The following is a 56,343-nucleotide window of genomic DNA, read 5'->3' on the forward strand; positions in this document are numbered from 1 at the left end:
CCAGATCTGGTACAAGGCGCTGACGTCGTACATGACGTCCAGCACCAACTACGCCGGTGCCCGCACCGCGGCGCTGAACGCGGCCGCGGCGCTCTACGGCACCAACTCCGCGCAGTACGCGGGTGTCGGCAACGCCTTCGCGGGCATCAACGTCGGCAGCCACATCACCCCGCCGAGCAACGGCGTGACGGTCACCAACCCCGGCAGCCAGTCCTCCACCGTGGGTACGGCGGTCAGCCTCCAGGTCCAGGCGAGCAGCACCAACAGCGGCGCCCTGACCTACAGCGCCTCCGGCCTGCCGACCGGTCTGTCGATCAACAGCTCCACCGGTGTGATCTCCGGTACGCCGTCCGCGGCCGGCAGCTACAGCACCACCGTCACGGTGAAGGACTCCACCGGCGCGACCGGTACCGCGACCTTCTCCTGGACCGTCAGCACCAGCGGTGGTGGCGGCTGCACCTCGACCCAGCTGCTGGCCAACCCGGGCTTCGAGTCGGGCAACACCGGCTGGACCGCGAGCAGCGGTGTCATCACCAACGACACCGGTGAGGCCGCGCACGGCGGTTCGTACAAGGCGTGGATGGACGGCTACGGCACCTCGCACACCGACACCGTGTCCCAGTCGGTGACGATTCCCGCGGGCTGCAAGGCGACCCTGTCCTTCTACCTGCACGTCGACACCGCCGAGACCACCACCAGCACCGCGTACGACAAGCTGACGGTCACCGCGGGTTCGACCACCCTGGCGTCGTACTCGAACCTGAACGCCAACTCGGGCTACGTCCAGAAGACCTTCGACCTGTCCTCGCTGGCGGGCCAGACGGTCACCCTGAAGTTCAACGGCGTGGAGGACTCCTCGCTCCAGACCAGCTTCGTCGTGGACGACGCGTCCGTGACCACCAGCTGATCACCCGCACCGGCTGAACGCACCATCTGCACCGAAGGGTCCCGCTCCCCGGCTGGGGAGCGGGACCTTCTCATACGGTCAGTCCAGCGGACCCAGTGTGAGGTACGCCTGCTGCGGATCGCCGTCGTTGACCAGCGACTCCTGGTTGCCGACGTCGTCGAAGGCGAACGCGTAGGCCTTGCCGTCGGACATTCGCGCGTGCACCGCCTTCGCGTACTGGTTGGTCACCGCGTCCTGGTAGAAGTCGCCCGGCGTGTTGTCCGGCGCCTGCGAACTCACCAGCAGTGTCGAGCGGTTGAACCCGGCACACAGCGTGCGGGAGATGGGCCCGCGCACGGCGTCGTTGGGCGCGTCGAGCAGCTTGTGGCAGCCGAACACGCTGTCCGCGTCCGGCTTCTGGAAGCTGGTGACGACCGCGCCCGAGGTGTCGGTGAAGTTCATGACGTCACCCGAGACCCGGCCGTAGAACTTCTTGTCCGGCTGATCGGCGAACGGCGTGACGGTCAGCGTCGACGACGCGTACTTCTGCCAGACCCGGTTCACGTAGTCGTCCATCGCGCTCGCGGGCAGCGCACCGGTCTCCACCCCGTACAGCGGCGACAGCGCGCGCAGCACCGAGCCGTCGGAGCCCGTCTGGATCAGCCCCGACCAGCCGCCCGGCTGGGCGCGCAGGGCGTCGAAGAATCCCGACCACCCGCCCTGCTTGAGCTGCCCGGTGGTGCTGACGCTCCCGTCGGCGCGGCGCACCCCGACGGAGTACGGCGCCGAGAACATGTCCACCTGGGTGCTGTTGAGCCACAGCCCGGAGTCGTTGAGCGTGTACTCGGACCAGTTGAACAGGATGTCGTGGTTGGGGTCGGACGGATTCTGCACGGCCGGCTGCACCAGACCGCCGGTGGTCAGCTTGAAGACGAGCTTCTGGCCGTAGGAGAAGTAGATCCGGCCGGAGAACTTCGGGATGCGGATCGTGGTCGACTGCCCGGCGGCAGGTCCAGGAATCGCCGCGTCCGGCGCGGGAGTCGGCGGATTGCCACCGGCCGGCCAGGCGTGGAAGACGCCATTCGCGTCCGCCCAGCCCTGCTGCCCGGAGGACAGCTGGGTGCCGAGGTCGTAGAGGTAGACGGGCTGGGTGCGGCCCGAGTTGTTGGTGATGGTCAGCGCGATGGTGTCCGGTACGGCCGCTCCGGCGTGTTGGGGGACGCCGAGGGCGAGCGCTCCGCCGATGAGGGCGGTGGCGGCGACCAAGGGCAGCGCGCGTCGGGTTCGAGTGTGCGGCACTCTCCACCTCCGTGTGGGGGTCGGGGTCGTACGGACCTCCGATCTCTGGTCCGTACCTGTCTGAGAGCGCTCTCAGACTGGTGCCGAAGTCGTACCCGTGTCAACGATTCCGGCGCCACTTCCCTTTGTGCGCAGGCCACTTCGAACCCGCCCGGCGCCCGCCGCGGGGCGGGCGCCGTGGGCCGGTGCCGAACGGTTCGGAGAGCTCGGAAGGCGCGGAAGGCTCAGAAGGCGCGGTCTAGCAGGGCCAGCAGCGCCGCCCAGTGGCGCTCGTCGGCCTCCCGGTCGTACGCGGGGGTGTCGGCCTGGGTGTAGCCGTGCTGCGCGCCCGGATACACCTCGCAGGTGTGGCGCACCCCGGCCGCGTCCAGTGCCTGCTCCAGCTCGCGGATCTGCTCGGCCGGCATGGAGGCGTCCTGGTCGGCGAAGCCGAAGTACAGCTCGGCGGTGACGTCCCCGACACCGCGGTGCGGGCTGTCCGGGGCCTCCGTGACCAGCTTGCCGCCGTGGAAGCCGGCCGCCGCAGCCACCCGGTCGGGGTGCGTGGCGGCCGTGCGCAGGGCGAGCCGGGCGCCCATGCAGTAGCCGGTCAGCGCGACCGGGCCGTCGGCGACGAACGGATTGTCCGCGAGGAAGCCCAGATAGGCGTCCGCGTCCCGCCGGGACTGCTCGGGGGTGAGGGAGCCCATCACCGGGCCGATGCGCTGCCAGAGGCCCGGGTCGGCCGCCGGGTCGATGAACTCGGGCAGCTCGCCGATCGGGGTGGTGCCGTGCCGGTAGAAGACGTTGGGCACCAGGACCGTGTACCCGGCGGACGCCAGCCGGTCGGCCATCGACCGCAGCTGGGGGCGCAGCCCGTAGGCGTCCTGGTACAGCAGGACGCCAGGGTGCGGCTCGCCGTCGGCGGGATGGGCGAGGTAGGCGTCCGCGGTGCCGTCCTCGGTCGGGATGTCGACGGATGCTCCCTGTACGTCGGTCATGGTGACGGGCCTCCTGGGGGGTAAGGGACGGCGGTCGGCGGGTGCCCCGGCGCGCCGCGGGTACGTCGATGTCCTGCGCGAACGCGCCGGACGGGCGGATCCCATGCTGCCACGCAAGATCGCGGCCCTCGCGGGCGGTCCGCCGAACCGCCCCCCGCCGTCACTCGAACCGTGAGGGGTCGCCCGCGCCCCGCCGGACGATCTCCGCCTCGCCGCTGGAGAAGTCGACCACCGTGGTCGGCTCGGTGCCGCACTCCCCGGAGTCGACCACCGCGTCCACCACATGGTCGAGGCGGTCCTTGATCTCCCAGCCCTGGGTCATCGGCTCCTCCTCGTCCGGCAGCAGCAGCGTGCTGGACAGCAGCGGCTCGCCCAGCTCGGCCAGCAGCGCCTGGGTGACCACATGGTCCGGGATGCGCACACCCACCGTCTTCTTCTTCGGGTGCATCAGCTTGCGCGGCACCTCGCGGGTGGCCGGGAGGATGAAGGTGTAGCTGCCCGGGGTGGACGCCTTCACGGCCCGGAACACATCGTTGTCCACCCGTACGAACTGCCCGAGCTGCGCGAAGTCCCGGCACATCAGCGTGAAGTGATGGCGGTCGTCCAGCCGGCGGATGGCCCGGATCCGGTCCACCCCGTCCTTGCTGCCCAGCCGGCAGCCGAGCGCGTAGCAGGAGTCGGTCGGGTATGCGATCAGCGCCCCCGACCGCACCGCGTCGGCGATCTGGGCGATACTGCGGGCCTGCGGATTCTCGGGGTGCACATCGAAGTACTTCGCCATTCACCGAGCTTATGCCGTCCCCGGGGGCGACGCGGGCAGCAGGGGGTGCCGCCTGTCGCACGGGCCCCGGGGCGCGGCACGTACCCGGTCCGCGGCTGCCCCGAAATCCCCGGGAATCCCCTGATACACCCCCGGAAAATCCCCTGGTGTATCCCTGGGACCCGCGGGCACCCGGACCCTGAGCCATCCGGAGCCCTCCCCCCCGGCCCCGGAGGCGTTGCCTCCGTCGGCGGCCCCACCCCCCCGGGCCGCCGGCGGAGCCATGTCCGGCCGGACGGGACGACCAGGTGAACCGTCGGGTAACGTCCCGCTGCGAACATCGGCCGACAGCGAAGACAGGAGAGGGACACGTGGCCCGCCGAGCGGAGGAGGAGCCGGTGTCCCGGCCGTCGTACGGGACCGGCAGCGCCTGGGCGCGCGAGCTGCTCGACCAGCTGCGCCCCGCGGGACGCGATCTGAACCGGCTGATCGGCTGGCTCGCCCGCAGCACCGGATCCGCCGTACGCCTCCAGGACGCGCGCGGCCACCTCCTCGCCGAGGCCGGGGAGCGGCCCGCGCTGGACCCCGCCGTCGTCGCCGACGTGGCCGCGGGCCGGGTCTCCGCCGCCGCGCTTCAGGACGGCACCCGGCATGTGCGCCTGGTCGGGATACGGCACCCGGGCCCCGACCCGGCCGCCTCCGCCGTACTGGCCGTGGCCCGCCCCGAGCCCTTCGACAGGCACACCACCGACATCCTCGGGCACACCGCGGGCGTGCTCGAACTCCTGCTGCGCGAGCGCGAGTTGGCGCACGCCGGGTATCGGCTGCGACGGGCCACCGCCGATCTGCGCCTCGCCATCCTGCAACTGCTGATGGTGGAGGACACCGTCTCCGCCCGCCGGGTCGCCGCGGGACTGTGGCCCGGACTGCTGGAGAGGGACACCGCCCGGGTGTACGTCATCGAGGGCACCGCCGCCGAACGCGACCGGCTCGCCGACGAGTGCGGGACGGCCACCAGCGGCGGCGCCCTCGTGGTGCGCTGCCCGGCGATGGACGAACATGTCATCGTGCTCGGCCCGGCCACCGAGGTGGAGGAACGGCTGCGCTCCCTGGTCGCCGTACGGCCCGGCACCTACCTCGGCGGGAGCCCCCGCCAGCGCCTCGCCCTGACCGCCACCGCCTACGGACAGGCCGTCACCGCCCTCGCCGTGGCCCGCTTCAGCCCCGAGCGGGCCGCCGTCTACGCCGAACGCACCCGCCCCGCCCGCCTGATGGACCCGGCCGCGCTGCACGCCTGGTCGGCCGCGGTGCTGCGCCCGCTGGACACGCTGCCGTACCACGTGCGCGCCGAGCTGCTCGCCACCACCCGGCTGGGCCTGGAGTTCACCGCGGTCAGCACGGCCAAGGTGCTCGGCGTCAGCCGCAACACGGTGCGTGCCCGTATGGACCGGGTCGCCGCGCTGCTCGGCGCCGACTTCTCCGCCCTGGCCGTGCGCGCGATGGCGCACATCGCGCTCAACACCGAGGCGGCGCACGGTCCGTACGACACCGAGGGCAACGCCCCCGCCACGCCGACGGGGTTCGCGGACCTGCTCGGCGGGGACGCGCTGCGGGCATGGGCCGAGGGCCTGCTCGGGCGCCTCGACACCGACGGCCGGGATCTGCGCGGCACCCTGCGCGCCTGGCTGGCCGCCGACGCCAACGCCGGGCCCGCGGCGACGGCGCGGGGGGTGCACGCCCAGACCGTACGGGAGCATGTGCGGGCCGCCGAACCCGTCCTGGAGCGCCGGCTGCTGGCCGGGGGCACCGATCTGTACGAGGTCGTCCTCGCCCACCTCGTCACCGGTGAACTCCCCGTTCCCGCCCTCGGCCCGGCGAACCGGGACCAAGCGGACGCGGCTGTGCACAGGTGAGTGCTACGCGCGTGGCGGCGGGCATCGGTGCGCTGGTACGGACCGGGCGTCGCACGTAAGTTCACTTCCAGCGGGGCACGACCGGGACGGGGGGCCGGTCGGGGCCCCGCCCTTCTTTTCTCCCGCGCTTCCCGCGGAGGACCCCGTTCGAGCGATGCCGTCACCCGACCAGGTGAGCCCGGGGTACCACCGGCGGCCGGGGGACGTTGCCCCGGCAGGAGCCGCTTGCTGGACCGGATGCCGTGGGGGAACGGATGGAGCGAGTCGAAGGGGTCCGGCTGCCGCGCACCCGGGAGCCCATCTACGACCGGCTGGTCGCCGAATGGCGTGCGCAGGGGCGGACGGTGCCCACCGCGCCCGAGGCGCCCCGGACCTCGCTCACCGGTCTCGCCGACCTCGCGAGCCTCGCCCTGCGCCCCACCCGGCCCGAGCCGGAGCGTTCCTGAGGCGTCGTACCGCATCCCGCCCGGTCTAGGGCCTCTCGTTTGGATCATGCGGGCTCGCGGGGTCTGATCCAAACGAAAGACCCTAGGGCTCCCGCTGCCCGCGCGGTGGTGCGGCGAGGACCGTCAGGGTGCCGTTGGCCTGCCGCAGCGCGTCCTCCAGGGTGCCGGGGGAGTGCAGGGTGCCGGTGCCGTCGGGCGGTACCAGCCACTCCAGGGAGCGGGCGGGCCGGTAGGGCGGCGGTACGGCGACCCAGGAGCCCCTGGTGGCATAGCGCAGCCCCGCGCCGACCCAGCCCCCGTCCGGGTCCGGCGGCAGGAAGAAGCCGACCCGGCCGGCCGTGAGGTCCACCAGGGTCGGGCCCGGCACCGGCAGCGCGGGCCGCCACAGCAGGTCGAGGGTGAGCAGGCCCAGCCGCTCGGGGACGCTGAGCAGGTCCCAGAAACGCCCGGCCTCCAGCAGTGCGATCCCCTCCCCGTGGTCCCACTCCCACTTGCACGCGCGCGGATCGGCCGCCGATGCCGCCAGCCACTCCACGCCCCGCATCCACATCGTGTTCGTCATGCACTGCTCCGCGTTCTCGGGCACTCGGTGCGTTCGCACAGCAACCCGGCATATGCATGCTCGTAGATATTTCTATGCGGCGGAAGGGGTGGCGCGGTCTGGCGTTTCTGTCGACGCGTTCGAACTCCGCGTGCCGGTTCGTCAGTTGGCCCAGGGGGTGGCGTCACTCTTGCGAGGCGGTGGGTCGATAGGGCGCGTGATCCGAGCGTTCGCGCGATCGATTCCTGCGTGAGGTCTTGAGAAGAGCGTGGCTGCGGTCGTAGCCTCACGTCGTTCCGTCGTCCGATTCCAACGAGGTTTTCCATGGACCGCACCCGCCTGCGCACCCTCCTGGCCCGCGAGAGCGCCGAGGCCGAGCGTCGCAACCCGCGCTCGCGCGCCGCGTACGCCGGGGCCGACCATCTCTTCGGCCGGGTCCCGATGACCTGGATGAACAAGACGGCCGGAGCGTTCCCCCGGTATCTGGCCGGGGCGCGCGGCGCCCGGGTCAGCGATGTGGACGGGCACGAGTACATCGACTTCTGCCTCGGCGACACCGGCGCGATGGCGGGCCACTCGCCCGCGGCGGTCACCGAGGCGGTCCAGCGGCGCTTCGCCGAACTCGGAGGGGCCACCGCCATGCTGCCCACCGAGGACGCCGAATGGGTCGGCGCCGAGCTGACCCGGCGCTTCGGCCTGGCCCGCTGGAGCTTCTCGCTCACCGCGACCGACGCCAACCGCTGGGCGATCCGGCTCGCCCGCGCCGTTACCGGGCGGCCGAAGATCCTGTTCAACAGCTACTGCTACCACGGCAGCGTGGACGAGTCGCTGATCGTCGCGGGCCCGGACGGCGAGGGCAGCGCCCGCCCCGGGAACGTCGGCGCGCCCTGCGAGGTGACCCTCACCAGCAGGGTCGCCGAGTTCAACGACCTCGCCGCACTGGAGCGCGAACTCGCCCACGGCGATGTGGCCGCGGTCCTCATGGAACCCGCCCTCACCAACATCGGCATCGTGCTGCCCGAGCCCGGCTATCTCGCCGGAGTCCGCGAGCTGACCAGGCGCTACGGCACGCTGCTGATCAACGACGAGACGCACACCTTCTCCGCGGGGCCCGGCGGCTGCACCGGCGCCTGGGACCTGGAACCGGACATGCTCACCATCGGCAAGGCGATCGGCGGCGGCATCCCGGCCGGTGCCTACGGCCTCTCCGCCGAACTGGCCGACCGGCTGCTGGCCCGCGGCGACCTCGACCTCGTCGACATGGGCGGCGTCGGCGGCACCCTCGCCGGCAACGCCCTGTCGGTCGCGGCCACCCGCGCCACCCTCGAACACGTCCTCACCGACACGGCGTTCGACCGGATGGGCAAGCTGTGCGAACGCTTCGAGGCGGGCGTCCGCGCCGGTATCGAGGCACACGCCCTGCCCTGGTCGGTGAGCCGGCTCGGGGCGCGGACCGAGTACCGCTTCACCGCGCCCGCGCCGCGCACCGGCACCGAGTCCGCGGCGGCCGCCGACGCCGACCTCGAGGACTTCCTGCACCTGTACCTCGCCAACCGGGGCATCCTGCTCACCCCGTTCCACAACATGGCCCTGATGTGCCCCGACACCACCGAGCAGGACGTCGACCGGCACACCGAGGTGTTCGCCGCCGCCCTCGCCGAACTGGCCGGATGAGGGGAGGGGCATGATGACCGCCATGGACGACATCGACCGGGCCATCCTGCGTGAGCTCCAGAGCGACGGCCGTATCGCCTATGCCGACCTCGGGCCCAAGGTGGGCCTGTCCGCCTCGGCGGCCCGGCAGCGGCTGCAGCGGCTGCTGGACTCCCGGGCCGTGCAAGTGGTCGGCGTCACCGACCCGATGGCGATGGGCGGCCAGGCCATGGCGCTGCTCGGGATCGGCGTGGACGGCGACCCGCGGGCCGTCGCCGACGCCCTGGCCGAGCGGCCCGAGGTCGTGTACTCGGTGCTCACCTCCGGCGGCTTCGACCTCTTCGCCGAGGTGGTCGCGTCCGGCCCGAAGGACCTGCTGGACTTCGTCAACGACGTGGTCCGCCCGATCGAGGGCGTCCGCGAGCTCCGGTCCTTCCCGTACTTCGGGATCCACACCCACCGGTTCTTGTGGGACGTGGGGTGAGCGGGGTCCCGCGGGGCGTGGCACGCGTGCCGGTCGAGGGTGGTCAGGTGGGCGGGTCGCCCGGGGCCGGGACCGGGGCCAGGACCAGCATCGTGGCGTCGTCGCGGACCTCGTAGCGCAGCCGCGCGAGATCGGCCCACACGGCGGTGGGCAGTTCGCCGTCATGGCTGTCCGCGAGGGCGGCCAGCCGGTCCGGCAGCGGGTAGAAGACCCCGGAGCGGTCCCGTGCCTCCCAGACGCCGTCGGAGGCCAGCAGCAGCCTGTCGCCAGGCTCCAGCGGCACCGTGACCTCCTTCGGCGGATCGGCCCCCACCAGGCCGATCCCCAGCGGGGTGCCCGGCGTCACGGTGATCTCCCGCGCGTCGCCCTCGCGCAGCAGGACCGGCGCCGGATGACCGCAGGCCACCACCCGCATCGTGCGCGCGCAGGCCGGGAACTCCAGCAGCACCGCCGTAGCGAACAGCTCCCCGTCCGGCGTGCCCGCCGCGTCCGTCGCCAGCCGGCGGTCCATCCGGGCCGCCACCGACTCCAGGTCCTGCTGGTCAAGGACCGCCTCCCGGAACGCGCCCAGCAGGGACACCACGGTCGAGACCGCCACCAGCCCGTGCCCGCGCACATCGCCCATCACCGCCCGCACGCCGTACGGGCCTTCGCGTACGTCGAAGAAGTCCCCGCCCACCAGCGTGCCGTTCTCCGCGGCCCGGTAGAAGCCCGCGCAGCCGATGCGCCCGACCCGCTCGGGCAGCGGTGGCATCACCGCCCGCTGCACGGCCTCGCCGATCGTGCGCTCCACCTGGAGCTGGGCGTCGCGGCGGCTGCGCACGAACGACACGAACACGCTGAGCAGGGCGACGAAGACGATGGTGAGCAGATCGGTGTTGCCGGGCCTGTTCAGATGGGTCTCGGGCACATTCAGGGCCACGACCACCAGGGCGCCGAGCAGGGCGGTGACCAGCGGGCCGTACGACAGGACGGCCAGCGGCGGGATCGCGCCGAGCAGGAAACCCAGGTCGCTGGCGTGGGGGGTGACGGTCGAGGCGAGGGTCACCGCGACCAGCAGCAGTACCGGCAGCAGCCGGATCCACCACGGCGGTGGCGCACCCCGCAACCAGCCGCGATCCTCCTGGCTCCCACGCGAGGCCCCTCCGCGCACCGATCGCACAAGCCCACGCTACGCCGCCCCCGTCAGGAGGGCCCGTCGGTCGCCTCCCGTGCGCCGGTGACGCTCACGGGGGGGCGGTACGGAAAACCGATGGACGCCGGCCGGGCGCCCCGGTTAGCGTACGAGCGCACATCCGAGACGGACGAAGGAGGCGAGTGTCATGGCCGCAGTCATCATGCGCTCCCCCCTCCCCGTCGCCCGGGTGTGCAAGGTCTGACCGGGAGCGCGTTCCCGCCGCGAGGTCCCTCGCGGCACGTATCCCGGAGGAATCCTTGACCGATCTGGTCATGCGCACGCTCGACGCGAACAGTGCGCACCTGTTCCACACCATGCCCGACCCGCTGGCCCTCGCCGAGAAGCACCGGCGGACCACCTTCCGTCCCGAGTGGCAGCGCATCGCCCTGCGCGACGGCCGTACGGTGGCCCGCGCCGCCTGGTGGGGGCGCGCCGAGGACACCGAACCGCTGCTGATCAACTGGCTGGACGTGGCCGAGGGCGAGGAGGCGGCCGGCGCCGAACTGCTGCGGACCGCGCCCTGGCGCCCCGACGAGATCGACCTCGACCTGCCCGCCGGCTGGCGCGACGACACCCGGCTGCGGGCCGCCGCCGAGACCCGCGTCGCGGCCGCGCGCCTGGCCGGTTACACACCCCTGGTGGAGCGCTTCCTCTACCGCTGGACCCCGGACTGCGGCCTGCCCGAACGCCCCGGCCGCCTGGTCTTCACCCCGGAGCCGGACGACGACGTCTTCCTCGACCTGCTGCGCCGCATCCACTCCGTCACCCTCGACGCGCACGCCCGCCGGGCCATCGCGCAGGGCGGCGTCGAACAGGCAGCCCAGGAGGAGCTGGACATCTTCCACTGGATGCCCTCTTCGCGCTCCTGGTGGCAGATCGCCCGCACCGGCGCCGGCGACCCCGTCGGCATCCACATCCCCGCCCGCAACCCCTCGGGCCCCTGCGTCGGCTTCATCGGCGTCGTCCCGGAGCACCGCGGCCACGGCTACGCCTACGACCTCCTCGTCGAGTGCACCCGCTTCCTGGCCGCGGAGGGAGCCGAGTTCATCGCCGCCGCCACCGACCGGTCCAACTTCCCGATGGCCGCGCACTTCACCAAGGCGGGCTATCCGGTCGTACGGGAGCGGGTGAACTTCTGGGTTGACGGCGCTGTCGGTGCCGGGTGACACGCTGACCGTGCGGTGACCGGCGGCGAGATCACCCCCACCTCCCCGGAGGGGGCCGGGGCGGTTGGGTGCGTGGCGCTTTCCAAGATCGGGGAGTTCATGCCCCCGGCGGGGAAATTCCTTCGTTCGGGGGCACTTGGGCGTCATTTTCTCACCGCGCGCCGTCGGCGAGCCGATAGTGGAGCCGCCGCCGGGCCCACGGGGACCGGCGGTGGTTCGTGAGCACCGTATGACCGGAGGGGAAACAGCATGGCCACCACCGAGGCGAACAACCGGGTCGAACTCGTCTTCTCACTGTTCGACGCCAATGGCAACGGCGTCCTGGACCCCGGGGACTTCGAGCTGATGGGCAGGCGGGTGGTCGAGGCCGTGCCGGAGGCCGGGGACGGCGCGAAGCACCGGATGCTCAAGGCCTTCCAGGGCTACTGGGACACTCTGCGCACCGAACTGGACGCCGACGGCGACGGACAGGTGAGCCCCGAGGAGTTCAACGCCATCGTGCTCGACCCCCAGCGATTCGACGTCACCGTCAACGAGTTCGCCGAGGCCCTCGCCGCGCTGGGCGACCCGGACGGGGACGGCTATGTCGAACGCCCCCACTTCGTCGCCCTGATGACCGCCATCGGTTTCCAACGCCCCAACATCGAGGCCCTGTTCGACGCCTTCGAGCCGGTCCACGGCGACCGCGTCCCCGTGGTCACCTGGGCGGACGGCATCCGTGACTACTACCGCCCCGAGAAGTCCGGCATCCCCGGCGACCACCTCACCACGAGCACCGTCCAGTGACCCACGACCCCAGCGCCCCCGTCATCGGGCTGGCCGTGGGCCGGGGCACCGGACCCGAACTCGCGGACGTCTTCGAGAGGGTGCTCGGCGCGCTGACCGCCGGGCATCCGGGCACCGTGACGATCGAGCGCTCCCCGCGGCTCTACCACTCCTACCACTCGCTGCGCGGCGAGTCCGACATCGCCCGGATCCGCGAGCTGACCGCCGCGGACGCCGACCACTACGAACGCTTCTGCCGTACCCGCGCCGAACGGGGCACCACGGCGATCTTCCGGACGGCCGTCAACGCCCAGTCCCTGTACCTCGTCCGCGAGCGGCTGCGCGCCGTCAAGGTGGACCTCCTCGGCGCCGACGGCCACTCCCTGCTGCTGGTGCGCGACCAGGCACAGGGGTTCTACACCGGGGAGAACGCGCATACGCCGGGCGAGCTCACCCGCACCATGACCTTCGGCCGGGAGATCACCAAGAGCGTGGTCCGCTACGCCCTGCGCCGGGCCCGGAAGGAGTGGCCGGACGGGCGGATCGGCCGCATCGTCATGGCGTACAAGTTCCATCTCCTGGACGGCGCGCTGGACGTCTGGGTGAGCGAACTCGCGGAGGAACTCGGCGTGGAGATCGGCCTGTTCCAGCCGGACACCGTCAACCGCAACCTCATCACCCACGGCCTGCCCGACCGGACGCTGCTGATCGCCGGGAACGAATGGGCCGACATCATGCATGTCATGCTCCTCGACCGGTTCGGCTCCGACCGGCAGGAGAATCGTTGCACCGAGAATGTCTTCCTCGATCCCGCGCTCGCCGGACTCACCGAGTACCAGACGGTGCACGGCTCCGCCGACGACATCGCGGGCCGGGGCCTCGTCAACCCGGTGGCGACCATCCGCGCGGCCGCGCGCATCGCCGAGGGGCACGCCGGACGCACCGGCGCGGTGGAGGCCGTCGAGAAGGCACTTCGGATTCTTGAGGAACGGGGCGTATCCACCCCCGACCTCGGCGGGCGGCACTCCACCACCGCCGTGGCGGACGCCCTGCTCGACGCCCTCGACACACCCGGGGCCGGAACACCCGCGGACGCCGCACCGGTCGGCGGCTCATGACCGGCCCGACGGGCGAGGGCACGGCCCTGGTCGTCGTGGACGTGCAGAACGACTTCTGCACCGGCCCGACCGCCCTGGCCCGCTTCGGCGGCGACCCCACCGTCCTGGACGCGGCCGTCGCCGGCACCGTCCGGGCGGTGGCCGCCGCCCGCGCGCGCGAGGTGGAGGTGGTCTTCGTACGGTTCACCGGCGACCCCGAACACCAGGGCGCCGCCTGGCGGTCGCGGGACCACGCCCTCGGCAAGCGGCCGAAGTGCCTGGAGGGCTCCTGGGGCGCCGAGTTCCACCGGGTCGCCCCGGCCCCGGGCGAGCGCGTCTTCACCAAGCGCGCCCGCTTCGACGCCTTCCTCGGCGAGGGCTTCGAGGAGCACCTTCGCGCGCGCGGTGTCGGCCACCTGGTCCTCGCCGGGGTGTACGCCGACGTGTGCGTGGACACCACCGCCCGTACGGCGTTCCAGAAGGGCTTCCATGTGACCGTCCTGACCGACTGCACCACGGCCCTGCATCTGCCGTACGACGACGTACTGCGGTTCATGCGCGTGGTCTACGGCGCCCGGACGACCACCGCGTCCGACCCGGCGGCCTGGACCGCGCCGGCCCTCGGGCCCGAGGAGGTGCCGTGCATACGGCCGGGGGCCTGACCGCCGGGGTGGCCCGGGGCGTGGGCCGCACCGCCCTGCTGGTGGCCGCGGCCCGCGCGATCGAGACGCATCGCCCCGACGCGCTGGCCCGGGACCCGTTCGCCGAGCACTTCGTGCGCGCGGCGGCGGCCTCCGCGAGCTGGCCGGTGCGCCCGGCTCAAGTGCCCGACGGGGACGCCGATCCGCTGTGGGGCAGGCTCGGCCGGTACTTCGCCCTGCGCACCCGCGTCCTGGACGACCATCTGCTGCGCTCGGCACATCTGGGCGTGCGCCAGGTGGTGCTCCTCGGCGCGGGTCTGGACTGCCGGGCGTACCGGCTGGACTGGCCGCCGGGGTGCGCGGTGTACGAGGTGGACACGGCGGAGGTGCTGGCCTTCAAGCAGACGGTCCTCGACCGGCTCCGGGCCACCCCCGCGGCCGAGCGCCGGGCGCTCGCGGCCGACCTGCGCCACGACTGGGCCGATGTCCTGCTGTCCGCGGGCTTCGACCCGGCCGAGCCCACGGCGTGGCTGGCCGAGGGGCTGCTGCTGTATCTGCCGGCGGCGGCCGAACGGCGCCTCGTGGCCACGATCGACCGGCTCAGCGCGGCGGAGAGCACCCTTGCGTACGAGATCAAGGACCTCGTCGAGTCCCCGCAGGTGCGCTCCAGCCCCGTCTACACCACCACCCGGCAGCGTATCGGCATCGACCTGCTCGCCCTCTTCGACGGCGAGCCCCGCCCCGACTCGGCCGCCGAACTCGCCTCTCTGGGCTGGACGGTGACGATCCGCACCCCCTACGAGTTCACCCGCCGCCATGGCCGCGGTCCCCTCCCGGAGCCGAACGACGCCCTGGCCGCCAACCGCTGGATCTTCGCGGCGGCACCGCGGGACGGGGCGACCACGAGCGGAGTGCGGACCACGGCGTCCGGCGTCACTCCGTGTCCGCCGACAGCCGCGCCTCCGCCGCCGCCAGGATCTCCGTGACCCGGAGTCCGAAGGACGCGTCGCAGGGGTGCGGGCGGCCGGACTCGGCGCAGGCCAGGAGGGCGTCGGCGGCTCGGGTGAGGGCGACGGCGGCGTCCTCGGAGGCGGCCGGCATGACGGTGACGCCGGACGCGCCGCGCAGTTCGTACTCGGTGCCCGCGGCCGCCGGCGGAACCGTCTGGCTGAGGGTGACCGTGCTGGAGGCCCCGGCGGCGTGGTCGAGGATCAGGTGCACGGTGTCTCCCGGGCCGCGGGCCGCCGTCACCACCCGGGTGACATCACCGAGGATCGGCATCAGCACGGACAGCGCGTGCGGGCCCAGGTCCCACAGCGGGCCCTTCTCCTGGCGCCATGGAGAGGCCGCGAAGGGGCTGTCGGTCGTGAACACCGCCCCCAGCCACTGCGCCCGCGCCGTGAACCAGCCCGTGAGCGCGGCCTGATCCTCGATCCACGCCTGCGGCTCCTTCTGGAAACGCGCGGTGAAGAACACCACCGACGCCACCCCGGCCCGCTCCGCCTCCTCGGCCACCGCACGCGCGTCGGCGACCGACAGCGCGAGCGGCTTGTCGAGGAGCAGATGCCGCCCGGCCCGCGCCGCCCGCACCGCCAACGGGGCCTGCACGGCCGGCGGCAGGGCGACGGCGACCGCGTCCACATCGGCCAGCAGCGCGTCCACATCGGCGTACGGCGTGCCGTCGTACCGCTGCGCGAGTTCGGCGGCGGCCTCGGGGCGGCGGCCCCACACCCCGGCGAACTCCAGGCCGGGGTGCCCGGCGAGGGCGGGGGCGTAGACCGCCCGGGCCCAGGGTCCCGTTCCCAGCAGTCCGATACGCATGTGACGTTCCTCTCTCCGAGCGGGTCCCGGCGTCCTCAACAGCCCGCGCCGGTTGCCGTGTTCGTACAGCCGTCCGCCGAAAGCCCGTCCGCCGCGAGCCATTCGGCGATGGTGGCGGCGATCGGCTGCCCGGTGTCCATCTCCACGAAGCCGAACTGGCCGGACTGGTTGCACTCAAGGAACCACCAGACACCGTCCGCGTCCTCCGCGAAGTCGAAGGCACCGTACGCCAGTTCGGCCCCCCGCAGATAGCGCAGGACCCCCTCGGTGACCCACGCGGGCACCGCCACCGGCAGCCACGGCGACACGGACGGCGCGAACCGGACGTCCACGTCGTCGGGATGGGCGTCCGGATCCACCGGCTTGCGGGCCGCCAGCAGGGTGTCGCCGACGGCGGTGAGCCGGATGTCGGCCTGCTTCACCACGCGTTGCTGGAGCAGTGTCGGCCCGAAGGCCACCGCCGTGAAGTCCGCGTCCGGCGCGACCCTGCTGGTCGGCACCGCCCGCGGCGGCTCCTGCGGATGCGCCCCGGAGACCGGCTTGACCACCAGGTCCGGGTGGCGCCGCGCGAACTCCCGCGCCGCCTGCGGGAAGGTGGTGATCAGGGTGGCCGGCACGGTCAGCCCGCTGCGCTGGGCGTGGCCCAGCTGCCAGGGCTTGTACCGGGCGCGGCGGGCGGCGTCCGGATGGTTCATCCAGCGTGCGCCGGTACCGCGGAGCATGCCGTACAGCGCCTGCGCGGACTCCTCGGTCAGCCAGGCGGACGGCTGGGCGGCGCGCGCGGCCGCCACGCCGGGCCTGCGCACCCAGATGGAGCGCAGGCCGTCCAGGTCCACCAGGCGCCCGCCGACGGACAGTTGCCCGTGGCAGGCGCCGTGCGCGTACTCGCCCGACAGTGCGACCCCGTCGGTCAGATCGGCGGGGTCGAGCCGGACGACGGGCACCTGGGCCTCGCGGAGGCGGAGGACCACCATGTCCGCCGTCACGTCTTCTTCACTCGTCAGGATGAGCACGGTCATCGTCTGTGGGTCCGTGGCTCAGTCGTCGAAGTGCGTCTTGGAACCGGCGGTCGAGGTCGTGGTCCCCAGCGCGCGCAGAGTCGCGTGGTCCGTCGCGGCGATCCGCCCGTCCGGGAGGACGTTCAACTGCATTCCGGAGTCGTACGCATACGGAACGGTTACTTCCAACTGCACAGCCGGGCGCGCGTAGTTGAGCGTGAACGGTTGCATGGTCTCTCCCTGGTTCGGCTTTCACGTCCTTATACGATTCGAACGGGTGATTGGTTTCCTTACGCTGCGTGACCATGGCGCGGACGGGTACGTTCCGCCGCGGCGTCGGACTCCCCGCTCACACAGCGAGTGCCCCGCGCGCCACGGACAGTGCCTGCTCCGCGTATCCGCGTCCGAACAGCACCGCGTGTACGAGGAGCGGGAAGAGCTGGTGGACGCCGACGCGTTCGCGCCAGCCGGCGGCGAGCGGCGCCGACTCCCGGTACCCCGCGAGGACGCGGTCGAGATGGGGACAGCCGAACAGCTGAAGCATCGCCAGATCGGTCTCCCGGTGCCCGCCGTGCGCGGCCGGGTCGATGAGCCGCACCTCGCCGTCGGCGCCCCACAGCACATTGCCGTTCCACAGGTCGCCGTGCAGCCGCGCGGGCGGTTCCGCGGGCCCCGCCAGTTCCGGCAGCCGCGCGCAGACCCGCTCGAACACCGCCGCCTCGCCCGGCCGCAGCGTCCCGCGCTCGACCGCGCCGCGCACATACGGCAGCACCCGGTGCTCGGCGTACCAGCCGGACCAGTCGGTGCCCTCGGCGTTGCGCATGGGCGCGAGGCCGATGTACGCCTCCCGCGGCCCGCCGGGCGGCGCCGACCCGAAGCGGGGCGCGCCGGACGCGTGCAGGGCCGCCAGGGCCTGACCGAAACGGAACGCGGCCTTCGCGTCGGGATCCCCGGTCGCCACCCGCTCGGTGACCATCCAGCGCTCGTCGTGCCCGAGCACCGCCGGCACCCGTACGGCGCCCGCCGCGGCCAGCCAGCCCAGCCCGGCCACCTCCGCGCGGACCGCCCCGGGGGCGTCGGCGCGCTTGACCATCACCGGGGTGCCGTCGTCCAGCAGCACCTCCACGGGAGACCCGGACATCCCCCGCGCCGCATCGACCGGGCGGCGCCCGGTGAGCCGGGCCGCCGCCCGTCCAGGATCCTCGTCTCGCGTGACCACGGCTTCAGAGTACGGCGGACAACACCAGCTCAGGAGAGGCTACTTCGACCGTTTATACGATGCTTTTCGGCCGTTCGGCGGAGCCTCCCGCGCGGGTTGGCACCGCGCGGGCGGCGTGAGTGCGCGAAGTGGCCACACGAGGTACCCGCCGCATCGTCAGTCGCCGACCGGGGTGGAACGCGGCGGCAGGCCCACCGGGTTGCCGGGCGGCAGCAGATCCGAGTCCTCCACCGCGCGGGCCAGCGGATCCAGCAGCGCGGCCAGCCGGGCGGAGCGGTCCGGGCCGAGGGCGCGCCAGGGGCTCTCGGCCGCCGCGTCGGTCCGCGCCTCGACCTCCGCGCGCGCCGCCACCCCGGAATCGGTGAGCGAGCCGTCCTCGGCCAGCAGTCCGCGCTCCCGCAGCCGGGCCCCGGCCGCCGTCCAGTCGCCCGGCTCCCACTTGCGGGTCTCCCGCAGGAACCCCGCGTCCGACTCGCCGGCGGCCGCCTTGAGCACCATGGCCTCGACCGGCCCGAGCCCCTGGCCCACCAGCACCGCGACATGCCCGTCGCCCCGGTGCTCGCGCAGGGTCGTCACTGCCTGCCACAGCCGGGCCGTGGGCCGCGACGGACGCTCCAGCGCCTGGTTGGCGGCGGCCAGCACCCGGCCCGTGGTGTCCGCCGCCGCCGCGGCCTCCCAGGCGAGATCGGCGGCCTCGGTGAACTCGGCGGAGCCGGTGACCTCCGGTCCGTACAGCCCGGTCAGCGCCGCGTCCATGGCCTCCTCGCGGGCCGCGAGGACCCGCGCGGGAGCCGCGTACTCCCAGGCGTCCGGCAGCGCCCTGGCCACCCGGGCGGGGTGGAAGACGTAGAAGCCGCTCGTCACGACGGCGGGGGAGACCGGCCCGAGCGGGGCGGCCCGCAGCGCGAAGTAGCCCATCCAGTAGCCGCGCAGCCCGAGCGCCTCCGCGGCGCGGTGCGCCTGCGGTGCGAAGTACACGAGGTCGTGCACCGGTTCGTAGCGCTCCCACAGGGCCCGCGCCATCCCGTCCGCCACTGCCGCCTCCCACCGCCCCGGCCGACTCCGGCCGTGTCCCGTCGTCTCGTCCGGCACAAGACTGCGCTATGACCACTGTCATAACAAGGGCGGGTGACGAACTTCTCCCCGGCGGGATGCGGCGGAGTCCGGCGGCGGTCCGGATTGGACCGTACGAGGGGCCCGGAGCCGGGCGCACTGGGGCAGACGGGTGGGCCGTTGACACGGCTGGACGGCTCGGATGGTGGGAGCCGGGGGCCTCACTGACGGTGGTTCATGTCGAGACCGGGTCCATCCAGCTGATGAGGCGTCCGCTGCCCGGTCACGGCGGAAGGACTACACGATGCGTTCTGCCCGTACCCTCCTGGCCACGGCAGCCGCCGCGGCCGCCCTGGCCTTCGCCACGCCCGGCGCCGCGTTCGCGGTCCCGGCCGGGCACGACTCGGGCCGTGGGGACTCCTCGCACAGCAGTGACTCCGGCGGTGACCGCGACAAGGGCTCCGACCGGGACCAAGACAACGGCAGCGGAGGCGACAACGACCGCGGACACGACCGGCCCCGCGGCGGAATGCACACGGGTGGCGGAGCGCTCGCCACCGTGCTGCGCACCGACAGCAGCGGCGACATCCGGTTCGACCCCGAGTCCTACAAGGAGGACGGCGGGGGCAGGGGCGGCAGCGACGAGGGCGGCGGCAGCGGCGGCCGGGGCAAGGGCGGTGACGACGACAGCGGTGGCGGCGGTCGTAGCAAGGGCGGCGACGACGACAGCGGTGGCGGCGGTCGCGGCAAGGGCGGCGACGACAGCGGCAGCGACTGGGGCGGCGGCTCGGACAGCGGTGGCGGCAAGCCGCGCGGCGGCATGCACACCGGTGGCGGCGCGCTCGCCGACCCCGGTGTCACCACGGGCGGCCTCGCGGTCCTCGGCGTGGGCGCGGCCGGCCTGTACGCGCTGCGCCGCAAGAAGGCCGCGCAGCCGGCGTCCTGACCGGGGCCACGGATGCCGCCGGCGCGCTGACAGCGCCGGCGGCGCGTGCCCCTCGCGGGGCGGGCGGAACCCCCGCCGCCGACACCCATCCCCGTACCGCCGTGTCCCAGTGAGGTGATGTCCGATGGCAGCGGATCCGTCCTCCGCGCAGCCCCCCGAACCGGAGCCGGACGCGTCAGGTGCCGCTCGTGGCGGGCGGCTGGTGCTCTGGGGGGTGGCGATCCTCTTCCTCGCCGTCAGCATGTTCGGGGGGCATCACGGATCGTTCCCGGCGCCGCGGGCGACTCCGGCCTCCGGGGCCAGCTCCACCGGGCGGTCGCCGGTGGGCGCCGGGCTGCCCCGGTCGGAGCCGACCCGGCTGGTCATCCCGAAGATCGGCGTCGACGCCCCCTTCACCCAGCTGAGCCTGGGCCCCGCGGGAGCGCTCCAGCCGCCGCCCGCGGCGGACACCAATCTCGTCGGCTGGTACGCCAAGGGGGCGGCGCCCGGTGAGAAGGGCACCGCCATCATCGCCGGGCACGTGGACACCAAGGTCTCCGCGGCCGTCTTCGTCAACCTCGACCAACTGGACACCGGTGACCGGTTCTCCGTGGAACGCGCCGACGGACGGACCGCGAACTTCGTGGTCGACAGCGCCGAGACCTTCGCGAAGGACGACTTCCCGAGCGACCGCGTGTACGCCGACGCGCCCCGCCCCGAGGTGCGGCTCATCACCTGCGCGGGGGACTACGACCACACGGTCAAGGACTACACCGACAACCTGGTGGTCTTCGCCCATCTCGTCTGACCCGCGCGGAAGTTCGCGGCCGACGGCCCGGCGGGTACCTAGGGGTGGTAGAGGGCGCGGGCGAGCGTCAGGTCGGCGAGCCCGTCCCGGCCGAGGTCGAAGAAGTAGTCCACCTGCCATGCCTGGGTGCTGCGGGCCTGCCGGCTGGTCGTGGTCACCCATGGCGGGTAGACGCGGAATCCGCGCTTCCCGCCGGAGCCGTCGCGGGAGACGATGTCGCGCTCGCACAACACCTCGCGCGGGAACACGAACTGTCCAAAGCCGTCGTCGTCACGGCTGCTGATGACGAAGAGGTCCACTCCGTCGTCGGCGTCGAAGGGCCGGATCGGCCCCTCTCCGGACCGCTGCCACACGGTGACGAACTGGCCGACCTTCGTCGGCGTGGTCTTGCCCACCCGGAACCGGACCGAGCGGCCATCGACGGTGAACGCGCACGCCGCGTACTCGGCGCTCTCCGGCTCCGGCACCGGCGGCGAACAGACGAAACCACCCGGCTCGTACACCGACGCCTTCACCGCCAACAGGTCCCCGTGCACCCCCGCCCACGGCCGCTCCGTCACCATGCCACCATCCTCCCATCACCCCCACGGGCGCTGCTTCGGCCCCCTGGGGGCGCGGGGAACTGCGCGATCGGCGACGATGTGCCCGCAGGTGTCGAGGGACCGCAGTCGACGGAACTTCGCAGGGGACGGCCCGGTAGTTCCTCCCTGGGGGCGCGGGGAACTGCGCGATCAGCGACGACGGAGCCGCAGGCGTTCACGCACCGCGGCTCAACGGCGCACACCCCGTCAGCGCCGGGACGAGAACGCGCCGCCCCCGCCGAAGGCCACCGCCGCGAACCGCTCGCCGATCCTGCGATGCGCGGCGGCATCCGGGTGGAGACCGTCCGGCAGCGGAAGTTCCGCGAAGTCGGCCTCGCCGTACAGCTCGCGGCCGTCGAGGTGGAAGAGCTGGTCGTCCTCGGCCGACCGCTCGCGCACGATCCGCGCCAGCTCCGCCCGGACGACGCCCAGCGTGAGCTTGCCCGCCGCCGTCTCCGCGGGGTCTCCGGAGGCCCGGAAGGCGAGCCGGCCCTCGGCGAGCGCGGTGAGGTCCCAGGCGGTGGGCCCCGGCGTGTCCTCGTGCATCGGGCACAGCACCGGGGAGACGACGAGCAGCGGAGTGTCCGGATGCCCCTCGCGGACGGTGTCCAAAAAGCCGTGCACCGCGGGCCCGAAGGCGCGCAGCCGCATCAGATCGCCGTTCACGAGGTTGATGCCGAGCTTGAGACTGATCAGATCGGCCGGGGTGTCCCGCAGCGCGCGGGCGGTGAACGGGTCGAGCAGCGCGCTGCCGCCGAGGCCCAGATTGATCAGCTCGACCCCGCCGAGCGCGGCGGCCAGTGCCGGCCAGGTGGTGGTGGGGCTCGCGGCGTCGGAGCCGTGGCTGATGGAACTGCCGTGGTGCAGCCACACCTTGCGGCCCCGGTCCGGTGCGGCCGTCACCGGGGCGTCGGTGCGCAGCGCGACCAGCTCGGTCCGCTCGTTGTGCGGCAGCCAGATCTCCACGTCCTTGGCCGTGTCCGGCAGCCCGCTGAACCGTACGGTGGCGACCGGCCCCGGCGTGAACTCCGTGCTCCCGGTGGCCATGTCGATGGTGAGGACGTCGCCCCCGGCCGCGGTCGCGCTGCCCGCCGGGCGTCCGTCCACCAGCAGGTCGTACACCCCGTCGGGGCGTGGCGGTACGCCGGTGTAGACCCGCTTGGTCGGCAGGGTGTCCAGCTCGACGGTGGTGGCCCGGGTGCGGAACACCAGCCGTACCCCGGCGGGCTGGGACTCGGCCAGGGCGAGCTGCGGGTCGGCGCACTGGGCGCGGGCCCGGGCGGGCAGCCGGTGCGGCAGCAGTCCCCGCTCGGTGCGTTCGAGATCGAGGGCGCCGCGGATGAGGTCGGCGGTGAGCGCGGTGGTGTGCATGATGTCGGCCTGTGTTTCGTATGGAGACGTCGGCTCGGCGTTCGTACGCGGACGCCGGCTCAGCGGGTGGGCCAGTTGCGCAGCAGGGAGTCCAGGGCGTCCACGATCCGCGTCCAGGACTCCTGGGAGTCGGGGGCGCTGTGCGCGAAGCCGCCTGCCGTCTCCAGACTGACGTAGCCGTGGAAGACGCTGCCCAGGAGGCGCACGGCATGGGTCTGGTCGGGTTCGGGCAGGTCGTAGCCGCGCAGGATCGCCCGGGTCAGCTGGGCGTGCCGGGGGCCCGCGCTCGCGGCGGCGGTCCCGGGGTCCAGCGGGTACCGGGCCGCCGTGTAGCGGCCGGGGTGGGCGAGGGCGTAGTCGCGGTAGACGTCCGCGAAGGCGCCGAGCGCGTCCTTGCCGGAGCGTCCGGCGAGCGCCTCGGCGGCGCGGTCGGCCAGCTCGGCGAGGGCGAGCAGCGCGATCCGCGTCTTGAGGTCCTGGGAGTTCTTCAGGTGCGAGTACAGGCTCGCGACCTTGACGTCGAACCGCCGGGCCAGCGCCGACACCGTCACCTGCTCAAAGCCCACCTCGTCGGCCAGCTCCGCGCCCGCGCGGACCAGCCGCTCGGTGGTCAGTCCCGCACGCACCATCAGCTTCCTCCCTCTTGCCGATAAGGATTATGCAGCTTCCTAAAGGCTTTAGGCAAACCGCTAAGTAGTGAAGGCTCATGTGAGCCCCTCGAAAACGCGAACGGCCGCCGACCGGAGGCTCCGGTCGGCGGCCGTGAGGGCGCCAGGGGCTGGGGGCTGGGGCGTCAGACCGCCGTCGCCGGGTACGTCGGGTACTCCACGCCCGACACGTACTGCACGACCCGGACGACCTGGCACGAGTAGCCGAACTCGTTGTCGTACCAGAGGTAGAGGATCGCGTTGTCGCCGTCGACCTTCAGCGCGCCGGCGTCCACGATCGAGGCGTGGCGCGAGCCGATGAAGTCGCTGGAGACCGCGTCGGGCGCCGTGGTGAAGTCGATCTGGCGCTTGAGCGGCGAGGTCAGCGAGACGTCGCGCAGGTAGTCGTGGACCTCCTCGCGGGTGGTCTCACGGGCCAGCTGGAGGTTGAGGATCGCGATCGAGACGTCCGGCACCGGGACGCGGATCGAGCTGCCGGAGATCGGCGCCTTGAGGTCGGGCAGCGCCTTCGCCACGGCCGAGGCGGCACCGGTCTCGGTGATCACCATGTTCAGCGGCGCGGACCGGCCGCGGCGCTCGGCCTTGTGGTAATTGTCCAGCAGGTTCTGGTCGTTGGTGAACGAGTGGACGGTCTCCACATGGCCGCGCAGCACGCCGTACTCGTCGTCCATGGCCTTCAGCGGCGGGACGATCGCGTTGGTGGTGCAGGAGGCGCAGGACAGGATCTGCTCGTCCGGCTTGATGGTGTCGTGGTTGACGCCGTGCACGATGTTCGGGACGTCGCCCTTGCCCGGCGCGGTCAGTACGACCTTCTCGATACCGGGGCGCAGGTGCTCGGAAAGGCCCGCGCGGTCACGCCACTTGCCGGTGTTGTCGATGAGGATGGCGTCGCGGATGCCGTACTCGGTGTAGTCCACCTGGGACGGGTCGTCGGCGTAGATCACCTTGACGGCGTTGCCGTTGGCGATGATCGTGCTGTTCTCCTCGTCCACCGTGATGGTGCCCTGGAACTGGCCGTGGATCGAGTCGCGCCGCAGCAGCGAGGCGCGCTTGACGATGTCCTGGGCGCCGCCGCCGCGCACCACGATGGCCCGCAGGCGCAGACCGTTGCCGGAGCCGGCCTTCTCGATCAGCAGGCGGGCCACGAGGCGGCCGATGCGGCCGAAGCCGTACAGCACGACATCGCGCGGCTCACGCCGGTCGATCTTGTTGGCGCCGGTGGCGCCGGCGACCGCCTCGGCGGTGAACTCCTCGATGCTGAGGCCGCGTTCGTCGGCCTGGTAGCGGGTGGCGAGCATGCCCAGGTCGATCTGGGAGGGGCCGAGGTCCAGGGCGGTGAGGGCCTTCAGGAAGGGCATCGTCTCGGTGACGGACAGCTCCTGGCCGGCGATCTGCCGGGCGAAGCGGTGCGTCTTGAGGATGCTGACCACCGACTTGTTCACCAGGGAGCGGCTGTGCAGCAGGACGGTCACGTCCCGCTCGCGGTGCAGCTTCCCGATGAGCGGGATCATGGACTCCGCGATCTCCTCGCGGTTCTTCCAGTTGGTGAACGAGTCGTCGTTGACAGTCACAGGTCCGGTCCATCTTTCGAGCTAGGCAGCGCTCATATGATAACCACACCCTACGTGGGTCCTTTCAGGGGTCCGCAGGGGGGTGCCTGGAGGGAGTGCTCGAAGAGGGGTTCGACCTGTTGAGCAGGGGACCGTAAGGGACTTACACCCATTTCTTGACCAATTCCTGATTCAGGGTGGAAGTACGTAAGAAACCCGAGTCGTGGATTGCACGTCTTACCCGGCGTGCCCAAGGTCGACAGCGTGAGCACCTCCTCCGTTCCCCGGCCCGAACCGGCCGCCCCGTCCCGCACCGCAGGCCGCTTCGATCTGCCCCGGATCGTCCGCCGCGGGATCCCCGAAGGGGCGCTGCCGGCCCTCGCGTTGTTCGCGGGCGTCCGGCTCGCCGGGATACTCGCGGTGATCCTGACCAACGCCCTGCGCGGACACCCGCTCGTCCGGACCCTCGCCCACTCCTGGGACTCCCGCTGGTACCTGCACATCGCCGCCCAGGGCTACGGCCACAAGATGTGGATCACCCCGCAGGGCGCCGTACAGACCGACTGGGCGTTCTTCCCCCTCTATCCGGCGCTCATCCGAGCGCTCACCACGGTGCTGCCGCTCACCCCGGGCCAGGCCGCGCTGCTCATCGCCTGGCTCGCGGCGGGCGTGGCCGCGTACGGCGTCTACGTCATCGGACATCTGCTGTACGGCCGGGGTGTGGCCACCGCGCTGGTCGGCCTGTGGGCGGTCCTGCCGCACGCCGTCGAGCTGACCATCGCCTACACCGAGTCGCTGTTCGCCGCACTCGCCATCTGGGCCCTGTACTGCGTGCTCAAGGGCCGCTGGCTGTGGGCCGGGTCGCTGGCCGCGTTCGCGGGCCTCGCCCGGCCCAGCGGCTTCGCGGTGGCAGGAGCCGTCGCCCTCGCGGCCGGGTACGAGGCGTGGCGCGGGCGCGGCCGGGTCTCCTGGCGGCTGTGGGCCGGCGCCGTCCTCGCCCCGCTGGGCTTCCTCGGCTATGTGCTGTGGGTCGGCACCCAGGTCGGCAATCTGTTCGGCGGCTACTTCAAGGTGCAGAGCGCCTGGGACTCCCGCTTCGACTTCGGCGTCGGCGCCGCCCGCTTCGTCAAGGCACTGCTGCTGCACGGTGGTGGCGTCGTCTACACGGTCGCGCTGCTGGTCGTGGCCACCGGAGTGCTGCTGTTCGCGCTGCTGTGCCTGGATCGCCCCCCGCTGGTGCTGGTCGTCTTCTCCGGGGTGCTGATCCTGCTCGTGCTCGGCGGCTCGGGATCCTTCTCCTCCAAGCCCCGCTTCCTGCTCCCGGCCTTCCCCCTGCTCATCCCCATGGCCCGCGCCCTCGCCCGGACCTGGCGGGTACGGCCCGGCCAGGCGGTCCTCGTGTACGGCGCGCTCACCCTGGTGTCCCTGTTCTTCGGCGCCTACGTCACGGCGGTGGCCCACTCCCCGCTGTGAGCGCGCGACCCCGGTGAGGAGTCCGTAAGAAGCCGATCACCCGGGGCACCCCGTGCGAAGGCCGGGAAACGGGGTAGTCGAGGGGACGCCCGAGGAAAGGACCGTCATGACGACCTACTTGATCAGCGTCCCCGGCACCTTCACCGCCGGGGTCGGCGCGGACACCCGGACCCGGCTGACCCGGGCGCTGCGCCCCGTGGACCCGCACGGCACCCGGATGGGCAGCAGCGAGGACCTGGATGTGCTCAACGTCAACGACGACAACACATTCACCCTGCGTCTGACCGTCGAGGCCGACACCGGCCCGCACGCCGAGGAGGCGGCCCGCAGGCTCGCCGACTCCGCGCTGCGCGGCGCCGGCCTGGACGAACGCAGCGCGCCGCTGGGGCCCGCCGTGATCACCGGGATCGACTCCGACGCGGGCTGAACCGACGCGGACACTTGCGGCGCGGCCCGCCCGGCGGGCCGCGCCGAGTTCGGTCAATTTAGGTAAAATCTAGGCGTTTGCCAATGATTCAGGCAGCCGTGCTCCTTCAAGGCGGCCGTCTCCGAGGGCACCCTCCGCCGGAAGTGAACCGATGCCCCGCAAGCGCTCCACCGACGACGGCGACGAGCTGCTGGCCAGACTCGGTTCGCTCACCGCGCAGGCGCGCGAGCGCGCGGAACTCCAGCGCACCCAGGTCGAGCTGGCCATCGCCCTGCAACGCGGCATGCTGCCCCGGGACCTGCCCACCGCCCCCGGACTGCATCTGGCGGTCCGCTACGCGCCCGCCTGCTACGGGCTGAACGTGGGCGGCGACTGGTACGACGCCTTTCCGCTGCCCGACGGCCGGATCGGCCTGGCCATCGGGGACGTACAGGGGCACAACATCGAGGCCGCCGCCTTCATGGGCCAGGTCCGCGCCGGACTGCGCGCCCTCGCCTTCGCCACCGGCGAGCCCGGCGAACTGCTCGCCCGCACCAATGACCTGCTTCTCTCCCTCGGCAGCGAACTCTTCGCCACCTGCACCTTCATACGCCTCGACCCGGCGACCGGCGCGATGGAGAGCGCCCGCGCCGGCCACATCCCCTTCGTCTGGGCCACGGCGGACGGCAAGTCCGGCGTCGTCGACGACGAGGGCGGACCGCCGCTCGGCATCCAGCGGGGCATCGACTACCCGGTGACCCGGCACCGGCTGACCACCGGCGGGCTGTTCGTGCTGCTCACCGACGGCGTGGTGGAGGGGCCCTCGCTGGCCGTGGAGGACGGCCTGGAGCAGGTGACACGGCTCGCGGGCATCGCCGCCGTCGCGGGTCTGGAGAGCCACGCCCTGGCCGCCGCCGTGATCAAGGGCGCGGAGAGCGTCGGACACGAGGACGACGCCGCCGTACTCGTCGTCGGCCTCGACGGGCCCGCACGGCCGTAGCGTCCCTCATTTCAGCCAGAGGGCCGGACCCCGGCCGCTCTCGCCTCGCCGAGCCGCGCCGGGCGGTGTGAGATGGCTGCTGTGGTGGGTAACGCGGAATCGCGCCGGCCGGGCGGCTATGTCGTCCAGGTGCTGGCCGTCGCGGCCCTCTACTACGGCTCCGCCCGTCTCGGCCTGCTGCGCGAGCTGACCGTGGGGGACGCCGTCTTCACCCCGATCTACCCGCCGACCGGCGTCTCCGTCGCCGCCCTGCTGATCTTCGGCATCGGCTGCTGGCCCGGCATCGCCCTCGGCGCCCTCGTCCTCATCCTGACCATCTCACCGCCCGGCCCCGATCTGGTCGGCATCCTCTTCGGCAACACCGCCGCCCCCGTCTGCGCGGCGATCCTGCTGCACTGGGCGCGCTTCCGCCCCGATCTCAGCCGGTTCCGGGACGGCCTCGCCCTGGTGTTCCTCGGCGCGCTGGCCGCCATGACGATCAGCGCGACCGTCGGCGTGGGAATGCTCGTGCTCACGGACAAGCTGGCCGCGGACTCCTTCTGGCCGGTGTGGCTCGCCTGGTGGGTCGGCGACGCGATGGGCGTCCTGCTCGTCACCCCGCTGCTGCTGATGCTGAGCGGGCTGCGCCGGCCGCTGCCCCTGGGCCGATGGCGGGAGGCGACCGCGCTCACCGTCATCGCCTGTGTGCTCGTCCCGCTGGCCACCTACAGCTCGATCAGCCTGCTCTTCCTGGTCTATCCGCTGATCATCTGGGCCGCCCTGCGCTTCCAGCTCGCGGGCGCCGTGCTGTGCGCGCTGTTCACGTCCGTGATGGCCACCATCGCCGCCACGGACGGCAGCGGCGCGTTCGAGGGGCTGAGCCCGGTCGAGATCATGGCCAAGCTCCAGGCGTTCAACGGGACGATCGCGCTGATCGCGCTTCTGATGTCCGCTCTGATCACCGAGCAGCGCAACACCCGCCGCTCGGTGGAGCGGGCCTGCCAGGAACTGGCGCAGGTCCTCGAACACCTGACCGCCGGCGATGTTCCGCTGCCCTGGCCGCAGACGGACGCCGACGCCGACGGGACGGGGGACGGCGACGACACCGGGGGCCGTTCCCCGCCGGCCCCGTGAGGCGTGCCGCCGCCGGTCCGTTGCTCGGTGTTTTCGGCGGTCTCCTCAGTGCGGCCGATGCGGTTCCTGGTCGCCGCTCCGTTCCGCGGAGTCCCTGCTCCGGGAGCTGCGTTCGGCGATGTCGCGGGGCGTGGGTGTGGGCGTCGGCGAGTTGCCGGACGACTCTGCGGCGTGACGGCGCTCCGCCTCGTTGCGACGGTTCGCGTCCCGCTGTTCCTGTCGGCTCTGACGCTGGTCATCACGTGCGTTCATACGGCGCCGAGTACCCCCACCCCGGCCACCGCAACGTCCCTCCCGGCGTGTCGGACGGCCGCCCCGGGGCACTGGGAGACGATGGACGGGCCCCGCCAGGGGCGGCGCGGACCGGACCGGAGGAAAGGGCGGCGGGGGCGGAATGGAACAGCGGGTGACCGCGCGGGCCGCGGACACGGAGGACGGCGCCGCCGGTGCGGGGCATGAGGCGGCCCCGGCGGACGATACGGCCGGCACGGCGCGCGCGACCGGTACGGCGGGTACGACGCCGCCCGCCGACCGTGATCCCGGCACCCCCGACCCCCGCCGCCGTGTCCCTCGTACCGACGACCTCCTGCGCGACCCCCGATTGGCCGAGGCCACGGGCCGGCTCGGAGCCGCGGTCGTCAAGGGGGCCGTACGGGAGGCGCAGCAGCGGGCCAGGGACGGGGAGCTCGCGCCCGAAGACGTGCCGGACACGATCCTCGGCCTGCTGCCCGACACCGCGAGCGGACTGCGCCCGGTGCTCAACGCCACCGGGGTGCTGCTCCACACCAACCTCGGCCGCGCCCCGCTGTCGGACGCCGCCCGGCGGGCCGTGACCGAGGCCGCGGGACCCACCGACGTGGAACTCGACCTGGTCACCGGCGCCCGGGCCCGCCGCGGCCGCTCCGCCCTCGCCGCGCTGCGGGCCCGGGTGCCGGCCGCCGGGGACGCCCATGTCGTCAACAACGGCGCCGCCGCCCTCGTCCTCGCCGCCACCGCGCTCGCGGCCGGCAAGGAGATCGTCGTCAGCCGGGGCGAGATGGTGGAGATCGGCGACGGCTTCCGGCTGCCCGACCTGCTCGTCTCCACCGGCGCGCGGCTGCGCGAGGTGGGCACCACGAACCGTACGACCGCCGCCGACTACGCCGCGGTGATCGGCCCGGAGACCGGGTTCGTGCTCAAGGTGCACCCGTCCAACTTCCGCGTCACCGGCTTCACCCGCGCGGCCCAGGCCGGGGAACTCGCCTCGCTGGGCGTCCCGGTCGTCGTGGACATCGGCTCCGGACTGCTCGCCCCGCACCCGGGCCTGCCCGAGGAACCCGACGCCGAGACCCAGCTGCGCGCGGGCGCCGCCCTGGTCACCGCGAGCGGCGACAAGCTGCTCGGCGGACCCCAGTGCGGACTGCTGCTCGGCGACGGCGACCTGGTGCGCGCCCTCGCCCGGCATCCGCTGGCCCGCGCCCTGCGCGTCGACAAGCTGACCCTGGCCGCCCTGGAGGCCACCCTCACCGGACCGCCCACCCCCACCGCCCACGCCCTGACCGCCGACCCGGTCGCCCTCAGGGCCCGCGCCGACCGGCTCGCCGCCGAACTGGGCGCCCACGGGATCGACGCCCGCGCCGTCGGCAGCACCGCCACGGTCGGCGGGGGAGGGGCACCCGGGATCGGACTGCCCAGTGCCGCGCTCTCCCTGCCCGAGCCGTACGCCGCCGCGCTGCGCACCGGTCGGACGCCGGTCGTCGGACGCCTGGAGGCCGGGCGCTGTCTGCTGGACCTGCGCTCCGTGCCCCCGGCCGACGACGAACGGCTCGCGGGCGCCGTGCGCGCGGTGCGCACGAGCGACGATCAGGCCGCCCGCGAGGAACGGGCCTGATGCGGGTCCTCGCCACCGCCGGGCATGTCGACCACGGCAAGTCCGCCCTGGTCCGGGCGCTCACCGGGATGGAACCCGACCGGTACGCGGAGGAGCGCCGCCGGGGTCTCACCCTCGATCTCGGCTTCGTGTGGACGCGGCTCGACGCGCTCGGCGACCACCTCGCCTTCGTGGACGTGCCCGGCCACGAGCGGTTCGTGCCGACCATGCTCGCCGGGGTCGGGCCGGTGCCCGCCGTGCTGTTCGTGGTCGCCGCCGACCAGGGGTGGCAGCCCCAGTCGGCGGAGCACCTCGCCGTCCTCGACGCGCTCGGCGTGCGGCACGCCGTCCTCGCGGTGACCCGGAGCGACCTCGCCGACCCCGAACCGGTGCGCGCCGACGCCATGGCACGACTGGCGGACACCTCCCTCGGCAAGGTGGCATCGGTCGCCGTGAGCGCCGTCACCGGCACGGGACTCGACGAACTGCGCACCGAACTCGCCCGACTGGCGGGGGAGTTGCCCGCACCCGACCCGGACGTCGACGTACGCCTGTGGCTGGACCGGGCGTTCACCGTCCGCGGTCATGGCACCGTGGTGACCGGCACGCTCGGCGCGGGCACCCTGCGCGTCGGCGACCGGCTGGCCACCGGGGACGGCTCGGCGGTGCTGCGGGTGCGCGGGCTCCAGAGCCTGCACGAGGACCGGGCGGCCGTCAGCGGGGTGGCCCGTGTCGCGGTCAATGTGCGCGGGCCGGGGGACACCCGACTGCGCCGGGGGCAGGTGCTGCTGAGCCCCGACCGCTGGCGGGCCACCGAGGTGATCGACGCGCGGATCGACGGCGAGCCGGTGGCCGAACTGCCCCGCCAGGTGACCCTGCACCTCGGGACCGCCGCCGTGCCCGTCACCGTCCGCCCGCTCGGCACCGACACCGCCCGGCTGACCCTCGCCCGCCCGCTGCCCCTGCGGATCGGCGACCGCGCGGTGCTGCGCGCGCCCGGCGGCGGCAGGCCGCCCCGAGGCGTCACCGTCCTCGACGTACGGCCGCCCCGGCTGACCCGGCGCGGCGCCGCCCGGGCCCGCGCCGCCGAACTCGCCGCCCTGACCGGCCACCCGGACCCGGCCGCCGAACTCCGCCGCCGGGGACTGATCCGCCGCGCCGACCTCACCGCGATGGGCGTCCCGGCCCCCGCCGAACCCGTCACCGGCGACTGGCTGGCCGACCCGGCGCACTGGGCCGAACTGCGCGACCGGCTGACCATCGAGGTCGAACGGCACGCCCGCGCCCACCCGTTGGACCCCGGCCTGCCCACCGAGGCCGCCCGCCACCTGCTCGCCCTGCCCGACCGCGCCCTCGTCGACGCGCTGGCCGGGACATCCCCCCGACTCCGCGCCGACCAGGGCAGGCTGTTCACGGCGGACAACTCCCGCCCCGCCCTCCCCCCGGCCGTGGACGCCGTACGCCGGGACCTGGACCGGACGCCGTTCCGCGCGCCCGAGGCCGGCCGGCTCGCAGAACTGGGCCTGGACCACCGGACGTTGGCCGCCGCCGTCAGTGCCGGGGCGCTGCTGCGGATCGCCGACGGAATCGTGCTGCTGCCCGGCGCCGACACCGAGGCCGCCGCCGTACTGCGCGCCCTGCCCCAGCCCTTCACCCTCAGCGAGGCCCGGCGCGCCCTGGACACCACCCGCCGGGTTGCCGTACCGCTGCTGGAGTTCCTGGACGCACAGGGGCACACGGAACGCGTCGACGACCAGCGCAGACGCTGCCGCGGTGGACCGGGGAGCGGAGGCGGACGGGAATCGAACCCGCCTGCCCGAGATCCTCGGGCACCTCGGTTTTGAAGACCGGGAGGGCCACCAGGCACCCACACGCCTCCACCGCTCGCCAGGCTAGTGCCCGAGGAGACCGCGATGACACCGACCCGCCAAGCGACCGTCCGACTCACGCAGTTCGCCCACGGCGGCGGCTGCGCCTGCAAGATCCCGCCCGGTGAGCTGGAGGAGGTGGTCAGCGGGCTGACCGTGCCCCAGCTCACCGGGGGCGACACCCCGCTGCTGGTCGGCCTCGCCACCGGCGACGACGCGGCCGTCGTCACCCTGCCCGGCCGGCCCGGCACGGCCGTGGTGTGCACGGCCGACTTCTTCACCCCGGTGGTGGACGACCCCTACGACTGGGGGCGCATCGCCGCCGCCAACGCGCTGTCCGACGTGTACGCCATGGGCGGCCGTCCGGTGCTCGCCGTCAATCTGCTGGCCTGGCCGCGCGACCGGCTCCCCTTCGAGCTGGCCCGTGAGGTGCTGCGCGGCGGTCTGGACATCGCCACCGAGGCGGGTTGCCATATCGGCGGCGGCCACAGCGTGGAGGACCCGGAACCCAAGTACGGCATGGCCGTCACCGGCATCGCCGACCCCGAGCGGCTGCTGCGCAACGACACCGGCCGCCCGGGGCTCCCGCTGTCCCTGACCAAGCCGCTCGGCCTCGGCGTGCTCAACAACCGGCACAAGGTCACCGGCGAACGCTTCGCCCAGGCCGTCGCCACCATGACCGCCCTCAACCGGGACGCGGCCGAGGCCGCGCTCGCCGCCGGGGCGACCTGTGCCACCGATGTCACCGGCTTCGGCCTCCTCGGCCATCTGCACAAGCTGGCCAAGGCCTCCGGGGTGACCGCCGTGCTCGACACCGCGGCCGTGCCCTACCTGGACGGCGCCCGCGAGGCCGTACGGGACGGCTTCGTCAGCGGCGGCACCCGGCGCAACCTCGAATGGGTCGCCCCCTGGACCGGGTTCGGCACCACCGACGCCGACACCCGGCTGCTGCTGGCCGACGCCCAGACCTCCGGCGGACTGCTGGTCGCCGGAGAGGTGCCCGGCGCGCCGGTGGTGGGGGAGCTGGTGCCGTACGACGGCGCCCACACCATCGTGCTCGAATGACCCACCCGCACAAGGGACTTACGGCTCGGTACCCGTGTGCGCGTCGATGCCCGCCCGCGCCCGGTAGGCCCGCACCAGCTCCGCGGCCGCGGGTCCCCGCGGCCGGCGCCCCGGCCGGATGTCCACCGCGATCGCCTTGGCCTCCTGGATATGGGTGTTGGGATCCAGGGACAGATGCAGCAGCTCGTTGGCCGCGTCGCCGGTGGTGTAGCCGTTGGGGCCCCAGTGATAGGGCAGACCCACCTGGTGCAGCCGGCGGCCGTGCACGGTCAGCGGGGCAATCCGGTCGGTGACCAGCACCCGCGCCTCGATCACCGCGCGGGCGCTGACGATCGTCGCCCAGCCGGTGTGCTCCAGACCCCGCTCGGCCGCCAGCTCCGGGGAGACCTCGCAGAAGAACTCCGGCTGGAGCTCGGCCAGATAGGGCTGCCAGCGGGACATGCCGCCCGCGGTGTGGTGCTCGGTGAGCCGGTACGTGGTCGCCACGTACGGGAAGACCTCGGAGCCGTGCTCGTCACCGCTCGGCTGGTAGCGGTTGTCGGGCAGCGTGGGCAGCAACTGCCGTACGGGATTGCGCTGCTGGTCGTGGAGCAGATTGGGGAACGGCGAGTCCTGCGGCTCGTAGTGCACGGGCAGCGGGCCGTCCGTGAGCCCGGACGGCACATACAGCCACGCCTTGCCGTCGGCCTGCATGATGAACGGGTCCCGGCCGGACAGCGCCGCCGGCCCGCTGGCGTCCTGGTCCGGTTCGTACCCCGGCGCCTTGTCCTTCGAGAAGTCGGGGACGTCGTGCCCGGACCACTCACCCTTGTCCGCGTCCCACCACACCAGCGCCTTGCGCTCGCTCCACGGCCTGCCCTCGGGGTCGGCGGAGGCACGGTTGTACAGCACCCGGCGGTTGGCGGGCCACGCCCAAGCCCACTCGGCGGCCACCCAGTCCTGCTGCCCGCCGGGCTTGCGGCGCGCGGCCTGGTTGACGCCGTCGGCGCGCACCCCGCAGTAGATCCAGCACCCGCAGCTGGTCGAGCCGTCGGGCTTCAACTGCTCGTACGAGGAGAGCGGTTGGCCCGCCGCGTCATGGCCGTTGATCTCGGCGAGCACCGCCTCGGCGTCCGGCTCGACCAGCGGGCCCTTCGTCGGATAGTCCCAGGCGAGGTCCAGCACCGGGCGGTCCATCTCGTCGGCCGACCCGGCGAGCTTCTCCCGGATGATCCGCCCCAGATGGAAGGCGAACCACAGGTCGCTGCGCGCCTCGCCGGGCGGCTCGACCGCCTGGTGGTGCCATTGCAGCAGCCGCTGGGTGTTGGTGAAACTGCCGTCCTTCTCGGTGTGCGCGGCGGCCGGCAGGAAGAACACCTCGGTACGGATGTCCTCCGTGCGCAGCTCCCCGGTCTCGATCTCCGGGCCGTCCCTCCACCAGGTCGCCGACTCGATCAGCGAGAAGTCGCGCACCACCAGCCAGTCCAGGTTGGCCATGCCGAGCCGCATCAGCTTGGTGTTGGCGTTGCCCACCGCGGGGTTCTCGCCCATCAGGAAGTAGCCCTTGCAGGTGCCCTCCAGCTGGGCCATCGTCGTCTCGTACGTCGAGTGCGAACCGGTCAGCCGCGGCAGGTAGTCGAAGCAGAAGTCGTTCTCCTCGGTCGCGTGGTCGCCCCAGTACGCCTTGAGCAGGCTCACCAGGTACGCGCGCATGTTGCCCCAGTAGCCCTTGGGCGCCGCCTCCGCCGCCACGAACGCGGCCAGATCCTGGTTCTGGTGCGCGTGCGGCATCGGGATGTAGCCCGGCAGCAGGTTGAACAGGGTCGGGATGTCCGTCGAGCCCTGGATGGAGGCGTGCCCGCGCAGCGCGAGGATGCCGCCGCCCGGCCGGCCGATGTTGCCGAGGAGCAACTGGAGGATGCAGGCGGTGCGGATGTACTGCACGCCCACCGTGTGCTGGGTCCAGCCCACCGCGTAGGCGAAGGCCGTCGTACGCTCCCGCCCGGAGTTCTCCGTGACCAGCTCGCACACCTGCAAGAACAGCTCCGGCGGCACCCCGCACACCTGCTCCACCATCTCCGGTGTGTAGCGGGCGAAGTGCCGCTTGAGCACCTGGAAGACACAGCGCGGATGCGTCAGCGTCTCGTCCCGCTCCGGCTCGCCCTCGCCGATCACCGCGCCGCCCGCGCCGTGCGCCTCACCACGCGCCGCCTCGGTCACCGAACTGCCGCCCCCGGTGCGCTCGTCGTACTCCTGGTCGCGCTCCCCGGAGGCCGCCTGCGTCTCCGTACCCTCGTACTGCCAGCTGGCGTTGTCGTAGGAGCGGGTCTCGCTGTTCAGGCCGGAGAAGACGCCCGACAGGTCCTCGGTGTCACAGAAGTCCTCGCGCAGGATCGTCGGCGCGTTGGTGTACGCCACGATGTAGTCGCGGAAGTACTTCTCCTTCTCCAGCACGTAGTTGACGATCGCGCCGAGGAAGGCGATGTCCGAGCCCGCGCGCAGCGGCACATGCAGATCGGCGAGCGCGCTGGTGCGGGTGAACCGCGGGTCGACATGGATCACCTTCGCGCCCCGCGCCTTGGCCTCCATCACCCACTGGAACCCGACCGGATGGCACTCGGCCATGTTCGAGCCCTCGATGACGATGCAGTCCGCGTTCTGGAGGTCCTGCTGGAAGGTGGTCGCGCCGCCGCGTCCGAACGAGGTTCCCAGACCGGGAACGGTGGAGGAGTGTCAAACGCGCGCCTGGTTCTCGATCTGGATCGCGCCGAGCGCCGTGAACAACTTCTTGATGAGGTAGTTCTCCTCGTTGTCCAGCGTGGCCCCGCCGAGGCTCGCGATGCCCATGGTGCGCCGGGTGCGGGTCTTGTCGACCTCCCACTCCCAGCCCGCCCGGCGGGCCGCGATCACCCGGTCGGCGATCATGTCCATCGCGGTGTCGAGGTCGAGGCGCTCCCATCCGGTTCCGTGCGGGCGCCGGTAGAGCACCTGGTGCTCGCGGGCGTCGCCGGTCGTCAGCTGGAGGCTCGCCGAGCCCTTGGGGCACAGCCGGCCGCGGGAGACGGGGGAGTCGGGGTCGCCCTCGATCTGGGTGACCTTCTCGTCCTGGACGTACACGTTCTGGCCGCAGCCCACCGCGCAGTACGGGCAGACGGACTTCACCACCCGGTCGGCCGAGGCCACCCGGGGCGTGAGCCGTTCACTGGCCCCGCTCTTCGCGGCGGCACCCCGGCCCAGCGGATCCGTCCCGGTGAGCTGGCGATAGACCGGCCAGGAGTCGATCCAGGTGCGTACGCCCACGGTCACTCCTCCCACTCGTCGTCCCGATTGTCGCGCGGCGACGCGGGGACGGCATCTCGTGCGTCGGGGGGGTGGGGGGTACCCCGGGGGCGGTGGGGGGAAACGACCTGGGCGGGAGCTGCGTGCGGCGGGCAGGCGGGTTCGATTCCCGTCCGCCGCGAACGGCCTTGGGCGAGGGCGGCGGAGGCGCGAGGGGGGCGGTGCGGTGTGGCGCTTCGCTCTGCCGGCGCCGGGAGGTGATCCCCGTCCGTTCCGTGGCCGTCGTCCTCCGGCCGTCGTGACCGGTGGCCCCGCTCAACTCCCCTGTGCCGCAAGCCTCTCGCGCTGCGGTACGACCGTGTAGCGGGGATCCTCCGCCGAGGCCACTCCGGCGTGGAAGACACCGAAGCGCAGGGCCGCCGAGCCGGTGAGGAGGGCGGCGCCTGCGGCCAGGGCCACGCGGCGGTCGCGCAGCCGGCCGGAGAGGAGGGCCAGGGCGGCGCCGGTCACGGTCAGGGCTTCGGAGGCGCGCAGCAGGATCCGGGGCCTGCCCTGGTCGAAGGGCTCGGCCGCGATGCCCATCCGGCGCCTCATCAGCTGGAAGGCGCCCAGTTCCAGCGCGGCGCCGAGCAGCGCCGTACGACGGGCCGGTCCCGCCTGCGAGGTCGGCGCGGCGGCCAGGGCGAGGCCGGACGCGGCGGCCGCGGCCGACCCAGCGAAGACGAAGGGGAGTTGACGGTAGCCCTCGTGCCAGGACGGGACCGCCGTGTCCGAGAGCAGGACCGCCGTGTACGTGGCCACAGCCGGGCCGAGCGCCGCCGCCCCGAGGGTGGCGGCCGAGCCCAACAGCCGGTAACGGCTTGCCACTTCGGCTGCGGTCGAGCCCAACAGCCGATAGCGGACCGCCACTTCGGTGGCCGCGGCGGCCATGGTCAGCGGTGCGTACCCCACCAGGATCCAGGAGCCCACGCTCATCGGCGAGGTCGGCTTGAACACCCGCAGCATGTTCAGGAACCGCGTCGGGCGGCCCAGATCGTGCACCAGCGCGGCCAGCGACAGCGAGATCGCCCCGGCCGCCCCCAGTTTCGCCGGTGCCGCGAGCCTTGGCCGGCCCGTCAGCTCACCCCCGGCCGCCAGCAGCGAGGAGGCCCCGGCCAGACCGCCCAGATACAGGTACCCGGCGATGTCCAACGCCTTCCACGTGGGCTTGTTCAGCACGGGTTTGCCGTAGTACGACGAGAACGACGCGTCCGGCACCATCGACCGCTCGCCCCGCCCGCGCCGCCGACGCCGGCGCCCCGCGTACGCCCCGGTCGGCGCCTCCCGGCCCGGCCGCCCGCCCCCGGCACCGCCCCGCCCGGCATCCGCCCCGCTCATCGCGCCCTCCTCGGACGACACGCGAAACCGCCCACCGCGAGCCCGACCAGCGTCACCGCAGCCAGCGCCGCGTGCCGCCACATGTCGGGCAGGTCCCGGGTGGTGACCACCGGATCCGGTGGCAGACCGTAGACCTCGGGCTCGTCGAGCAGCAGGAAGAACGCCCCGTCGCCGCCGACCCCGTCCCCCGGGTCCTCGCCGTACAGCCGGGCGTCCGCCACCCCGGCCGCGTGCAGCCGCGCCACCCGGTCCGCCGCCCGCTCCCGCAGCTCGTCCAGCGGCCCGAACTGGATGGAGTCCGTCGGGCACGCCTTGGCGCAGGCGGGCTCCATGCCGACGCCCAGCCGGTCGTAGCACAGCGTGCACTTCCACACCCGGCCGTCGTCCTTGCGCTGGTCGATGACGCCGTACGGGCAGGCGGGCACGCAGTAGCCGCAGCCGTTGCAGATGTCCGACTGCACCACGACCGTCCCGAACTCGGTGCGGAACAGCGCCCCGGTGGGGCACACATCGAGACAGGCCGCGTGGGTGCAGTGCTTGCACACGTCCGAGGACATCAGCCAGCGCAGCTCGGTGCGGCCGTCGGGGGAGAGCGGGGAGATCTGCCCGGCGGGGGCGCCCTCGGGGGCCTGCCCCGGCGGGGGAGCGGTGGCGCCGGGTCCGGGGGAGGAGGCATCGGTGCCGAGCCGCGCCGCCGCCGCGAAGACATCCGTGTCCTCGTGGCGGACACCGGGCTCCTGCCCGCCGAACGGCTTGCTCTGCTCGATGAAGGCCACATGCCGCCAGGTGTCGGCGCCCAGGGTCTGCGTGTTGTCGTAGGACATCCCGGTCAGCTCCAGGCCGTCCTCCGGGACCGCGTTCCACTCCTTGCAGGCCACCTCGCACGCCTTGCAGCCGATGCACACCGAGGTGTCGGTGAAGAACCCCATCCGCGGCGGCGCGTCCGGATAGCCGGATGCGCCGGCCACATCCGGCTGGGGGCCGTACCACTGGTTCCCGCGGGCCTCAGGGCCGTCGCCCATGGCATGCCTCCTCGGTCACGAGTGACTTCTCATGAGGACCGGCACCAGCGGGCTGTGGAGCGCCGGTTCCTCCCAGGGGGACCCGTGGTCTCCCCCGAGCGTGGCACGACTGCCCGCACTCCGCGCGCCCGGAACGGCGTCGCCCACCGGGTGGCGTGGGCTCATCCCTCGCCCCGCGCCCCGCCGCCCTCGGAGACCAGCGGAACCGTCGCGGTGACCCGCTTGCCGTCCGGCAGCACCGTCACCTCCAGATCCCGCGAGAGCATCCGCACCAGATGAAGACCATGGCCGCCGACCCGTGCGGGGTCGGGCGGCCGGGGACGCGGCGGTGAGCTGGAGGTATCCGTCACGCAGATGCGCAGCGCATGGGCGCCGGCCCTCAGCTCCAGGCTGAGGGCGCACGGGCCCGGCGCGTGTTTCTCCGCGTTCGTCACCAGTTCGCTCACGACAAGCTGTGCGTCCTGGACCGAGCGCCGCAGCGGCGCCGGGCGGGCCGCGGCGAGCAGGGCGGCGACGGCGTCACGCGCGTCGGCGCTGCTGCACATGCCGGTCTCCCAGGTGCGGCTGTAGCCCAGGTCCTGCGTCCTCGGGTGCGTCCTCAGCGAGATGTCCATACCTCGTCGCCCTTTTCCCTCCGGGGTTCGGGGTCCCTTCCTGCGCGCGTGCGGGGAATGTGCCGTCCTCTGGCTCGGCTACCCGCTGGTCCGTCGATCAAGGGGACGTGCACCGGTAATCCTTCGGTTGCACACGAATCCCTGCTGGCAGCGGGTGCCGGACGCGACAGCGGGTCCCGGGAATCCACTGGGGGTGGATTCCCGGGACCCGCTGGAGTCGATCGTCCGGGTCAGTGCCATGGCCGACGGCGGGCCTCAGTGGGCCTCAGTGCTTGAAGGTGTCCTTGGCCTTCTCCTTGGCCTGCCGGGCATCGCCCTTGGCGCCTTCCATCCGGCCCTCGGCCTCCATGCTCTCGTTGCCGACGGCGCGGCCGATGGCCTCCTTGGCCTTGCCCTTGGCCTGCTCCGCCTTGCCCTTCGCCTTCTGGTTGCCTGCCATCGGAGTCTCACTTCCCAACGTCTCGTGATGTTCCGTTCGCCATTCGGTTTGCCACTGCGACGCCCCTCAAACCGATTACCCGTCCTTGGTTGTACAGGCCAGACTGCTAAACCTATTGTTACTAATCATGGATGTGGCGACGGAAGACATGGCGGGGACAGCTCCCGCCGGCCCGGGCGGCGACCCGGGGACCAGCGCGCTCGCGGGCGCGCTCCGGCTGGCCATGGGCCGGATCGTGCGCAGGCTGCGCCAGGCCCACGCGGTGGGCGACCTCACCCTCTCCGGCGCCTCGGTGCTGGCCCGGCTCTCCCGCGGCGGACCCGACTCGCCGGGCGCGCTCGCCGAGTTGGAGCGGGTGCGGCCGCAGGCGATGGCCGGCACCCTGGCCGGTCTTGAGCAGCGGGGACTGGTCAGCAGGGCGCCCGATCCGGCCGACCGGCGCCGGGCCGTCATCGCGATCACCGAGGAGGGCAGGGCCGTGCTGGAGCGGCGCCGCTCCGAGTCCGCCGACCGCCTCGCCCACGCCCTGGCCGGGTTCACCCCGCAGGAGCGGGAGGCCCTGACCGGCGTACTGCCCCTCCTCGACCGGCTGGCGGAACAGCTGTGAACGCCGATACGCCCGAGGGCGGCATACGCGCCCGGCTCCTCGCCCGCTCGGCCCGGCAGCGGGCCACACCGCCCGGCCCCGGCTACAAGTGGGTCGCCCTGTCCAACACCACGCTCGGCGTCCTGATCGCCACGATGGACGCCTCCATCGTGATCATCTCGCTGCCGGCCATCTTCCGCGGCATCGGCCTGGACCCGCTCGCCGCGGGCAACATCGGCTATCTGCTGTGGATGATCCTCGGCTATCTGCTGGTCTCGGCCGTCCTGGTGGTGGTCCTCGGCCGGCTCGGCGACATGTTCGGCCGGGTGCGCATCTACAACCTGGGCTTCCTGGTCTTCGCCCTCGCCTCCATCGCCCTGTCCCTGGACCCGCTGCCGGCCGGGGCGGGCGCGCTGTGGCTGATCCTGTGGCGCATCGTGCAGGCGTTCGGCGGCTCCATGCTCACCGCCAACTCGGCCGCGATCCTCACCGACGCCTTCCCCTCCCGGCAGCGCGGCATGGCGCTCGGCATCAACCAGATCACCGCGCTCGCCGGGCAGTTCCTCGGCCTGCTCGCCGGCGGTCTGCTGGCCGCCGTGGACTGGCGGGCGGTGTTCTGGGTGAGCGTCCCGATCAGCGTCACCGGCACCATCTGGTCGTATCTCAGCCTGCGCGAGACCGCGGCGGGCGGGCGCGGCCGGGTCGACTGGCTGGGCAACCTCACCTTCGCCTCGGGCGCCGGCATCCTGCTCGCGGGCATCACCTATGGCATCCAGCCCTACGGCGGCCACCCGACCGGCTGGACCAACCCGCTCGTCCTCACCGGGCTGATCGGCGGCGTGTTCCTGCTGCTGGTCTTCTGCGTGGTGGAGAACAAGGTCGCCGAACCGATGTTCCGCCTCTCGCTGTTCAAGGTGCGGGCCTTCGCGGCGGGCAACCTCGCCGCCCTGCTGACCGCGATCGCCCGCGGCGGGCTCCAGTTCATGCTGATCATCTGGCTCCAGGGCATCTGGCTGCCGCTGCACGGTTACGACTTCGAGGACACCCCCCTGTGGGCGGGCATCTTCATGCTGCCGCTCACTCTCGGCTTCCTGCTCGCCGGCCCGGTCTCCGGCTACCTCTCCGACCGGTTCGGCGCCCGGATCTTCTCCACCGCCGGGCTGCTGGTGGTCGCCGGGTCCTTCCTCGGGCTGCTGGCCCTGCCGGTGGACTTCGACTACGGCCCGTTCGCCGCGCTGCTGCTGCTCAACGGGCTGGGCCAGGGCATGTTCTCCTCGCCCAACACCTCCTCGATCATGGGCAGCGTGCCGGTGAAGTACCGGGGCGTGGCCTCCGGGATGCGCTCCACCTTCCAGAACTCGGGCACGGCCCTGTCCATCGGTGTGTTCTTCTCGCTGATGGTCTCCGGGCTCGCCGCCACCCTGCCGAAGACGCTGAGCAGCGGCCTGGCGGCGCACGGAGTGCCCGCCGCGACCGCGCACCAGGTGGCCTCGCTGCCGCCGGTGAGCACCCTGTTCGCCACGTTCCTCGGCAACAACCCCATCGGCCATCTGCTCGCGGGCGGCACCCTGGACCAGCTGACCGCCGCCCAGCGCGCCACCCTGACCGGCCACACGTTCTTCCCCGAACTGGTCTCCGGGCCCTTCCACCACGGCCTGACCATCGTCTTCAGCGTGGCCGCGGGCATGGCCCTGGTCTCCGCGGTGGCCTCCGCGCTGCGCGGCGGCCATGAACGCGCCGACGAGGCGCCGTCGACCGGCACCGAGCAGCCCGCGCCGAAGCCGAGCGGGGCGGCGCGCCCCTCCTGAGCCCCCGGCCCTGGGTCAGCCGGGCCCCTCGGACCCGGCGCGCTCGTGGCGCCGTCGCAGGACATGACGGGCCACGAGCGCGAGGACCAGGACCGCGAGGGCCAGCACGAAGTAGAGCTCGTAGCGCTTGATGTCCTCGTAGACCGTGTCGATATGGCTGCCGGCCAGATAGGCGAGGGTGGTCCACAGACCCACCCACAGGGCCGCGCCGAGGGCGTTGAAGGCGAGGAAGCGGCGCCAGTGCATGCCCGAGGTGCCGGCGACGATGCCATTGGCCTGGCGCAGGCCCTCGATGAACCGGGCCACGGTCACGATCACTCCGCCGTGCCGGGCGAAGAAGTCCTCGGCGACCGCGAACCGCTTCGGGGTGAGGAAGACGTACTTCCCCCAGCGGTGCACGAAGGCACGCCCGCCGAAGTGGCCGATCAGATAGCCGATGTTGTCCCCGACGACGGCCGCGGCGAACGCGATGAGGGCCACCTTCACGATGTCCAGCTCACCCGCGCCCGCGTACACCCCGGCGGCGAGCAGGATCGTCTCGCCCGGTGCCGGGATGCCGAAGTCCTCCACGAGGATCACGACCCCCACGGCCCAGTAGCCGTAGTGGCCGAGCAGCGGCGCCAGATGGGCCAGTGGTCCCGGAAGCGGAGGGGTGGCCATGCCTCAACGGTACGGGCGGTCAGAGGACGGGGCCCCCGGCGGTACCGGGGGCCCGCTGGCAACGGGGACACAGCTCGTGCTCGCCCTCGCGGCTGACGACGGTCCCCCAGCCGAGGCAGCGTTCGCAATCGCGGGCGCGGCTCAGGTCCGGGTGGGGCGGCGGGACGTGGCTGGAACGGGCTGCGTGCACCATGCGGCGAGCGGCTCCTTGCGGTGTGGGGGAGTCGTAAGGATGTCCGAGTTGCCAGATTAAGTCTGATTTATCCCTCATTTCTGTGATGTACGTCACAATCTTTGGGATTAACCGAGATTTCCCAGCCGGGCCTCGCGCCACAGGTCGACGCCGCCGTCGGTGGCGTATGTGTCGATCTCGGCCAGTTCCTCGGCGGTGAAGTCGAGGTGGTCCAGCGCGGCCACGTTCTGCTCCAGCTGCTCGGTGCGGGAGGCGCCGATGACCAGGGAGGTCACCCGCTGGTCGCGCAGCGCCCAGGCGAGCGCCAGCTGGGCCAGGGTCTGCCCGCGCCGGGCGGCGATGTCGTTCAGGGCGCGCAGCCGGCGCAGCATGTCCTCGGTCAGCCAGGAGCGGTCGAAGGAGTCGCCGCGCGCGGCCCGCGAGTCGCCGGGCACGCCGTCCAGGTAGCGGCCGGTCAGCAGGCCCTGGGCGAGTGCCGTGAAGCCGATGACGCCGAAGCCCTCCTCCTGGGCCACGTCCAGCAGACCTTCGGTCTCGATCCAGCGGTTGAACATGTTGTACGACGGCTGGTGGATCAGCAGCGGAGTGCCCAGGTCGCGCAGGATCGCGGCGGCCTGCCGGGTGCGCTCGGCGTCGTAGGAGGAGATGCCGACGTAGAGCGCCTTGCCCTGGCGCACGGCCGTGTCGAGGGCGCCCATCGTCTCCTCCAGTGGCGTGCTCGCGTCCAGCCGGTGGGAGTAGAAGATGTCCACGTAGTCCACGCCCATCCGGCGCAGCGACTGGTCCAGCGAGGCCAGCAGGTACTTACGGGATCCGCCGCCCTGCCCGTAGGGGCCCGGCCACATGTCCCAGCCCGCCTTGGTGGAGATCACCATCTCGTCGCGGTACGGCGCGAGGTCCTGCTTCATCAGCCGGCCGAAGTTGGCCTCCGCGGAGCCGTACGGCGGGCCGTAGTTGTTGGCCAGGTCGTGGTGGGTGATCCCCAGGTCGAAGGCGCGCAGGGCGATCTCGCGCTGGGTCTCGAAGGCGCGATCGTCACCGAAGTTGTGCCAGTAGCCCAGGGAGAGGACCGGCAGGTCGAGGCCTGAGCGGCCGGTGCGGCGGTAGCGCATGGTGCCGTCGTAGCGAGCGGGGTCCGCGATGTGGGTCATCGGGTGTTCTCCGGATGGTGCGGTACGGGTGCCCCCAGAGGTACGAGGGGGGTCCGTCCACCCTGCGCCGAGGTGATCCATAAGTCCAATTGCGCAGCCGGATGGGATTGAGCGGCCCTGTTTCTGAGTGGGGCTGCCCGGTTTTCCGGGCGGGGACTGTCCGATCCTACGAACTTCGCGCGGGCCGGGTTACCGGCTTCTCCCGGCTCTGATAGGAAACTTTCCTACCAGTACTCGCAGTGCCTTCGTACTGGCCCAACTCGCCACCCCCCACACCTACTTGGAGCCCCCAGTGGTGCACGAACACCGCGATTCAGCAGCCTCCGCCCGTCTGTCCCGCCGTACCCTCGTCGCCGCGCTCGGCGCCGTGGCCGCCGGTGCCGCGCTCGGTGTCCCGCGCGCCGTCGCGGCACAGGCCGGCACCGCCGCCGCGACCGGCCTCGACGATCCCGCGAAGAAGGAGATCGCGATGAAGCTGGTGTCGAGCGCGGAGAACTCCTCGCTCGACTGGAAGGCCCAGTACAAGTACATCGAGGACATCGGCGACGGCCGTGGCTACACCGCCGGCATCATCGGCTTCTGCTCCGGCACCGGCGACATGCTCGACCTCGTCCAGCTCTACGCCGACCGCAAGCCGGGCAACGTCCTGGCCAAGTACCTGCCCGCGCTGCGCAAGGTCAACGGCAGCGACTCGCACTCCGGGCTCGACCCGGACTTCCCCAAGGACTGGCGCAAGGCCGCGCAGGACACGGCGTTCCAGACGTGCCAGAACGACGAGCGCGACCGCGTCTACTTCGACCCCGCCGTCGCCCAGGGCAAGACCGACGGACTGCGCGCCCTCGGCCAGTTCTGCTACTACGACGCCATCGTCATGCACGGCGACGGCGACGACTCCACCAGCTTCCGCAACATCCGCAAGCGTGCCCTGCGCACCGCCGAGCCCCCGGCGCAGGGCGGCGACGAGACGGCGTACCTCAACGCCTTCCTCGACGCCCGGGTCTGGGCCATGAAGCAGGAGGAGGCCCACAGCGACACCACCCGCGTCGACACAGAACAGCGGGTCTTCCTGCGCAAGGGCAACCTCGACCTGAAGACGCCGCTCGACTGGAAGGTGTACGGGGACAGCTACCACATCGGCTGACGGCCGCTCGCGGCGACGAAGGCGACGCGGGCCGCGGGACTACGACGGTTCCGAGGGCTGCGGGGACTACGAGAGCTGCGGGGGACCGGCGGGCGCGGGCGCCACCGCCCCCGCCTGGATCGCCACGGCCCCCGCGGCGATCCAGGCGGCCTGGCGCGCCGTGATCCGCTGGATCACGGCGACCGCCAGCACGGCCGCCGCGCCGTAGCGGACGTCCGCCGCCACGGTCAGGGCCGGCGACCCGGGCCACCGTACCCGTCGCACACCACGGCGAACAGGGCGTGCGCCGCTCAGGCTCCCCACCAGACGTCCGCGAGCGTGTCCGACCGCGCGGGGGCGGCGGCACCGGCGCCGGGAGTGCTCGCGCGCAGCACGTCCTGCACCAGGGGCCGGGGCGCCCGGAGGCCGACCACCGGTATCAGCCGGGCGAGGGCGCCCCAGGCGGCGGACCCCCGCACCACGCCGGGGGAAGCAGGGCGGCGGTCCGACGGCAGCGGGCGAACCAGACCGGGAACACCACCGTCGTCAGGACCGTCCCCCACAGGTAGAGCGTCGTGACCCAGAACCCCGCGGGCAGCGCATGTGTCGGCCGGGGGCCGACGGCCGGACGGTGCGGAGATCAACGGATCGTAAGGTGGGGCGTACTCGCGCGTCATGCTCCTGACGAGGAAAGATGGGCGTCAGCGAGTGACCGAAACCGATGCGGAGGAACGCACTCATGGCGCACGAGCGAGCCGGCCGGCCGGCCGGTCCCGAGGATCTTGTCGATGTGGCGAGACTGGTCACGGCGTACTACGCGCTGCACCCGGATCCGGCCGACCCGGCCCAGCGGGTGGCGTTCGGCACCTCGGGGCACCGGGGCTCGTCCCTGGCGAGTGCCTTCAACGAGGACCACATCGCCGCCACCAGCCAGGCCATCTGCGAGTACCGCGCCGGGCAGGGCATCGACGGCCCGCTCTTCCTGGGCGCCGACACCCACGCCCTGTCGGAGCCCGCGAAGGTCACCGCGCTGGAGGTGTTCGCCGCCAATGACGTGACCGTGCTCGTCGACAGCGCGGACGGCTACACACCCACCCCCGCAGTCTCGCACGCCATCCTCACGCACAACCGGGGCCGCACCACGGGCCTGGCCGACGGCGTGGTCGTGACCCCCTCGCACAACCCGCCCGCCGACGGCGGCTTCAAGTACAACCCGCCGAGCGGCGGCCCGGCCGCCTCGGACGCCACCTCCTGGATCCAGGACCGTGCCAACGAGATCATCACCGGCGGCCTGAAGGACGTACGACGGCTGCCGTACGCCCGCGCGCTCGCCGCGGACACCACCGCTCGCTACGACTTCCTCGGCACCTACGTCGACGACCTGCCCGGCGTCCTCGACCTCGACGCGATCCGCGCGGCCGGGGTGCGCATCGGCGCCGACCCGCTCGGCGGGGCCTCCGTCGCCTACTGGGGCCGGATCGCCGAGCGGCACCGCATCGACCTCACGGTGGTCAACCCGGGCACCGACCCGACCTGGCGGTTCATGACGCTGGACTGGGACGGCCAGATCCGCATGGACTGCTCCTCGCCCTACGCGATGGCCTCGCTGATCGAGCAGCGCGACCGGTACCGCATCGCCACCGGCAACGACGCCGACGCCGACCGGCACGGCATCGTCACCCCGGACGCGGGCCTGATGAACCCCAACCACTACCTCGCGGTCGCCATCGACTACCTCTTCCGGCACCGCGAGAACTGGCCGGCCCGGGCGGGCGTCGGCAAGACCCTGGTGTCCTCCACCATGATCGACCGGGTCGCCGCCGATCTCGGCCGCCGCCTGGTCGAAGTGCCCGTGGGCTTCAAGTGGTTCGTGGACGGCCTGATCGGCGGGGAACTCGGCTTCGGCGGCGAGGAGTCGGCCGGCGCCTCCTTCCTGCGCCGCGACGGCTCGGTGTGGACCACCGACAAGGACGGCATCATCCTCGCCCTGCTCGCCTCCGAGATCACCGCCGTCACGGACCGGACCCCGTCCGAGCACTACGCGGGTCTGACCGCACGCTTCGGCGAGCCCGCCTACGCCCGTATCGACGCCCCCGCCACCCGCGAACAGAAGGCCCTGCTGGGCAAGTTGTCGCCCGCCCAGGTCACCGCGGACACCCTCGCCGGGGAGCCGGTCACCGCCGTGCTCACCGAGGCGCCCGGCAACGGCGCGGCCATCGGCGGCATCAAGGTCAGCACCGACAACGCCTGGTTCGCGGCCCGCCCCTCGGGCACCGAGGACGTCTACAAGATCTACGCCGAGTCCTTCCTCGGCCAGGACCACCTGGCCCGGGTGCAGGAGGAGGCGCGGGCGGTGGTGCAGAGCGCGCTGGGCGGCTGAGCGACGGCGCGCCGGTGCGGATCACGGCATCGGCGAACGGCGGCCCCCACGCGGACGCGTGGGGGCCGCCCGCCGCGTTCAGCGGTGGCCGTGGTTCCCCGCGAGCCGGTGCAGGACCGCCCCGGCCATGGCCTCCTCGCCCCGGGCGTTGGGGTGCGCCGGGGCCGCGGGGGCGGCCGGCTGGAGCGGCTCGATCCAGCGGTCCGCGGGCGCCTTGCACATGTCGTGGCCCACGGTCGGACCGTATGTGTCGACGTACTCGGCGCGGTTGCGCCCGGCCACCGTGCGCAGCATCAGGTTCAGCCGCTTCTCGGTGTCCCGAAGATAGGCGAAGTCGCCCTGGGCGAAGGGGACCTGCGGGAAGCAGCCCACCCCGTCGTCGGGCAGCAGATCGGGGTAGCCGACCATCACGACCCGGGCGTGCGGCGCCCGCGCGTGCACGGCCCGCAGCACCTCGGTGACCTTCGGCGCGGTCTGCCGTACCGCGAGCGCCAGCGCGTCCTGCCCGGACGCCTCGTAGGAGCGCTCGCAGGGATGGCCCTTCGGGTCCTGGACACCGAGCCGGGCGCAGGTGGCGATGATGGTGCCGAACCCGACGTCATTACCGCCTATTTGGAGCGTCACCAGGTCCGTGTTCCGTGAAACGGCGTCCAGCTGGGGCCGGTTGGTGCCCTGGGCCTGCCACATCTGCACGGTGGTCGCGCCCGAGCAGCTGACGTCGGTGAACGTCGTCGCCCTCGCCCGCCGCGTCACCAGCGACGGGTAATTCCGGTCGGAGCGGGCGCAATCGGCATCGACCTGGGTGGGTATGCCCGGGCCCGAGGTGTAGGAGTCGCCGAGCGCGACGTAGTCGAGGCGGTGGCCGTGGCCCGCCGGATGCGCGGCGGCCGGAGTGGTGGCGGCGGCGACCAGGGCGCAGCCGCCCACCGCCGCCGCCAGCATTGAGGCCCGCCGCCGGGCTCTCGCCCCGTCCGCCGGACGCCTGTCGTTCGTCATGGTTCCCCCCTGGGGCCGGTACACGGCGCGGACGGCGTTGCCCTGGAGCGGCCCTCACGCGATCGACCGGGTCTGTATACCGCCCGGTAGGTCCCGCCGACCAGAAGCGGGAGCCCATGAGTTCGGGGCAGAACGCGGCGGGGAGCCGCTGGTGGGCGCGGTGCCGGCGGCGGTGCGCGACCCCGCGCCCCGGCCTCAGGCGCCGGACGCGGCGACGGCCGGCGCGGGCTCCTGGAGCAGCGAGTCGTCCTCCGGGCGGGCCCCGGACAGCCGGCGGCGTGCCGCGATCAGGGCCATGTCGACATCCCGCGTCCCGGTGGCCACGCACAGCGTGTAGGAGATGTCCGCGAGCCGCTGCTGCGCCGTCGGGGTGCTCTCCTCGGCGCCGAGCAGCGCGAGGGTCTCGTACTGGGTGATGAGGTCCTTCAGCACGGCGGGGTGTGCCATCAGCATGGGGTCGGCCTCCTGGTGTCTCGCCGATCTACGACGTCAGAGGCGCGACTACCCGGGCCGGCGCCCCGCATGCCACCCCGGTGGTTCCCGGTCCCGCGCGTACCGTCCTTTCCGGACAGGGAGGCGGACACGTCACCCGCACGGGTGCTCTCCGGCCGGTATGCGCCGGTCGCGCCCCCGTCGCCGCCCTCCTTCGCTGATCATGCACCTGTGAGTCTGCACACCCGAAGTTCCGTACCGCGCCGGGTCGTTCCGGCCGTGCTCGGCACCCTCAGTGTCCTGTCCCTGCTGTCCGCCCTGCCCGCCGCCGCGCAGCCCGCGCGTGCCGCGGCCCTGCCCGCCGCGCCGCCGCCCCGGCAGGCCACGGCCGCCGAGGCGCGGACCGACGCCTATCTCCGCTCGGTCAAGGACCGGCCCGCGGCCCTGCGGGCCTTCTTCCGGCAGCTCCCCAAGGGCGGGGACCTGCACAACCACCTCTCCGGAGCGGTGAGCACGGACTACCTCATCGAGCTGGCCGCCGAGGACGGCCTGTGCATCGACGCGACGATGACCGCCGTCGCCCCGCCCTGCGGCCCCGGTACCCGCCCCGCCGCCGACGCCCGCACCGACCGCGCCTTCCACGACGCGATCGTGCGCGCCTGGTCCATGCAGGACTTCCCGCCCGACGAGAACGGGCACGACCACTTCTTCGACACCTTCGGCAAGTTCGGCGAGGTCACCTGGCGGCACCGGGGCAAGCTGCTCGCGCAGGTCGCCGACACCGTCGTCGCCAACAACCAGTCGTACCTGGAGACGATGGTCACCCCCGCCTCCGACGGCGCCAAGCGACTCGCCGACCAGGTGGGCTGGGACGCCGATCTGACCGCCCTGCACCGCAAGCTGGCCGCGGGCGGCAAGCTGGACAAGCTGGTCGCGGACGCCCGCAAGGAGGCCGACGACGGCGACGCCGAGTTCCGTGCCACCGAGCACTGCGGCACCGCCAAGGCGCGGCCCGCCTGCGGGCTCACCGTCCGCTGGATCTCCCAGGCGTCCCGGGGCAGTTCACCGGTGCGGGTCTTCACCCAGATGGACCTCGGAATGCGGCTCGCCGAGGCGGACTCCCGCTTCGTCGCCGTCAACCTGGTGCAGCCGGAGGACTGGGACAGCTCGCTGGAGAACTACAGCCTCCAGATGCGCATGGTCGGCTATCTGCGCACCGTGTACCCGAAGGCCCATGTCACCCTGCACGCGGGCGAGCTGTGGCCCGGACTGGTCAAGCCCGAGGCGCTGAAGTTCCATATCGCCGAGGCGGTGGACGTCGCGCACACCCAGCGCGTCGGACACGGTGTCGACCTCGTCCACGAGGACAACTGGCAGCGCACCGCCCGCACCATGGCGGCCCGGCAGATCGCCGTCGAGGTGCCGTTCTCCAGCAACGCCCAGATCCTCGGCGTCAAGGGCGCCGAGCACCCCTTCACCACCTACCGCCGCTACGGCGTACCGGTCGTCCTCGCCACCGACGACCCCGGTGTCTCGCGCATCGACATCAGCCATGAGTACCAGTACGCCGCCGCCACCTACGGCCTCGGCTACCCGGAGCTGAAGGATCTGGCGCGCGCCTCCCTCCAGTACGCCTTCCTGCCCGGCGCGAGCCTGTGGCAGGGCAACCCCACCGCCCAGGGCTACCACCCGGTCGCGGCCTGCCGTGCCGAGCGCCCCGGGCAGCCCGTGCACAGCGCGGCCTGCCGCCGGCTCCTCGACGGCAGTGCCCGGGCGCGCCTGGAGTGGCGCCAGGAGGCCGCGTTCACGGCGTTCGAGCGGGCGCACGCCCGGGGGTGACCGGGTTCCGGCCGCGCCGGTCCCCGCACGGGGACCGGCGCGGCCGGAATGCATTGATTGGCCGAGAAGAGTGCGGTCATACAACCGGATGACCCGATTCCGTACGGGAGCGCGGGTCGGGTCCTCGCCATTACCCCAGCTTCGCGAGGACGTTTCCGGTAACCCCACGCACCCTCGTCGTCACGGCCCGTACCGTGCAGGGATGCCCTTCCCGTAAGATCATCACATCGTCATCACATGGCCTTCACCCAACGACCGCTTTCGGCCGATCGTGTTCCGGGTCCTCGTGACGGGGCAGACGCGGCGCGCGCCCCGCATCTAGCGTCCCGGGCCATGCGATCACCTCTGCTGAGACGCCTCGGTCTCACCGCCGTCCTCGCGGCCCTCCTCGCCGTCTTCGGCTTCAGCACCATCGCCAGCGCGGACCCGGCCCCGGCCGCCCTCACCTTCAGCACCGACAGCGCCACCACCACCCCCGGTGGTTCGGTCAAGCTGTCGATGACGCTGACCAACAACAAGACGTACGACGTCCTGTTCGTGTACCAGACGATCGATCCGACCTGGCTGACCACCCAGCGTCCGGACCTGAAGTACAGCTTCGCCGGCTGCACCCTGGCGGCCGCCGACGGCAGCAGCAGCTCCTGCTCCGGCACCGGCCCGACCAACCTCGGCACCAACTACGGCGCCACCATCCCGCCCGGCCAGAGCCGTACCGTCACCCTGACCCTCCAGGTCGCCGCCGACTCCGGCTGCAACGGCAACATCGGCTTCTACTCGTACTTCTACGCCGAGTTCAGCGACGGCACCAACAGCAATGGCGGCCCCGTCTACACGCCCGAGACCCGCGTGCTCTGTTCCTGACGGACCTCCCGCACCATCCGCAGGAGCGGCTACGTCGCCCGGTGGACCAGGCGGTCCGCCGGGCGACGCGGGGCACGACGGGGAAAAGCTCAATCGGGTTGTGTCACAAGGCAGTTGGAAACCCGCCATTTTCCGTCAGGTCTCGTGACCCGACCACAAAAGCTACACACATCCATCACTATGTGACGCGACGGATGCACGACGACCGGCTTCTGAGGGGGACGCCGGAGTCGTGCGAGGGGGTGCGTCCGCTCCGTGCGAGCCGTGCTCGCCCCTGTCCGGGGAGGGGAACTTCACCGCATGAAGCGGACCATTCGCACCACCGCGCTGACGGTGGGCGCGCTCATCGCCGCACTGGGCCTACAGGCCGGACCGGCCCAGGCCGTCAGCGGCACACCACGTATCGACCTCAGAGTCCTGGTGGTGAGCGACGGCGGCCCGGCCACCGACGCCATCACCGCCGAACTCGCCTCGGAGGGAACGCCGTTCACCGAGGTCGACCTGACCACCGGCAGCCGCCCCACCATCGACGCCGGCTTCCTCGCCGACACCGTGGCCGGCCGGGCCCGCGCCAAGTACCAGGCCGTCGTCCTGCCCAACGACAACCCGTTCGCGGCCGGCAGCGCCGAGATGAGCGCGCTCGCCGCCTACGAGCAGACGTACGGCATCCCGCAGGTCGACGCCTACACCTACGCCCGCCCCCAGGCCGGGCTCCAGGTCCCGACCACCGGCGGCTACTCCGGCAGCGTCGACGGCGTCCAGGCCCAGGTCACCGCGGCCGGCAAGGCGGGACCCTTCGGCTACCTCAAGGGTGCCGTGCCCTTCGAGGACAACTCGCCGACCGTGGGCGAGAGTTACGCCTATCTGTCGACGCCCGCACCCGGTGCCGACTTCACCCCGTACGTGCAGGCGACCATCCCCGGCACCACCACCCAGGGCTCGCTCGTCGGCGAGTACCGGCACGACGGGCGGCGCGAGCTGGTCATCACCTTCGTCTACAACCAGTACCAGCAGCAGTTCCGGCTGCTGGCCCGCGGCATCGTGGACTGGATGACCGGCGGGGTGCACCTCGGCTCCTCCCGCAACTACTTCGCCGTGCACGTGGACGACGTGTTCGCGGCCGACGACCGCTGGGACACCCAGCTCAACTGCACGCCCGGCGACGTCGACTGCACCAACAGCTCCGGCACCCCGAGCCCGATCCGGATGACCCCGGCGGACGTCGACTACGCCGCCGCCTGGGAGCAGAGCCACAACTTCACCCTCGACCTCGCCTTCAACGGCTCCGGCAGCGTCGACCAGCGCACGGACAACAACGGCGTCGACCAGCTCGCCGACAAGTTCATCGCCGACCGCAACCAGTTCCGCTGGATCAACCACACCTACACGCACGCCTTCCTCGGCTGCGAGCAGGACACCACCGTGGTGCCGTGGAAGTGCGAGACCAACCCCGACGGCAGCACCCAGTGGGTCAGCCGGCAGACCATCGACGACGAGATCGCCAACAACCGCGCCTGGGGCCAGACCAACGGACTGCCCCTGGACAACACCGAGTTGGTGACCGGCGAGCACTCCGGGATGCGGATCCTGCCGCAGCAGCCCGACGACAACCCCAACCTGGGCCCCGCGCTCACCGACAGCGGCGTCAAGTGGCTCGGCGCGGACGCCTCCCGCGACCCCGCCCAGCGCCAGGTCGGCCCCGCCGCGACGGTCGCCCGCTACCCGATGAACGTCTTCTACAACGCGGGCAGGGCCTCCGAGGAGGCCGACGAGTACAACTGGCTGTACACCAGCCGCGCCCAGGGCGGCAGCGGCCTGTGCGAGGACAACCCCACGACCACCACCTGCCTGCCGGCCCCGCTGGACACCAGCACCGGCTACCAGGACTACATCGTGCCGCTGGAGTCCCGCATCGACCTCGGGCATGTGCTCTCCAACGACCCGAAGCCGCATTACATCCACCAGTCCAACCTCGCCGAGGACCGCATCGCCTACCCGGTCCTCAACGGTGTGCTCGACGGCTACAACGGCCTGTTCGCCGCCAACACCCCGCTGGTGAACGTGCGGATGAAGGACATCGGCACCGAACTCCAGCGCCGCACCGCCTGGACCAACGCCCTGAACGCCGGCCAGGTCACCGCCTACCGCATCGGCAACACGGTCACCGTCCAGGCCCCCAGCGGCACGTACACCAACGCCACCCTGCCCACCGGCAGCACCTACTACGGTCTCGGCGCCTTCGGCAGCGCCTACGGCGGTGAACTGTCCGGCTGGACCGCCTCCTTCGGCCTCGCGCAGACCTTCACCCTGCCGGCCGCCGCACCCGCCGCCACCCCGGGCACCCACGGCCACACCCACCCGGCGGCCACCGCACCGGCCCCGCGCACCAGGCTCCCCAAGGGCGTCTCCAAGCAGGTCCCGTACGCACCGCGGCACCAGGTCAGGCACTCCTCGCAGCACTGAACGCGCACCGACCCCAGGGCCCGTCCGACACCCCCGGACGGGCCCCGGATCCCGGCCGCCCCGACGCGGCCGGGACCCGCACGACCACCCCACAACTCTGGCCGTGGAGCCCGATCGATGCACGTTCACCACGGTGCGCGCCGCCCCGGCGCGGCGCACGTCACCCTGCTCACCGAAGGCACCTACCCGCACAGCCACGGCGGTGTCAGCGTCTGGTGCGACCAACTCGTCCAGGGCATGCCCGACCTGGACTTCGATGTCATCGCCGTCACCGGCACCGGACGTGAACCCGTCGTGTGGGAGCTGCCCGCCCAGGTCCACCAGGTGCGCTCCGTCCCCATGTGGGGCGAGCCGCCCGAGGGCCGCGCGCCCCGGGGCCGCGCCCTCACCCGGCTCACCGCCGCCTACGAACGCTTCCTCACCGCCCTCCTCGACCCGTGCGCCGAGGACCGGTTCCCGCCCGCGCTCTACCTGCTGGCGCGGGCCGCCGCCGACGGGACGCTGAGCCCCTTCCTGCGCGGCGACCGGGCCATCGCCCTGCTCGCCACCGTGTGGAACCGCCCGGGGCTCGCCGTGCGCGAGGCGCGGCCCACCCTGCACGACGCGGTCACCGCCACCGCCCTGCTGGAACACGCCCTGCGCCCGCTCGCCGCGCCCGCGCCCGAGCACGGCGTGGCCCACGCGGTCAGCGGCGGAGTGGCCGTACTGCCCGGACTCGCCGCCCTCGACCGGCACGGCGTCCCGCTGCTGCTCACCGAGCACGGCGTCTATCTGCGCGAGCGCTACCTCGGCTACCGCACCGCGCCCTACCGCTGGCCGGTGAAGGCCGTCGTCCTCGGCTTCTTCCGGCTGCTCGCCGAGGAGAGCTACCGCAGGGCCGCCCTGATCACCCCCGGCAACCGCTACAACCGGCTCTGGGAGGAACAGGGCGGCGCCGACCCGAAGGCCATCCGCACCGTCTACAACGGCGTGGACCCGGCCGCCTTCCCGCCCGCCGGACCCGAACCGGAGACACCGACCCTGAGCTGGGCCGGCCGGGTCGACCCCATCAAGGACCTGGAGACGCTCATCCGCGCGTTCTCCCTGGTCAGGGCCGAGATACCCGAGGCCCGGCTCCGGCTCTTCGGCGGCACACCCCGCGGCGGCGAGGCGTACCGGGAGCGCTGTGCCGCGCTGGCGGCCGAGCTGGGCCATGGCGACGCCGTCGCCTTCGAGGGCCGCGTCGAGGACATCAAGGACGCCTACGCGGCCGGCAACGTGGTGATGCTCTCCAGCATCAGCGAGGGCTTCCCCTTCACTCTGATCGAGGCCATGTCCTGCGGCCGGGCCACCGTCTCCACCGATGTCGGCGGGGTGCGCGAGGCGGTGGGCGACACCGGCCTCGTCGTACCACCGCGCGACCCGGAACGCATGGCGGCGGCCGCCCTGGAACTGCTCCGCGACGGCGACCGGCGCAGGGCCATGGGGGAGGCCGCGCGACTACGGGTGATCGAGCAGTTCACCCTCCGCCAGACCATCGACACCTTCCGCTCCATATACCTCGAACTCCCCTACCACACACGGGAATT

General features: G+C 72.7%; 52 protein-coding genes, 1 tRNA gene and 1 pseudogene (2 of these 54 only partly in view). 27 read left to right on the forward strand and 27 right to left on the reverse strand.

Features of this window, described 5'->3' with window-relative positions:
* Positions 1–907: the 3' end of a M4 family metallopeptidase gene (locus HEP81_RS35330; protein WP_182790048.1), read on the forward strand. The gene continues 1,415 nt to the left of window position 1, outside the view; 907 of the gene's 2,322 nt are visible here — the last part of the coding sequence; its start codon lies off the left edge, out of view; the stop codon is at positions 905–907.
* Between the two features lie 78 nt (positions 908–985).
* Here HEP81_RS35330 and HEP81_RS35335 read toward each other — a convergent pair whose 3' ends face one another.
* The 3 genes from HEP81_RS35335 to HEP81_RS35345 form a co-directional block, all read right to left on the reverse strand.
* Positions 986–2,185, reverse strand: a complete 1,200-nt coding sequence (locus tag HEP81_RS35335; RefSeq protein ID WP_037660699.1) for a glycoside hydrolase family 64 protein — start codon at positions 2,183–2,185, stop codon at positions 986–988.
* 224 nt (positions 2,186–2,409) lie between these two features.
* Complete coding sequence (locus tag HEP81_RS35340; RefSeq protein WP_037660702.1) at positions 2,410–3,165, reverse strand: dienelactone hydrolase family protein; 756 nt, start codon at positions 3,163–3,165, stop codon at positions 2,410–2,412.
* A gap of 160 nt (positions 3,166–3,325) precedes the next feature.
* Complete coding sequence (locus HEP81_RS35345) at positions 3,326–3,946, reverse strand: L-threonylcarbamoyladenylate synthase (RefSeq protein ID WP_037660705.1); 621 nt, start codon at positions 3,944–3,946, stop codon at positions 3,326–3,328.
* A gap of 350 nt (positions 3,947–4,296) precedes the next feature.
* Here HEP81_RS35345 and HEP81_RS35350 point away from each other — a divergent pair, with 350 nt between their 5' ends.
* Both HEP81_RS35350 and HEP81_RS35355 read left to right on the forward strand, forming a co-directional pair.
* Positions 4,297–5,838, forward strand: a complete 1,542-nt coding sequence (locus HEP81_RS35350) for a helix-turn-helix domain-containing protein (RefSeq protein ID WP_051850478.1) — start codon at positions 4,297–4,299, stop codon at positions 5,836–5,838.
* A 254-nt stretch (positions 5,839–6,092) separates the two neighbouring features.
* Complete coding sequence (locus HEP81_RS35355; protein ID WP_037660708.1) at positions 6,093–6,284, forward strand: hypothetical protein; 192 nt, start codon at positions 6,093–6,095, stop codon at positions 6,282–6,284.
* Positions 6,285–6,366: 82 nt separating this feature from the next.
* On the opposite strand, the gene HEP81_RS35360 is transcribed toward HEP81_RS35355, so the two are convergent.
* Entirely contained in the window at positions 6,367–6,846 is a 480-nt protein-coding gene (locus HEP81_RS35360; protein WP_037660711.1) for a hypothetical protein, read from the reverse strand.
* A gap of 303 nt (positions 6,847–7,149) precedes the next feature.
* On the opposite strand from HEP81_RS35360, the gene HEP81_RS35365 reads away from it, so the two are divergent.
* Positions 7,150–8,499: a transaminase gene (locus HEP81_RS35365; protein ID WP_078967591.1), complete on the forward strand. Its 1,350-nt coding sequence runs from the start codon at positions 7,150–7,152 to the stop codon at positions 8,497–8,499.
* Positions 8,500–8,521: 22 nt separating this feature from the next.
* Positions 8,522–8,962 (forward strand): Lrp/AsnC family transcriptional regulator, encoded by a 441-nt coding sequence (locus tag HEP81_RS35370; protein ID WP_037660812.1) that lies wholly within the window; start codon positions 8,522–8,524, stop codon positions 8,960–8,962.
* 43 nt (positions 8,963–9,005) lie between these two features.
* Here the strand turns inward: HEP81_RS35370 and HEP81_RS35375 are convergent, their stop codons facing one another.
* Positions 9,006–10,124 carry a PP2C family protein-serine/threonine phosphatase gene (locus HEP81_RS35375; RefSeq protein ID WP_037660713.1) on the reverse strand — a complete coding sequence of 373 codons (1,119 nt, stop codon included), beginning with the start codon at positions 10,122–10,124 and terminating at the stop codon, positions 9,006–9,008.
* 272 nt (positions 10,125–10,396) lie between these two features.
* On the opposite strand from HEP81_RS35375, the gene HEP81_RS35380 reads away from it, so the two are divergent.
* The 5 genes from HEP81_RS35380 to HEP81_RS40940 all read left to right on the forward strand — a co-directional run bounded on the left by HEP81_RS35380 (position 10,397) and on the right by HEP81_RS40940 (position 14,794).
* Positions 10,397–11,305 carry a GNAT family N-acetyltransferase gene (locus HEP81_RS35380; RefSeq protein ID WP_037660715.1) on the forward strand — a complete coding sequence of 303 codons (909 nt, stop codon included), beginning with the start codon at positions 10,397–10,399 and terminating at the stop codon, positions 11,303–11,305.
* A 249-nt stretch (positions 11,306–11,554) separates the two neighbouring features.
* Complete coding sequence (locus HEP81_RS35385; protein WP_037660717.1) at positions 11,555–12,091, forward strand: EF-hand domain-containing protein; 537 nt, start codon at positions 11,555–11,557, stop codon at positions 12,089–12,091.
* Positions 12,088–13,188, forward strand: a complete 1,101-nt coding sequence (locus HEP81_RS40930; protein WP_037660719.1) for an isocitrate/isopropylmalate family dehydrogenase — start codon at positions 12,088–12,090, stop codon at positions 13,186–13,188. The genes HEP81_RS35385 and HEP81_RS40930 overlap by 4 nt, the downstream gene beginning before the upstream one ends.
* Positions 13,185–13,829, forward strand: a complete 645-nt coding sequence (locus tag HEP81_RS40935; protein ID WP_037660721.1) for a cysteine hydrolase family protein — start codon at positions 13,185–13,187, stop codon at positions 13,827–13,829. Before HEP81_RS40930 ends, HEP81_RS40935 begins: the two co-directional genes overlap by 4 nt.
* Complete coding sequence (locus HEP81_RS40940) at positions 13,808–14,794, forward strand: class I SAM-dependent methyltransferase (protein ID WP_243279689.1); 987 nt, start codon at positions 13,808–13,810, stop codon at positions 14,792–14,794. The genes HEP81_RS40935 and HEP81_RS40940 overlap by 22 nt, the downstream gene beginning before the upstream one ends.
* Here HEP81_RS40940 and HEP81_RS35395 read toward each other — a convergent pair.
* From HEP81_RS35395 to HEP81_RS35415, 5 genes are all read right to left on the reverse strand, one after another.
* The gene (locus HEP81_RS35395) at positions 14,742–15,629 is read right to left on the reverse strand and encodes a Gfo/Idh/MocA family protein (protein WP_037660723.1); all 888 of its coding nucleotides are present in this window, start codon (positions 15,627–15,629) and stop codon (positions 14,742–14,744) included. The two genes, HEP81_RS40940 and HEP81_RS35395, sit on opposite strands and share 53 nt — an antisense overlap.
* 35 nt (positions 15,630–15,664) lie before the next feature.
* Positions 15,665–16,648: an ATP-grasp ribosomal peptide maturase gene (tgmB, locus tag HEP81_RS35400; RefSeq protein ID WP_037660727.1), complete on the reverse strand. Its 984-nt coding sequence runs from the start codon at positions 16,646–16,648 to the stop codon at positions 15,665–15,667.
* 18 nt (positions 16,649–16,666) lie between these two features.
* The gene (tgmA, locus tag HEP81_RS35405) at positions 16,667–16,858 is read right to left on the reverse strand and encodes a putative ATP-grasp-modified RiPP (protein WP_037660729.1); all 192 of its coding nucleotides are present in this window, start codon (positions 16,856–16,858) and stop codon (positions 16,667–16,669) included.
* A gap of 118 nt (positions 16,859–16,976) precedes the next feature.
* On the reverse strand, positions 16,977–17,768 hold the full coding sequence (locus tag HEP81_RS35410; protein WP_051850479.1) for a fructosamine kinase family protein: 792 nt from the start codon (positions 17,766–17,768) through the stop codon (positions 16,977–16,979).
* A 234-nt stretch (positions 17,769–18,002) separates the two neighbouring features.
* Entirely contained in the window at positions 18,003–18,881 is an 879-nt protein-coding gene (locus HEP81_RS35415) for an SCO6745 family protein (RefSeq protein ID WP_037660734.1), read from the reverse strand.
* 322 nt (positions 18,882–19,203) lie between these two features.
* Here HEP81_RS35415 and HEP81_RS35420 point away from each other — a divergent pair, with 322 nt between their 5' ends.
* Together HEP81_RS35420 and HEP81_RS35425 are read left to right on the forward strand one after the other, a co-directional pair.
* Entirely contained in the window at positions 19,204–19,845 is a 642-nt protein-coding gene (locus tag HEP81_RS35420; protein ID WP_037660736.1) for a hypothetical protein, read from the forward strand.
* A 124-nt stretch (positions 19,846–19,969) separates the two neighbouring features.
* Positions 19,970–20,632, forward strand: a complete 663-nt coding sequence (locus HEP81_RS35425; protein ID WP_037660739.1) for a class F sortase — start codon at positions 19,970–19,972, stop codon at positions 20,630–20,632.
* A 38-nt stretch (positions 20,633–20,670) separates the two neighbouring features.
* Here HEP81_RS35425 and HEP81_RS35430 read toward each other — a convergent pair whose 3' ends face one another.
* The 4 genes from HEP81_RS35430 to HEP81_RS35445 form a co-directional block, all read right to left on the reverse strand.
* Positions 20,671–21,195: a MepB family protein gene (locus tag HEP81_RS35430; RefSeq protein WP_037660741.1), complete on the reverse strand. Its 525-nt coding sequence runs from the start codon at positions 21,193–21,195 to the stop codon at positions 20,671–20,673.
* Positions 21,196–21,420: 225 nt separating this feature from the next.
* Positions 21,421–22,584, reverse strand: a complete 1,164-nt coding sequence (locus HEP81_RS35435; protein ID WP_037660744.1) for a GDSL-type esterase/lipase family protein — start codon at positions 22,582–22,584, stop codon at positions 21,421–21,423.
* A gap of 59 nt (positions 22,585–22,643) precedes the next feature.
* Entirely contained in the window at positions 22,644–23,213 is a 570-nt protein-coding gene (locus HEP81_RS35440; RefSeq protein ID WP_037660746.1) for a TetR/AcrR family transcriptional regulator, read from the reverse strand.
* Positions 23,214–23,377: 164 nt separating this feature from the next.
* A complete protein-coding gene (locus HEP81_RS35445) occupies positions 23,378–24,823 on the reverse strand; it encodes a glyceraldehyde-3-phosphate dehydrogenase (protein ID WP_037660748.1) in 1,446 nt (481 codons plus the stop codon).
* Between the two features lie 243 nt (positions 24,824–25,066).
* On the opposite strand from HEP81_RS35445, the gene HEP81_RS35450 reads away from it, so the two are divergent.
* The 6 genes and pseudogenes from HEP81_RS35450 to HEP81_RS35475 form a co-directional block, all read left to right on the forward strand.
* A complete protein-coding gene (locus HEP81_RS35450; RefSeq protein WP_243279690.1) occupies positions 25,067–26,275 on the forward strand; it encodes a hypothetical protein in 1,209 nt (402 codons plus the stop codon).
* 106 nt (positions 26,276–26,381) lie between these two features.
* Positions 26,382–26,702, forward strand: a complete 321-nt coding sequence (locus HEP81_RS35455) for a hypothetical protein (RefSeq protein ID WP_037660752.1) — start codon at positions 26,382–26,384, stop codon at positions 26,700–26,702.
* Positions 26,703–26,853: 151 nt separating this feature from the next.
* Entirely contained in the window at positions 26,854–27,681 is an 828-nt protein-coding gene (locus HEP81_RS35460) for a PP2C family protein-serine/threonine phosphatase (protein WP_037660755.1), read from the forward strand.
* Between the two features lie 72 nt (positions 27,682–27,753).
* On the forward strand, positions 27,754–28,794 hold the full coding sequence (locus HEP81_RS35465) for an MASE1 domain-containing protein (protein ID WP_182786430.1): 1,041 nt from the start codon (positions 27,754–27,756) through the stop codon (positions 28,792–28,794).
* A 406-nt stretch (positions 28,795–29,200) separates the two neighbouring features.
* Entirely contained in the window at positions 29,201–30,664 is a 1,464-nt protein-coding gene (gene selA / locus HEP81_RS35470; RefSeq protein WP_398738745.1) for an L-seryl-tRNA(Sec) selenium transferase, read from the forward strand.
* Positions 30,664–32,346: pseudogene (locus tag HEP81_RS35475) on the forward strand (GTP-binding protein); the annotation flags it as partial. The gene selA and the pseudogene HEP81_RS35475, both read left to right, overlap by 1 nt.
* A gap of 83 nt (positions 32,347–32,429) precedes the next feature.
* On the opposite strand, the gene HEP81_RS35480 reads toward HEP81_RS35475, so the two are convergent.
* Positions 32,430–32,522 (reverse strand) — tRNA-Sec (locus HEP81_RS35480).
* 34 nt (positions 32,523–32,556) lie between these two features.
* Between HEP81_RS35480 and selD the strand changes: the two genes are divergently transcribed.
* Positions 32,557–33,576 (forward strand): selenide, water dikinase SelD, encoded by a 1,020-nt coding sequence (gene selD, locus HEP81_RS35485; protein ID WP_037660761.1) that lies wholly within the window; start codon positions 32,557–32,559, stop codon positions 33,574–33,576.
* Positions 33,577–33,594: 18 nt separating this feature from the next.
* Here the strand turns inward: selD and fdh are convergent, their stop codons facing one another.
* The 5 genes from fdh to HEP81_RS35510 all read right to left on the reverse strand — a co-directional run bounded on the left by fdh (position 33,595) and on the right by HEP81_RS35510 (position 40,286).
* A complete protein-coding gene (gene fdh / locus HEP81_RS35490; RefSeq protein WP_154823804.1) occupies positions 33,595–36,855 on the reverse strand; it encodes a formate dehydrogenase in 3,261 nt (1,086 codons plus the stop codon).
* Between the two features lie 294 nt (positions 36,856–37,149).
* A complete protein-coding gene (gene nrfD, locus HEP81_RS35495; protein WP_190276067.1) occupies positions 37,150–38,211 on the reverse strand; it encodes an NrfD/PsrC family molybdoenzyme membrane anchor subunit in 1,062 nt (353 codons plus the stop codon).
* The gene (locus tag HEP81_RS35500) at positions 38,208–39,233 is read right to left on the reverse strand and encodes a 4Fe-4S dicluster domain-containing protein (RefSeq protein WP_037660769.1); all 1,026 of its coding nucleotides are present in this window, start codon (positions 39,231–39,233) and stop codon (positions 38,208–38,210) included. Before HEP81_RS35500 ends, nrfD begins: the two co-directional genes overlap by 4 nt.
* Before the next feature lie 161 nt (positions 39,234–39,394).
* The gene (locus tag HEP81_RS35505; RefSeq protein WP_037660772.1) at positions 39,395–39,847 is read right to left on the reverse strand and encodes an ATP-binding protein; all 453 of its coding nucleotides are present in this window, start codon (positions 39,845–39,847) and stop codon (positions 39,395–39,397) included.
* A 265-nt stretch (positions 39,848–40,112) separates the two neighbouring features.
* Positions 40,113–40,286 (reverse strand): CsbD family protein, encoded by a 174-nt coding sequence (locus HEP81_RS35510; RefSeq protein WP_078967593.1) that lies wholly within the window; start codon positions 40,284–40,286, stop codon positions 40,113–40,115.
* Between the two features lie 127 nt (positions 40,287–40,413).
* Between HEP81_RS35510 and HEP81_RS35515 the strand changes: the two genes are divergently transcribed.
* The gene (locus HEP81_RS35515; RefSeq protein WP_243279691.1) at positions 40,414–40,893 is read left to right on the forward strand and encodes a MarR family winged helix-turn-helix transcriptional regulator; all 480 of its coding nucleotides are present in this window, start codon (positions 40,414–40,416) and stop codon (positions 40,891–40,893) included.
* A gap of 134 nt (positions 40,894–41,027) precedes the next feature.
* A complete protein-coding gene (locus HEP81_RS35520; RefSeq protein ID WP_243279837.1) occupies positions 41,028–42,680 on the forward strand; it encodes an MFS transporter in 1,653 nt (550 codons plus the stop codon).
* A gap of 15 nt (positions 42,681–42,695) precedes the next feature.
* On the opposite strand, the gene HEP81_RS35525 is transcribed toward HEP81_RS35520, so the two are convergent.
* From HEP81_RS35525 to mgrA, 3 genes are all read right to left on the reverse strand, one after another.
* The gene (locus tag HEP81_RS35525) at positions 42,696–43,340 is read right to left on the reverse strand and encodes a DedA family protein (RefSeq protein ID WP_037660777.1); all 645 of its coding nucleotides are present in this window, start codon (positions 43,338–43,340) and stop codon (positions 42,696–42,698) included.
* Positions 43,341–43,359: 19 nt separating this feature from the next.
* Entirely contained in the window at positions 43,360–43,533 is a 174-nt protein-coding gene (locus HEP81_RS35530; RefSeq protein WP_167739868.1) for a hypothetical protein, read from the reverse strand.
* Positions 43,534–43,640: 107 nt separating this feature from the next.
* The gene (mgrA, locus tag HEP81_RS35535) at positions 43,641–44,684 is read right to left on the reverse strand and encodes an L-glyceraldehyde 3-phosphate reductase (protein ID WP_037660779.1); all 1,044 of its coding nucleotides are present in this window, start codon (positions 44,682–44,684) and stop codon (positions 43,641–43,643) included.
* Between the two features lie 292 nt (positions 44,685–44,976).
* Between mgrA and HEP81_RS35540 the strand changes: the two genes are divergently transcribed.
* Entirely contained in the window at positions 44,977–45,825 is an 849-nt protein-coding gene (locus HEP81_RS35540; protein ID WP_037660781.1) for a chitosanase, read from the forward strand.
* A gap of 66 nt (positions 45,826–45,891) precedes the next feature.
* Here the strand turns inward: HEP81_RS35540 and HEP81_RS35545 are convergent, their stop codons facing one another.
* A complete protein-coding gene (locus HEP81_RS35545) occupies positions 45,892–46,089 on the reverse strand; it encodes a hypothetical protein (RefSeq protein WP_157854536.1) in 198 nt (65 codons plus the stop codon).
* Between the two features lie 26 nt (positions 46,090–46,115).
* The gene (locus HEP81_RS35550; RefSeq protein WP_157854541.1) at positions 46,116–46,367 is read right to left on the reverse strand and encodes a DUF4328 domain-containing protein; all 252 of its coding nucleotides are present in this window, start codon (positions 46,365–46,367) and stop codon (positions 46,116–46,118) included.
* Positions 46,368–46,543: 176 nt separating this feature from the next.
* Here HEP81_RS35550 and pgm point away from each other — a divergent pair, with 176 nt between their 5' ends.
* A complete protein-coding gene (gene pgm, locus HEP81_RS35555) occupies positions 46,544–48,184 on the forward strand; it encodes a phosphoglucomutase (alpha-D-glucose-1,6-bisphosphate-dependent) (protein ID WP_037660785.1) in 1,641 nt (546 codons plus the stop codon).
* Positions 48,185–48,262: 78 nt separating this feature from the next.
* Here the strand turns inward: pgm and HEP81_RS35560 are convergent, their stop codons facing one another.
* On the reverse strand, positions 48,263–49,180 hold the full coding sequence (locus tag HEP81_RS35560) for an SGNH/GDSL hydrolase family protein (RefSeq protein WP_243279692.1): 918 nt from the start codon (positions 49,178–49,180) through the stop codon (positions 48,263–48,265).
* 195 nt (positions 49,181–49,375) lie between these two features.
* A complete protein-coding gene (locus HEP81_RS35565) occupies positions 49,376–49,633 on the reverse strand; it encodes a DUF5133 domain-containing protein (protein ID WP_037660790.1) in 258 nt (85 codons plus the stop codon).
* A gap of 210 nt (positions 49,634–49,843) precedes the next feature.
* On the opposite strand from HEP81_RS35565, the gene HEP81_RS35570 reads away from it, so the two are divergent.
* The 4 genes from HEP81_RS35570 to pelF all read left to right on the forward strand — a co-directional run.
* Complete coding sequence (locus HEP81_RS35570; protein ID WP_037660792.1) at positions 49,844–51,451, forward strand: adenosine deaminase family protein; 1,608 nt, start codon at positions 49,844–49,846, stop codon at positions 51,449–51,451.
* Positions 51,452–51,784: 333 nt separating this feature from the next.
* Positions 51,785–52,312, forward strand: coding sequence for a hypothetical protein (locus tag HEP81_RS35575; RefSeq protein ID WP_037660794.1), 528 nt, complete (start codon positions 51,785–51,787; stop codon positions 52,310–52,312).
* A 300-nt stretch (positions 52,313–52,612) separates the two neighbouring features.
* Entirely contained in the window at positions 52,613–54,775 is a 2,163-nt protein-coding gene (locus tag HEP81_RS35580; RefSeq protein WP_037660795.1) for a hypothetical protein, read from the forward strand.
* A 117-nt stretch (positions 54,776–54,892) separates the two neighbouring features.
* Positions 54,893–56,343 carry the 5' portion of a GT4 family glycosyltransferase PelF gene (gene pelF, locus HEP81_RS35585; protein ID WP_037660796.1) on the forward strand. Its footprint extends 67 nt past the window's final position, so 1,451 of the gene's 1,518 nt are visible here — the first part of the coding sequence; it begins with the start codon at positions 54,893–54,895; the stop codon falls past the right edge of the window.

Origin of the sequence: Streptomyces griseofuscus, from assembly GCF_014673495.1 — a bacterium.
GTDB classification, from domain to species: Bacteria; Actinomycetota; Actinomycetes; order Streptomycetales; family Streptomycetaceae; genus Streptomyces; species Streptomyces murinus.

Bases quoted from the DNA above. Each gene is read 5' to 3' on its own strand.
- HEP81_RS35575 (WP_037660794.1), top strand. From the start codon at position 51,785: ATGCGATCACCTCTGCTGAGACGCCTCGGTCTCACCGCCGTCCTCGCG.
- HEP81_RS35425 (WP_037660739.1), top strand. From the start codon at position 19,970: ATGGCAGCGGATCCGTCCTCCGCGCAGCCCCCCGAACCGGAGCCGGAC.
- HEP81_RS35560 (WP_243279692.1), bottom strand. From the start codon at position 49,180: ATGACGAACGACAGGCGTCCGGCGGACGGGGCGAGAGCCCGGCGGCGG.
- HEP81_RS35385 (WP_037660717.1), top strand. From the start codon at position 11,555: ATGGCCACCACCGAGGCGAACAACCGGGTCGAACTCGTCTTCTCACTG.
- HEP81_RS35500 (WP_037660769.1), bottom strand. From the start codon at position 39,233: ATGGGCGACGGCCCTGAGGCCCGCGGGAACCAGTGGTACGGCCCCCAG.
- HEP81_RS35365 (WP_078967591.1), top strand. From the start codon at position 7,150: ATGGACCGCACCCGCCTGCGCACCCTCCTGGCCCGCGAGAGCGCCGAG.
- mgrA (WP_037660779.1), bottom strand. From the start codon at position 44,684: ATGACCCACATCGCGGACCCCGCTCGCTACGACGGCACCATGCGCTAC.
- HEP81_RS35355 (WP_037660708.1), top strand. From the start codon at position 6,093: ATGGAGCGAGTCGAAGGGGTCCGGCTGCCGCGCACCCGGGAGCCCATC.
- HEP81_RS35520 (WP_243279837.1), top strand. From the start codon at position 41,028: ATGGACGCCTCCATCGTGATCATCTCGCTGCCGGCCATCTTCCGCGGC.
- HEP81_RS35460 (WP_037660755.1), top strand. From the start codon at position 26,854: ATGCCCCGCAAGCGCTCCACCGACGACGGCGACGAGCTGCTGGCCAGA.
- HEP81_RS40935 (WP_037660721.1), top strand. From the start codon at position 13,185: ATGACCGGCCCGACGGGCGAGGGCACGGCCCTGGTCGTCGTGGACGTG.
- selD (WP_037660761.1), top strand. From the start codon at position 32,557: ATGACACCGACCCGCCAAGCGACCGTCCGACTCACGCAGTTCGCCCAC.
- HEP81_RS35505 (WP_037660772.1), bottom strand. From the start codon at position 39,847: ATGGACATCTCGCTGAGGACGCACCCGAGGACGCAGGACCTGGGCTAC.
- HEP81_RS35580 (WP_037660795.1), top strand. From the start codon at position 52,613: ATGAAGCGGACCATTCGCACCACCGCGCTGACGGTGGGCGCGCTCATC.
- HEP81_RS35465 (WP_182786430.1), top strand. From the start codon at position 27,754: ATGGCTGCTGTGGTGGGTAACGCGGAATCGCGCCGGCCGGGCGGCTAT.
- HEP81_RS35435 (WP_037660744.1), bottom strand. From the start codon at position 22,584: ATGCACACCACCGCGCTCACCGCCGACCTCATCCGCGGCGCCCTCGAT.
- HEP81_RS35440 (WP_037660746.1), bottom strand. From the start codon at position 23,213: ATGGTGCGTGCGGGACTGACCACCGAGCGGCTGGTCCGCGCGGGCGCG.
- HEP81_RS35530 (WP_167739868.1), bottom strand. From the start codon at position 43,533: ATGGTGCACGCAGCCCGTTCCAGCCACGTCCCGCCGCCCCACCCGGAC.
- HEP81_RS35420 (WP_037660736.1), top strand. From the start codon at position 19,204: ATGCGTTCTGCCCGTACCCTCCTGGCCACGGCAGCCGCCGCGGCCGCC.
- nrfD (WP_190276067.1), bottom strand. From the start codon at position 38,211: ATGAGCGGGGCGGATGCCGGGCGGGGCGGTGCCGGGGGCGGGCGGCCG.
- HEP81_RS35565 (WP_037660790.1), bottom strand. From the start codon at position 49,633: ATGCTGATGGCACACCCCGCCGTGCTGAAGGACCTCATCACCCAGTAC.
- HEP81_RS35340 (WP_037660702.1), bottom strand. From the start codon at position 3,165: ATGACCGACGTACAGGGAGCATCCGTCGACATCCCGACCGAGGACGGC.
- HEP81_RS35395 (WP_037660723.1), bottom strand. From the start codon at position 15,629: ATGCGTATCGGACTGCTGGGAACGGGACCCTGGGCCCGGGCGGTCTAC.
- tgmA (WP_037660729.1), bottom strand. From the start codon at position 16,858: ATGCAACCGTTCACGCTCAACTACGCGCGCCCGGCTGTGCAGTTGGAA.
- HEP81_RS35525 (WP_037660777.1), bottom strand. From the start codon at position 43,340: ATGGCCACCCCTCCGCTTCCGGGACCACTGGCCCATCTGGCGCCGCTG.
- HEP81_RS35370 (WP_037660812.1), top strand. From the start codon at position 8,522: ATGGACGACATCGACCGGGCCATCCTGCGTGAGCTCCAGAGCGACGGC.
- HEP81_RS35510 (WP_078967593.1), bottom strand. From the start codon at position 40,286: ATGGCAGGCAACCAGAAGGCGAAGGGCAAGGCGGAGCAGGCCAAGGGC.
- HEP81_RS35515 (WP_243279691.1), top strand. From the start codon at position 40,414: ATGGATGTGGCGACGGAAGACATGGCGGGGACAGCTCCCGCCGGCCCG.
- tgmB (WP_037660727.1), bottom strand. From the start codon at position 16,648: ATGACCGTGCTCATCCTGACGAGTGAAGAAGACGTGACGGCGGACATG.
- pgm (WP_037660785.1), top strand. From the start codon at position 46,544: ATGGCGCACGAGCGAGCCGGCCGGCCGGCCGGTCCCGAGGATCTTGTC.
- HEP81_RS35455 (WP_037660752.1), top strand. From the start codon at position 26,382: ATGACGACCTACTTGATCAGCGTCCCCGGCACCTTCACCGCCGGGGTC.
- HEP81_RS35410 (WP_051850479.1), bottom strand. From the start codon at position 17,768: ATGTCCGGGTCTCCCGTGGAGGTGCTGCTGGACGACGGCACCCCGGTG.
- HEP81_RS35430 (WP_037660741.1), bottom strand. From the start codon at position 21,195: ATGGTGACGGAGCGGCCGTGGGCGGGGGTGCACGGGGACCTGTTGGCG.
- HEP81_RS35345 (WP_037660705.1), bottom strand. From the start codon at position 3,946: ATGGCGAAGTACTTCGATGTGCACCCCGAGAATCCGCAGGCCCGCAGT.
- HEP81_RS35360 (WP_037660711.1), bottom strand. From the start codon at position 6,846: ATGACGAACACGATGTGGATGCGGGGCGTGGAGTGGCTGGCGGCATCG.